Source organism: Chungangia koreensis (assembly GCF_042651785.1).
GTDB classification, from domain to species: Bacteria; Bacillota; Bacilli; order Bacillales_A; family Planococcaceae; genus Chungangia; species Chungangia koreensis.
Map to the genome: position 1 here is coordinate 1 of NZ_JBHSEC010000019.1, position 57,671 is coordinate 57,671.

Below are 57,671 nucleotides of genomic sequence, written 5' to 3' on the forward strand. Positions count from 1 at the left end.
ATCAACGCATCTTTTAAATCATCGAAATTTAGGGTAAAGTTCAATTGAGCCATACTTGATTCCTCCTAATGTTTTGGTCGCACTTAACATTTACCCAGGACCCAAGGTGGCTCATTCACTTTTACACAATTATATGGACTTTATCAATAAAGCTCCCAGCCATTCGCTGGGAGCTTATTTTCGTTATTTAAATAGATCAGGTCGTTGTGCCCTTGAAAGGAATGCACTAAACGACGCACGGTTCATTTTCATATTTGGTTCAAACGTTGTTGCTGAATATCCTTTTGCAATGCCAGACTGATAGAGTGCAAGAATTTCATCATAACTTGCCATGTTTTGATTCACATCGGTGAAAGGCATGGTTGCACCAGCATTCGTCGGGAAGCCAAATGCGTTTTGTATTAAGATTGCCATTTCAGCACGTGTTACGGATTGTGATGGACGGAATGTACCATCAGGGAATCCGGATAAAATTCCTGCTTCGTATGCTGATTGAATATATCCGGAAGCAAAGTTACCAGTTCCTACATCTTTAAATCTTGTCACCCGTTCTTCACCATTCAATCCTTTTGCACGACCGAGTAATGCAACTGCCTCCGCTCTTGTGATCTCCCTAAAAGGTTCAATCTTTCCGTCATCCGTACCATTCATCTGTTTTTTGTAATAGAGATAACTGATATTAGATGAGAACCATTGATCGATTGTTAAATCTTTGAACGTTGGATTACTTAAAACAACCGTAATCGGATTCTTAAATACTTGTCCATTGTCCATTTCAAAGGAGAATTCGAAGCGATATATTCCTGCAGGGCGGTACGTTTCCCATTCTCCGGGAGCAGTTTCAGTAATAGTGGTTCCATTCTCTGTAAGAGACCATTCTTTTACGGCATCTACGTTCTGAACGGACATGTGGATTCGACCGTCACCAGAATTCACTTCTAAGGTAGGAACGTTAGTAATCACACTTTCATAGGTAGCAATGCCGTAACCAAACACCTCGTCTCGGCCAAGAACACCAATATCCTGAGCTGTCAGTTGAAGCAATTGGCGAAGTCTTTGTTGGGAAGCATCCGGGAAACGCTCCTTGTAAAGAGCTAATATCCCTGTTACATGTGGCGCTGCCATTGAAGTTCCAGATAAAGCTGTGTAGCCGTTTTGATTGCCATCTAATATATCCAGGCTGCGAGGAAATGTACTCGTAATGTTATAACCTGGAGCAGTTACTTCAACCGCAGGGCCTTGGGAGCTTTCCGCTAACTTTTGAGTTTGTGATGATAAGGCTGAAACAGCTATAACGGAATCGTATTTGGCAGGATAAAGGACGCTATCACCGGATATCAACTTTCCTTCATTTCCAGCAGATGCAATTATTAATATTCCGTTCTCGTATGCTTTGTTTAGAACCATTCGAAGTGCTGGATCATCTGTCTTCGTCGTAATACTCAAATTCAGAATATCCATATCGTTTTGGATGGCCCATTCGACCCCTTTGACGATACTGCGAGTATCCCCTTCCCCGTTTTCACCTAATGCTTTAATGGCATACAGCTCGGCGTTAGGGGCAACCCCTACTATTCCGGAATTATTATTAAGTGCAGCAATCGTACCCGCAACATGTGTGCCATGGCCATTGTTGTCATTGAATGCACTTTCAGTTGGACAAGCCGATGGAAGACTGCAATAACCGCCCCGCACATTTAAGTCCGAGTGATTTGTCGCAATTCCTGTGTCCAGAACCCCTACTTTCACACCCTTTCCGGTGTAAGGGGTCGTCTGAAGTTGAGTAGCTTTGATGGTGTTAAATGCTGGCGGAATAGATTCTGCCATGATTTCATACTTTTTATCTTTCAGAATCTTGATTGTCGGATACATTTTCCGGATGAGAGCTTGTTCAGAATCCGTCAATTTAGCTTCTGCAAAAGGTATGAAATCAAAGACATTTGTGACAGGAAGATCTTTAAATAATAGTTCCTGTCCCTCCGGCACCATGAGTAGTACATCTTCTGCCTCTTCAGCCATTGCCGGACTTGTGAACGGCAATAACAAAGTTAGGCAGAGTAATATTATAAGAGTTCGGTTTTTCAAGTGCCTTCACTCACTTTCTATCAGTCTCTCTATTATTCTATCAAAAAAACACTGTTCCGCTCACGCAGAACAGTGCTATTTTTAATGCCGTTTTGGCGATGAACTTGCGTTAACCGACTTATAGAGTGGTAAAACGTCTTCACGTTTCTCATAATGGTAAAGGTAATCCAGCGTTCCTAAGTAGATTGCCTTTGCCATTTGCTCTCTACGAGATGGAGATGCGATATAAGCATTGTCTGTTTTGTTATCGATAAAGCCCATTTCAACTAATGCAGCTGGCATTGCATTTTCACGAATAACGTAGTAGTTTCCGTATTTCACACCACGATCTTTTAAGTTCCATGCTTCAAGCATGCGTGCCTGTAAATACTTCGCTAATGCCTTAGACTCTACGTCATATGGATTTCTCGCAGCTGTGTAATAGAAAGTTTCTGTTCCGTTGGCAGAACCGTTCAATGCATTCGCATGGATACTGACGAACAGATGACCGTCATTACGTTTTGCAAATGCGACACGATCACGAAGTTCAACAAACACATCTGTTTCACGAGTCATTTTGACTTGTAACGGTGATTGGACAAAATAGTTCTTTACCCTCTTACCAACATCCAAAACCATGTCTTTCTCTTTTAATCCGAAACCAGTTGCACCTGGATCGTGGTCACCATGACCAGGGTCAAGAATAATGACCATATCTTCAAGTTTTTTAGGTAGAATTGGTGCTGGCTCAGGTGGTGTAATCACTGGTGGATTGTTTGGATCAGGCACAGTCGTCTGCAAGTACGCTGTATGTACAAATCCTTTTTCACCATTCACACGTACGTAAGCCCAATCCCCGATTGAATACGCGTATTCCACTACTTGCCCAAAATTATATTTACCCATGGAAGGATAATTTGTGTTTGGACCGGTACGGAAATTCAAGTCATTCACATTGACATACATAATTTGACTGAATGTTTCCGTATCCGCTGTACGGAACTTTGCATTGATGCTTCGAGCAAGGAAAACAGAGAAATCAGCACGGATAATCGTATCTTGTTCACCGAATGTTCCGTCCTCGTAACCGTTAGCAATTCCTTTTTGCATTAAAGTGGAAGTAGCGACAGCGACAGAGTTTGTTCCTGTTCCAAATGAACGGTTAATTAAAATGGCCATTTCTCCACGGGATAATGTCTTATTCGGTAAGAAGTATCCGTTCGGATAACCGGAGATGATGCCCCGCTTAACTAACTGTTCAATGTAGCCAGAGGCAAAATAGTTCTCGGAAACGTCATTGAATGAGGTTTTCCGTTTTTCACCATTAAGACCAAGTGCCCGTCCTAACATAGCAGCTGCTTGTCCACGCGTAACTTCTGTACTTGGAGAAAAAGCAGTTGTCGAGATCCCGTTGGCGATACCGCCTTCCACTAAATAGTAGATTTCATCTTTTGCCCTGTACGTATCCCCGATATCCGAGAAGTTCGAACTGGCAAATGCCTGTGATGTTGGGAGCCCTAAACCAATGAATAGTGCAGCAAAGAGACTGAATAACCAAAATTTCTTCAAATTTCGTTGCTCCTTTTTCGTTGTTGTACCAAAATGTTACCATATGCTGCTAATTGTCGATATGATTCTATTAGACTATATTTTTGATAATTATTGTCTCTATTTATAATAATAGATAGGAGATTCATAGGATAAAAGATATAAAAGAAGGCAAAAAAACACCCCTATTGTCATGTAACGACAGGGGTCTATTTCTACCAATTATTAGTTGATATAGTGGATGGATTGAAGGAAGTTGTAAAGAATTTTTGCCATTGTGAACGACGGTCAGAATTTTCCTCTCAATAGTAGTAAAAAATTGTCTCTCTTAGGAAAGGAAACTTCCATGGAGCAAAAATAGGAGGTGGACCCATAGCGGATCCACCTCTCTTTTTTTATTCTGCTACAGTTTTAGCTGCTGCAGGGTTTACATCAACAATGCGTCCTTCAACTGCAGGAGCAACTTTGTCCAATACATTCAGGTAGTCGATGAACATTTGGTAGTCAACGTTACCTGGTTCAGATACACGTCCGTCAGCATAAGCTTTACCGAACATATCGTATCCGTCTCCACCCGCCGCTGTGAATGTGTTAGTTGCTACGAAGTATGTTTTCGCATCATCAAGTGCCACGAATTTATCTCCTTCAGAAACTTCCACTTTTGTTACGCGTTCACCAGCTGGTTTGGAACTGTCATATTCGAATTTCAATCCAGAAACATGTAGGAATGCTCCGCTTTCTTTCAAGCCTGTTTTGTCATCACGAAGATCTGCAGATACAGAATGTTCAAGAGCTGCTTTAATCTCAGAACCTTTTAGTTCCATGATTGCTAATGCGTTACCGAATGGCAATACAGTCATTACTTCCCCGACTGTGATATCTCCTTCGTCGATGGAAGCACGGATTCCGCCGCCGTTTTGCATAGCGATCGTTGTTTTGTCATTGATTGTTTTCGCAGTTGCCAACATACCGTCAGTGATCAAGTTACCAAGGTTTGTTTCGTTATGGCGTACACTTGAATTACCTTCGTTGTTGCTATCACGTCCACCATCAAGCGCTACTTCTGTAGAAACGCCAGTAGATTGGTTCATTAGTTCGTCTACTTTTTTCTTGTAAGGAGCCAAGATTTCTTCCGCTTTTGCATCAGCTTCAAAGTCACCTACTTTTACTAACTCACCGCCGAATGAAGTAACGACACCGTCTTCATTAAATACTGCATTCAAAGTTCCTAAGTATTTGCTTTGAGTTCCAGCTTGAACGATGATTGTTGGTGCATCGAATTCATTTGAAACAACTGGATCTTTCAATTCGGAGTGCGTATGACCGCCAACGATGATATCGATGCCTTCAACTTTTTTCGCCAACTCAAGGTCGTTGTCGAAGTTGAGGGAGTCGTTATAACCAAGGTGAGTCAATGCGATGATTTTATCTACACCGCGTGCTTCGAATGCTGCAACCGCTTCTTTTGCTTTCTCAACATAGTTAGCAAATTGGACTTCGCCAGTTGAAGAAATTGTTGGTGTTTCTTCAGTAGTTAAACCGAAGATCCCTACTTCTTCCCCGTTCACGTCTACAACAATTCCGTCATAGATTCCGTTGCTATAATCGGAAGTGTAACGGTTGTTTTGAAGACCAATGAATAGCTCGTCCTTAGAGAAATCAAGGTTTGCTGATAACATTGGGAATTTCGCATTTTTAACAAATGAAGCCAATGCTTTATGGCCTTCTTCACTGCTGCCAAGATCGAATTCATGGTTACCGAATGTCATCGCATCGTAGCCCATGTAATTCATCATTTGAAGATCAGCTGCCCCTTGGAATTCGTTGAAGTAAAGAGTTCCGGAGAACACGTCACCTGCATCCACTAAGAGGTTGTTTTTATGTTCAGAACGGAGTTCCTTAACAGCTGTTGCGCGTTTAGGACCCATGTCCGCTTTTGCGTGTGTGTCGTTAGTGTGCATAACGAACAAATCGAAGAAGCCGAAGTGTTCTTTTGCACGGTCAAGGAATAGTGCCAATTCACCGCGTTTCACTGCATCATTTGCACCAAATTTAGTTTCTTCTTTACCTTTAGTGACACCTTCACGAACAAGTGCGTCTACGTATTTTGCAAAGTTTTCATTTACATCTGTGAATTTCGTTTTCGTAACGCCATCATTTACTGGAAGTTTTGCAGCATTCGCTAATAGTTTAGCAGTTTGGCCACGAGTCAAATTGTCATAGGATCCGAATTTAGTTGTAGAAAGTCCGTCTACTACGTTGTTTTGCACAAGTGCATTTACGGCCCATTTCGCGCGGTCTGGTACATCTGTGAACCCAGCGTCTTTGTACTTGCCGTTTTCATCGAAGCCTAATGCGCGTGCAACTAATACAGCCGCGTCAACACGAGTGATGTTTTGGTGCGTACCGAACTTTGTGTCTTCTACACCTTTTGTAATACCATTACCAACTAGGAAATTTACCGCATCCGCATATGTATCGGAGACGTCAGTGAACTTCAGCTCATCTGCAGATACAGATGGTGCCAACACTGCCGCTACTGCCGCTGCAGTTACAGTTGTAGCTAAGAATTTTCTGTTCTTCTTGGACATTACTTTTTTCCTCCTCATGTTTCGTGAGAGTTTTGACCCTTCACTTTTACTTTAACAAACTATGAATAGGAAAAATAGAATGAATTTAATAATTTCTTTGTAAAGTCCATGTAAAAAACACCCATAAGATTTTCAAATCTCATGGGCGTTTAAACTTGTTGTACATATAGATAAGAATTAGAGCCAAAGTTGCACCAATTGCATCCAGCCCAACATCTTGAATTGCTGGGGTTCGTCCTCCAGTTAATGATTGATGGTACTCATCCAAGAATGCGAATATGACAGTTATAAGGAAAGCTACTATAAACCTTAATCGTAATTGAGGAAGAACCAAATAGACTGCAAATGAAAGAGTCCCAAATGTAAGGATATGTGTACCCTTGCGAATTAGGAATTCAACAAAAGCATAATACCCCCTTTCCTCAACCGAGACGATCTTTCCCCAATATGGAATTTCAAGGATTGAAAGCAGTTCCTTCAAAGGTTGATTGGGAAGCCACTCTTGTAATTGTGGAATTAGCGACTGTTCCTCGTATGTTTGTGATGAAGAAATAAATAATCCTATTAAAATTGCGAGCAAGAAGATATATCTAATCATACTTTTATTCTACCAGTATTCGAAAATGAATATACGTAGAATATGTAGAATTCGGAATTAATAATAGGAGTGCGATATAACCGATTATTTGGATGTATAACCGATTGTTGAACAGTTATAACCGATTATTAATTTTATAACCGATTAATGAGATTTATAACCGATATTAGGTTGGCGAGGCATCCAATAAATCTTATTACCGAATTTGATGACTCTATTACCGATTGTTCCCCATATTTTACCGATTATCAGAATTTATTACCGATTATTTTGATATATTACCGATTATAGAGATATATTACCGATTCCTATTTCTAATGAAGTTTTATTCCACAGGTAGTCACCCAGTATGCCTTACTACCGATTTACTTGGTTTTACTACCGATTATTATCTTTTTACTATCGATTTTTCTCGTTTTACTACCGATTATCATTCGGATACTACCGATTCTCCCCACTTTACTACCGATTCGTATACCTCTCATTAAATGACTCTTTTATTTTTCCGCAAACATATGAACCCAGTAGATTCGACCGTTGGAATCCTTCACTGCTCCGGAGCCGATTCGATTGTATTCTTTATGCAAGATGTTCGCTTTATGACCTGGGGAATTCATCCAGCCTTCAACCACGGCATCCGGAGTGGAATAGCCGTAGGCGATGTTTTCTCCGAAGCTTCTATAGCTATAGTCGAACTGTTTAGCCATTTCAAATGGCGAGCCGTATGTTGGTGATGTGTGATCGAAGTAATCGTTTTTGACCATGTCTTCCGCTTTCAGAGTCGCAAGGCGGGAGAGTTCAGTATCCATTGTGAGCGCCGATAACCCTGCTTTTGCCCGTTCTTTATTAACCAAGTCAGCTGAAGTGTCCGCAATCGAAGCGGTGATAGTCGAATGATCCACGTATCGTTCCTGAGTCGGATCATATTTAATCGAACCGTTTTTAACTCCTAAATGGAAATCCAAAGCACGGTCTGTAAACGCAGCCATTTGGGCACGGGTCACATTTTGATATGGGCCGAAGTAGCCCGGTTTTACGCCATGTGAGATTTTCACTTCTGCAAGTGTCGTGATGTACGGGTGCCAATCCCCTTTCGGTACATCTTTGAAGTGTACTTCATCATTGTTATCAATTTTGATATTCATGCCTTCAACGATGATTTTTGACATTTGTGCACGAGTGAGCGGTGAATCCGGATTGAATTTTGATACGTTTGAAAATACACCATGCTGCGTGAGTTCTTTTATTTCCTCATAGGCATAGTGATCTTTCGGAACGTCGGTAAAATTAGGTGTGAATGAAGGGTCACTTTTGTAATCGAGTGTTCCTCCTAATATTTTCGCGGCCTGTGCACGGGTTAACACTAAATTCGGCTGATATGTACCATTCTTATATCCGTTGATAATTCCTAAGTCAGATAGCCGGTCTATTGAAGGATATGCCCAATGATTTGTCGGAACGTCAGAAAATTCCTTGGCAGAAGCTGCAGCCGGAAACAACAAAGACAGTGATAATGCGGCGGTAATAAGGGTTTTCGATTTTTTCAATTTTCGCACTCTCCTTTTATATAAGTATAGATTGATAGACAGGTAGATTTCGTGAGTGAAGATGTCTATTTTTGTCGGAAATATCAGGTATATTTTGGATGATTCTGGTCGTATAATGGTGCTAATGGTTTAGGAAAAAAGGACGTGCATGGGTGAAAGCGCAAGTTTCATTGTTTATTGGTTTATTAACTATTAGCTTCATGATCTTAGGATCGATACGAGTATCAGAGACAAGAACAGTAGCAGATTTCGAGGCTTTAAAGTCATCGGAATTCCAGGCTATTGAAGTATCTGCCGACCGGGTTACGATCGGCATGATTGGCGATGTGTTATTACACTACCCGCTATACATCTATGAAAACTTCGAAAACAGCTTTTTGGGAGTTTTTAGTAAAATGGATTCGTTTGACTTTTTAATGGCAAATGTGGAGTCGTTACCTGGCGGAGTCGAGCTTGGATTATCAGGCTATCCGCAATTTAATAGCCCCGCTCATATTGTTCGTGATTTAGGTGCATCCGGCGTAGATTTAGTATCGATGGCGAATAACCATTCATTCGATAAAGGTGAAGACGGGTTGCTCCGGGCGATTGGAAATGTAGAAGAATATGGGATGCCGTATGTTGGTGTTGCGAAGTCTGTAGAAGATGCCGAGCAGTTAAGGATTGTTGACGTCGATGGAGTGCGCGTTGGTGTATTGGCGTACACGTATGGAATGAATGGATTTGCCTTGCCTGTCGGGAAAGACTATTTGGTTTCGTTGATAGATGAAGAAAAGATGATTTCGGACGTTGGGCGGATTCGTAGTGCATGTGACTTGGTCGCGATGTCGATCCACTGGGGTTCGGAATATATGCTGGAACCTTCGGAAGGACAGAAGGAGTTGGCACAGAAAATGGCCGATGCCGGGGTCGATGTAATTTTTGGTCATCATCCGCATGTTTTACAGCCTTATGAAGTTGTTGAAGCTGTAGACGGTCGGCAAACCCATGTCTTTTATTCGTTAGGCAACTTCTTCTCCGCCCAACCGTTTGAGTACACGAATGTAGGCGGAATCGGAAGTGTGGAAGTTGAACGGATTGGCGTTTCTGGGAAAGGTTATGTGAAAGTTGTGGGAGCTGATTTCTTCCCGACTGCCGTTGTGAAGAAGGATGGGATTTTACAGGTGGTGCCGTTGGAGGAAGGTACTGCGGCTGTTGGGAAGACGTCTGAATGGGCGGTTGCTCATGTGGGAGCAGAATAAAAGCGAGTCCGCGATATGCGGGCTCGCTTTTCCTTTTATAGTGACGCGATGAATTTCTCCATCCGATTTAGCCCTTCTTCCAGATGCTCCATGGAATACGCATAGGAGATTCGTAAATAACCCTCGCCATATTGCGTGAACGCACTTCCTGGAACAGCAGCTACACCCGCTTCTTTAAGAAGTCTGGTTGCGAATTCGAATGACGTCATCCCGAACTTTTCAATTGAAGGGAAAATATAAAATGCACCAGTTGGTTCGGTAACTTCAAGCCCCATATCGAGGAGTCTGCGGTACACATAATTCCTCCGTTCGATATACGCTTTGTTCATTTCCGCAGGGGTATCCTGACAAGTTGTAAGTGCTTCGATTGCGGCGTATTGGCTTGGAACCGATGCGCAAATTGCGTTATATTGCTGGATTTTAATGCAGTGCTGCATCCACTCTTTGTCCGCCATCAGGAATCCGATTCTCCAGCCTGTCATGGAATGTGACTTTGAAAGACCATGTACTAAGAACAGCTTCTCTCGTAATTCCGGGTAGGCTCCGAATGAACAGTGCTTACGGAAGAACGTATTCTCACTGTAGATTTCATCTGAAATCGTGAAGACATCATGTGTTGCGAGCACTTCTGCAAGTTCGTCCATTTGGGCTTGTTCAATCGCCACTCCTGTTGGATTGGATGGGAAGTTGAACAGGACAGCTTTTGTTTTGTCAGTGATTAGAGATGCAAGCCGCTCCGCAGATGGCTGGAATCCTGTATCGGTTGTGTCCAGGAAAACCGGTGTTGCGCCGAGCAGTTTAATAATCGGCACATATCCCGTATAGATCGGAGCAGGCAGGATGACTTCATCCCCCTCCTCTAAAATTGTACGGAAGATGATATCAATCGCTTGGCTTGCGCCGTTCGTAATGATGATTTCTGATTCCGGATCATAGGAGAATCCGTATTTATTCGTGAAGAATTCATTGACCGTATGTCTGAGGTCAATCAGACCCGCGTTATGGGTATAACCGGTTTTGTTCTCATTAATAGCTCGGATGGCCCCCTCCTTCACTTCGTCAGGTGTCGGAAAGTCCGGTTGTCCGATTGTCAGGTTAATCGCGTCTGGATAATTAACAAGCTGATTGGAGAATTGCCGGATCCCGGATATCGAAATTTCGGTGAGACGAGGATTAATACGCACTGTCATGATAATGCCCCCTTTTGTATAAACTCTTACCTATACAATACCGAATTGCAGATGGTTCGCATAGTGGCGCATGGAAATTTTTACTGCGTATAATGTCAGTTTTTGCAGTAGATAGTAAGTTATACAACTGAATAGCATCGCTGTAGAGAGCGATCAACAAATTGCACGACAAACCACTCTGGGACGGGTGGTTTGTTTTTTTATTATGAAAGATTCGTTAAGGAGTCAATTAGAACTGAACCATAGAGTATGGTAGCAGAGTAAGTAAATTATTATATAGGAATAATAATGAACAGTAGATGATTTAGTTTTTAAAACATCTTAGAAAACGAATAAACGCATTTTAAGAAATGTAAGGGATTACAAACTACAAAAGTCACAATTTGTACTTATTTTATTTTCATTTTTTTACCAATATAAATAGCAAATGTTGTATTCTAACTATTGCAGTTCAAAATACCTACTTTTCTACATATATTTTAAATAGTTAATAGGGATTAATTGAATAGCAATTAAATACAAATGGGAGAAGGTTTAGTATGAAGTTTGTTGTATTTCAATTAGACGGGAAAAATTACGGAGTAGAACTTCAATACATCCGCTCAATTGAAAAGGTGAAAGAAGTACGTGAATTACCTCAGACCCCCCACTTTTACCGAGGAATTATTAATATGCGCGGTGAAGTGATTTCGATTATCGATTTGGCAGATTATTTTCATTTAGGACAGATCAGTAATGTGGATGAAAATTTCGTCCTCATCACACAGTATCAGGACTTAGTCGTAGGATTGATGGTGGATCTCGCTACGGACGTGATTGAGATTGATCCTTCAAGTATTGATGACGTTCCTTCCATCATTTCAGAAAAGTACATACAGGGAATTTTGAATCTTGAAGATAAGATGATTGTACTCTTAGACATACCCAACATTTTGGATAAAGATGAAATCTTGATTTCAAAAGACTTATCTGATCTTGCAATTTAACTAAACAACTACAAATTGAAAGGTGTATACCCATGAAAAGAATTAAGCTTAATACCATCAAGAGTAAATTAATCATCATTTCTTTATTATTATTAGCTATTCCTATGATTATTTTAGGAACTATTAGTTATACCAAGAGTGCATCAAGTTTAGATGGGCTTGGAGAACAAATATTAAAAAACAGTGTTGAACAGACGATTGATAGTATTCGTGTTTTAAATGAAAGTGTAGAAAACGGAGACATATCGTTAGTCGAGGCACAGGAAAAAGTAAAAGTCATGATGTTGGGAAACATCAATTCAGATGGAACGCGCCCTATTAATCCCAATATAGATTTAGGTCAATATGGATATATGTACGCGTTAGATAGTAAAGGATTGGAACTTGCCCATCCAACTGCTGAAGGTAAAAACCTATGGGAAATGGAAGACTCGAATGGCGTAAAATTCGTTCAAGAGATTATCAAGGCAGGTGAAGACGGAGGCGGCTTTGTCTACTATGAATGGCCTCATCCCGAAAATGAAAATATTACTGAAACGAAAGTCTCTTATTCTGAAATTGATCCGTATTGGGGTTGGACTGTAAATGCCAGTACGTATTTAATGGATTTTAATCAACCTGCAAAAGAAATTGGTGCGATGATCCTGATCGTCTTTGGCGCAGCAATGGTTGCTGGGATTATAGTGATTTGGTTATTCGCAAATAAAGTGGCAGATCCAATCAAAAAAGTGACAAAACATATGAATCATCTTGCTGACAGTGATCTTTCCCAAGGAGACGTAATCGTAAAATCCAAGGATGAGACAGGGCAACTTGCTTCATCTATGAATCTTATGCAGGAAAATTTACGAGCGATCATACAAAATGTATCGGATACTTCCGAGACACTGACAGCTCAAAGTGAAGAGCTGACGCAATCGGCAAGCGAGGTAAAAGAAGGTGCCGGACAAGTGGCTACTACGATGACCGAAGTTGCTTCCGGAGCTGAATCACAAGCAAACAGTGCCAGCGAACTCTCTTCTATTATGGATACCTTCGTTGCACGTGTGATGGAAGCAAGTGAAAATGGAGAACATGTCCAACAATCCACTCAGAGCGTCATGATAATGACGGATGAAGGTAAAAAAGCGATGGAGTCTTCAAACCAACAGATGGCAAATGTGAATCGAATCATCCGTGAGTCAGTCCATCAATTTGATGGATTTGAAGAACGTACAAATGAAATTGCGAATTTAGTATCAGTCATTAGTGGTATTGCTGGACAAACAAACTTATTAGCTTTAAATGCTTCAATTGAAGCTGCACGAGCTGGCGAACATGGAAAAGGGTTTGCAGTAGTCGCAGATGAAGTTAGAAAACTTGCTGAGCAAGTCGATGTTTCCGTAAAAGACATAACGGAAATTGTTAATAACACTCAAAAAGAGTTTATCTTAGTGAAAGATTCTCTACAAAATGGATTCCGTGAAGTCGAAGAAGGAACTCAACAAATTTCTGTTACCGGTGAAGTGATCAATCGTATTACCACTTCTGTTGCAGACATGGTTCAAAATGTACAAACCATTACTGGAAACTTAAGTGAAATAGCGGCGAATAGCCAACAAATGAACGCATCAATCGAGGAGATCGCCTCCATTTCGGAAGAATCTGCTGCAGGAGTTGAACAAACAGCCGCAACTGTCCAGCAAGTGAGCAGTTCTATGGAAGAAGTTGCAGGAAGTGCCGATCAATTGTCTGTCTTAGCGGAAGAATTAAACACAGTCGTCAAGCAATTTAAATTGTAAGAAAGAGGGGTAAAATTGAGAAAGCACAGCGTAGTTTTTAGCGAAGGCCGTTACAAAATGCCACTGGCTGCACGCAAGCAAATAAAAGCGAACTGGATCTGTTGTATGGACACATATCAGGTAAACTTACCTAAGAAGTTCTTTCAACTTGTTGACTTTCTCCTATCAGAAGCAGACAACCATGGAGTTATTTTTACAACTAATTCGGAGATTAAACAGCGGGCAAATTTGTCCTACACCACAATTAGTAAGTCCTTTCATTTCTTAGAGAAATATGAACTGATTGAAAAGAGAAATGGAATTGTGTTAATTAATCATCTACATCAGGAAGGCATATTCGATTAAATATCGGATATGCTTTTTATTTTTTGTAAAAAACAAGTGATTAGAATCTACTTCATGATGACCTGAAGATTATTACGCAAAAATCCATGACGGAATTTGTCGATTATTGTAGAAAATAATACTTCCCTACCCTGTCGTAAAATGGTATTTTATTCTACGTAAATAAAATATTTTGTAAAGGATTGGAAGAAATACTTGAAATCAATTTCTTATTCATCTGACTTGCCTTTCAAAAAACGCAATCGCTACTTCTATTTTCCGATTAAAGCAAAGTTTTGGTTTAGTCATTTCGGAGCCTTTCTTTGGATGTGCTTATCTATTTATTTGGCCAGACCGTGGCTCATGAATTTAGCTGATGTTGTTTCGTTTCCGATTGCATTAATGATAATTGCGGGGATCTCTTATATCCCAGGTTATATGAACGCCTTCCTTGTCATGAGTTTGCTGTTGGATCGGCAGCCGCCTTTCAAAACAGTCACGCCGAATGACGAAATTACTATATTAATAGCTGCTCATAATGAGGAAAACAAGATCTACCGTACATTAAGTTATATCGCAGAGCAAGATTACTCCGGGAAGATGAATGTGGTTGTTATCAACAACAATTCCAATGACAAGACTTGCCAAGAAGTATTGCGGGCAATCGATGAGTTGCCAATCCACATTGAGCTGTTGCATGAACTGAAACCTGGTAAATTCCACGCTTTGAATCATGCTCTGAAATTAGTGAAAACACTGTATGTGGTGACAATTGATGCAGATACGATGCTCCATCCGTCTTCTATCCGATTTTTAGTCTCGCGTATGAAGTCCAGCCCTTCTGATGTGAGTGCTGTGGCGGGGGCAGTATTAACTCAAAACAGCCGGGAAAACATGTGGACCAAGATTCAAGAGTGGGACTACTTTTTAGGAATTGCCTCTATTAAAAGGTTACAAGGTTTATATCAAGGTACATTAGTTGCCCAAGGTGCCTATAGTTTATATAAAACGGAATGTGTAAAAGAGGTTGGGGGCTGGCCGGATGCCATTGGCGAGGATATCGTGTTAACGTGGCGAATGCTCGAGAAGAATCGGAAGGTTTATTTTGAACCGTTGGCAGTGTCGTTTACCGAAGTGCCAAGCTCCTTCACTCATTTTGTCCGCCAGCGCGCTCGCTGGGCAAGAGGAATGATTGAAGGTTTACGGGAAATCAAACCATGGAAGCAGCCACAGATGTACGTGAAATATTTGACTGGCATTAACTTGGTAATGCCATACTTGGATATTGTCTATACATGTGTATGGATTCCCGGCTTGATTTTGGCATTATTCGGTCATTATTATATCGTTGGACCTATGACACTACTTGTACTACCTTTGACTGTTGTCAGTTATTTAACACTATACGTCTACCAACGGGATTATGTTTTTAAGCCATTGAGGTTACGTATCCGAAGGAATTTGGTTGGATTTATCCTTTTTATCGTCAGTTATCAAATGCTCATGTCTCCAGTGTCAGTGTATGGGTATGTACAAGAAACTTTGAAGTTGAAGAGAAGTTGGAAATGAAAAAGAAGACTAAGTAACTTGTTAAGTTCTTTTATTAAATATAATTTGTGAACTACTCGTTTAAGATCATACAAGTTTGGAAATAGTGATATTGCGCATAAAGTTGGAGGTGCCGCTTTGCTACTGGCAGAGCGGCACTTCTTTTTTGCGGATTTAAAAAAGCTGGGCCAGTTAGTTCTGACCACAGCCTTTTAGTATTATTTCAAATCTTTTTTGTATTTTTCCATATCAACCGTATCAAGTTTTGCTTTTTTCATTTCATTGATAATGGTTTGAACGCTGCTCGTGGATTTTATATTCTTTTTCACGAATGAAAGAATATCACTATTCGATGCTTTCTTTTTTGTTGCTTCGATTACACCGGCGGCAACCTCTCTCACTACATTGGAATATGATTTCCGTTGTGCGAAGTTGCTTGCTTTTTGTTGATGTTTGGAAAGAATGGATCTTCCAATTTCAGCTTGCTTTAATTCATTCCGGAAGACTTCAATTGCCTTCGTATCCATTTTGTTTTTCTTTAATTCAGCAATGATTGCGCTCGCACTGCTGCTTGACGAGAGATTCGGTTTAAGGACAGTTTCAACAAGCACGGCTTGGTCCACATTCTTCTTGGAAAGTCCGACGGTCGCTTCTTTTACAGTAGCCAAGACACTTGCATAAGATTTTGTCTTCGCATAATACGAAATAACCGCTTGGTATTGGCCGATTACTTTTGCTACTTCACTCTTGTCTGTTGCTTTCACAGAGTTCATTGTTTTAGCGAGATCTTTGCGTGCATTCATAGCCGTTGTTCCATTTTTAACTTTAGGAGCGAACTGCTTTTGTGCTTTCGAAGCTTCGCCTTTAATTTCTTTCACAACTTCCGCCACAGTTTGTCCTGGTGCAGGCTTAGTAGAAGGAACTGTCACTTCTGACTTAGGCGCTTCAGGTGCAGGTTGTGGAGCTGATGCAATTGGTGAGGTTGCTGGAGCTGGCTCCGGCTGTGATGGTGCAGGTTGTGTCGGTACCGGTGCTGGTTGAGTTGGTGCTGGCATCGGTGCCGGTTCACTCGCTACTGGCGGAGCTGATGGCGCTGTGCTTCCAACAGGCGCTTGATTGACAACAGGCGCTGGAGCCGCAGCAGTAGCGGCTGACTTCGTTACTCCAACCGATTCATTATTGAATGTATCAACCGTTTTGATTGTAAACGCATAGGATGTGCTTGGATTCAGGCTATCCACCACAAGTTCATTCCCTGTAACATTCTTAATTTTATTTCCATCCTTATAGACATTGACGGATGCAAAGTCCTGATCAGCAGGGTTCTGCCAGTTCAGCTTCACTTTCTGATGGTCAATCGCTGTTGCGGATAAGTTTGTCACTTCATTCGGCGGTGTGACATCAGCAATGGTTGTAATTTGGTAGGTTGCACCTTTTGATTCATTCCCTCGTGCATCAACCGTTTTCAGCGTCATGCTGTATGTCGTATTCGGCTTCCGGTCGGTTACTGTGATGCTCGTTTCACCCTTTGAAAGGGACTTAAACAATGTACCGTCTATATACAGTTTCGTAGAAACATAGTCCGAATCAGCCGGCTTGTCCCATCCAATCGTAAATTCCCGTTCCTTAACGGAAATAGTTTTGATGTTTGATACTTCAGCAGGTGCAGTTACATCCCCACTGTACGTAGCGAGTCCTTGGCCGAATTTCACATCATATCCTGTTGGCCCAAGGTCCTCGACTCGCTTATATAGCTCTTCCGTCAATTGTTCGTCGGTCATGTTCGGAAATTGCTGTTTCAATAAAGCCAAAATCCCTGTGACATGAGGAGTCGCTTGGGACGTTCCGCTGCTCCATGCATGGTTTCCGTTCAAATACGTACTGAGGATTTGAACTCCAGGTGCTGCGATGTCCACTGTAGATCCATAATTGGAAAAGCTCGCAAGTTGCTTGGAGGAATCTACCGCAGTCACGGCGATTGTGCTTGCATACTGCGCAGGGTAATTGACCGGTTTTGTGCCGCCGTCATTCCCTGCTGCTGCGACAACGAGGATTCCATCGCTGTCAGCCTCTTCTAACATTAACCTCATTACCGGAACATCTGACTCACTGCCTAAACTCAAGTTGAGGATGTCCATATCGTTTTGGATTGACCACTGAATACCTTCAAGGACATCGTTTAGATTACCTGTTCCGCTGGAAGGCAAGGCTTTGACTGCATATAACTGGACGTCCGGCGCGACACCTACAGTACCATAGTTGTTATTCTGAGCTGCAATGATTCCGGCAACGTGTGTGCCATGGCCATTATCATCGGAATAGGATTGTACGCCGTCTACCGTGGATACTCCTCCGGCAATTTGCAAGTCTCGATGTGCCTGGATGCCCGAGTCAATGACAGCAACTTTGACACCTTTTCCAGTGATGCCATTCGTGAAGGATGCTCCGTCTTTATTGACCGCCTGGAACCCCCAGTTCAATTCCTGTTCAGCCGTTCCCGTAATTGTTGCTGAATCAGCCAACTCAAACACTTCAGCTGTATCCTCTGTTTCAATCTTGACGTTGTGTTCAACGCTTCGGATATTTGGATCTGCTTTTAATTCATCTATTTGAGATTCATTTATGACAACAGTAATCGCTGAAATGACGCTAAATTCTGTAACGACTTCTTTAGCGGCAGCCAGCACGCTTTCTTTTCCGATTTCATTTTTATAAATAATGATGACTTCTACATCGTTTGAGGTTGGAACCGTCTCGTTCGCCGCCATTACAGGAGTAGTAGCAGCAATCATTACGGCAGATGTGGCACTAACAGAGATGATTTTGCGGAATAAATCTTGTTTATGATTCAATTATTGTTTGCCTCCGATTGTTAAATAAAGTAGGTTGTTCACAAGGATGTGATCGGCAGATTACTTGAAGAAAGTAAATTTAGTAGACTTACAGAAAAGAATATTACCATTTATAGGATAAAAACACAATCATTATTTGGAAATTAATAGGATAAAAGTCTACTGATTTTTGCGAATAAAAAACCACTCCATTTGGCATGGAATGGCAGGAGCTACTATACCGAATATTACTTTTATTCGTATCGGAGCTAAGTCGCTTTTTCTTGAGTCAAGAAAATCAAGTGTTCGTCATATACTATAAATAACCTGTATTGCGAGTTAGGTAGGTGATTGTCATAAAGATAGATAATAATAAATCGTTACTGGCAAAGAGACTGGGCGCAATGGCACAGGAGATGTTGTATTGCCAAGCGAAGGATATCCAGTATCCGGGCCGATCCACTGGCCATATCCGAAGAGCATCCGATATCGTTGGGAATGATTTGTTGGTACAGAAAGCCATTGCAAAATACTATGGATTGAAAAAATAAAAATGCTTCCGGGGTGATTCGGAAGCATTTTTGTTTAGATTGGATCCCTCTTTAGGAATGCGGTCATACAGTGGACAGCTCCCCATCCGTTCATGAGCTCGGAAAGGTCGACTTCGATGACTTCAACGTTGTGTTCCTCGAGTAGCTTTTTTGTTAAGGGATTGCCTTTAACCATTACAACTTTGCCTGGCTCGAGTGCGACGAAGTTTAAACTCATCCCAAGTTTTAATTCCTCTATGTACGGCAATTCTACAATTTCAACCCCTGCCTCATGCAGCTGGCGGATGCAATCATAGCCGACATGCCACGGGAACACCATCAATTTATTCTTGTCGATCATGTTCATATAGCCGTCGAGATGGATGGAGCCGTATGGGATTTCAGTACGGATAATGTTGGAGACGCCCATATTGCGGAGTTCGTTCTCCACTTGATGTGCGCCGGATTCATTCGTCCGCGAACCGGTGCCGATGATGACGGTATCGCGGTTCACCCACATCGCACTTGCCCCTTCGAAGTAGCCATCGCCGTTGATGGTTTTGATAATGGGGACTCCTAATTCACCGAGTTTCTTGGCAACTGCGCGTTCTTCTCCTCTACGGGCTGGAATGGAAGGACGGCACAAAATTGCGCCTTCTGGTGTCATGAATAAAAGATCACGCATGAACATCGCATTCGGCTTGTCTTTCCGTTGTTCTCCTACATAATGGACTTCTACTCCGTATTGACGATATAGGTCTGCGAGTGCATCCTGTTCTTGTCGTGCTTTTTCAGGATTGATTGCCCCACGGAATCGATACTGTTCATAATTTTCTACGGTAATCCCTTCGATTTCCGCTCCTGGTCGGTGCATAAGGACAGCTCTTAGTTTGCCAACCTCGGAATCACAATACCAATCGCCCCAGTTTTCTTTCATTTCATCGGAGAATGGGATTTCACTCGGGAACCAACGCTCCCCTTGGACCTTTAACTTCCAATTCATTTTGATGACCCCCTTAACTAAATCTGATCTTTGTATACAATTTTCTAAGTGGATTTTTGATTAGTTTCCAACCAAATGCCCCAAGTTTCCAACCATGTGGTCAAAGATTCCAACCAAATCGGAAACTTTCCAACCATTTACAAAAACTTTCCAACTAATCCATCAAACTTTCCAACCATCCACAAAAATAACCACCCCGCATGATGTGACCCCTAAAAGTTAGAGTTTTTATTAAGCAGCTGACTGGCTGGTGTGATGACGGTATTGTACCGGACTCATACCGGCCAATTTTAGCTTAATGCGCTTGTTATTATAATAATCGATATACTCTTCAATTCTTCTCTTTAACTCTTCAAACGAACACTTTGGTTCTCCGTAATACATTTCTTGTTTTAATAAACCGAAGAAGTTCTCCATCGGAGAATTATCTATACAGTTTCCCTTACGGGACATGCTTTGGAAAATCTTATGTTTCTTGAGTGTCTTTCTCCACTTTTTATGTTGATAATGCCAACCCTGATCCGAGTGGATAGTTGTCCTGTATTTTGAAACCTTCACAATTTTAATTGCTTCCTCTAGAGGTTTGATAACTAAGTCCAGGGTAGGACTATTACTTACTCCATAAGAAAGAATCTCTCCATTAAACATATCCATGATTGGATTTAAGTACAATTTGATACCTTCTAAACATTTAAACTCGGTGATATCAGTTGATAGCTTTTGATGACAGATAGTTGTGTAGAAACGACGATTAATCCGGTTCTTAGAAATTTTCCCAATCGTCCCTTTATAGGAACTATATTTACGTGATTTTCTTCTAAATTTACTGCCCTTCAGGCACAGTTTCTTCATGATACGTTGGACTTTCTTATGATTTATAGTAAGCCCCTGATTTTTTAATGCCGCGTGAACTCGACGATAACCGTAATTTCGGTTATTTTCTTCAAAAATCACCTGGATGGATTTTTCTAATTCTTGATCCGGATTCTCTTGATTCATCCTCTTAATGTGATAGTGGTAGGAGGATTCAGGGATGCCTACTATTTGAAGAACATCTTTTAATCGGAAGGTTTCTTTGAGTTCGAGTGATAGCGCTGCTTGTGCTTTTCGAGATAGCCCTCCGGATCCATCTGAAAAGCTCGCAACTTTTTTAGGTATTCTACCTCCAAGCGAAGAAGCTCGTTTTCCCGTTCCAATTCCTGTTCACGCGTCATTTCTTTTTCTTCTGTTTCGATTCTTTTCTTATCTTTATTTGACATGGAGGGCCGTCCTTTCGGTCTACCCAAGCTTTCAGCTCCTCCTTCTGAAAAGACTTTATTCCAGATTGAAATGGTGGAGGGATTCGTGATTCCGAAATGGAGGGCTGCCTCAGTTTGAGATGAACCTGTTCTTTTCATAAAGGTTAATACATCCAGCTTGAATTGAACAGAATAAGATTCCTTCTTCTCCTTCTTCATCAACGCCTCAGGTCCCAATTGTTGAAATACCTTTACCCACCCCTTAAGAGCGGTACTACTTGGAATCCCATACTTCTCAGCTAAAAGCTTATATCCCAAAGCGCCTTCAAGGTATTCTTTTACCACCATCAACTTAAATTGTTCACTATATTTAGTCATTAAAAAGCACCCAATACGAAGTGGTCATTTTCCGTTAGGAAGCTTCCGGCAAGCCGGAAGCAAACCCAATTTAATGCTCTAACACTTTACTCAAGAAGTTCCTTGCCCGCTCCGTGTCTGGAATGGAGAAAAACTTCGATGGGAGCGCTTTTTCGACTATCTTGCCGTCTGCCATGAAGACAATCTCATCACAAATTTCCTTCGCAAAACCCATTTCATGGGTTACGACTACCATTGTCATCCCACTCTTCGCGAGCTTCCGGATTGCATCCAATACTTCTTTGACCATTTCCGGGTCCAATGCAGATGTTGGTTCATCGAAGAGCATCACTTGCGGATCCATTGCGAGCGCACGAGCGATGGCGACACGTTGTTGTTGACCACCGGATAGTTTGGATGGGTAGGCATCGAATTTGTCACCCAATCCAAGGGATGTCAGCAACTCTTTCCCTTTCTGTTCCGCCTCTTCCTTACCCAATCCCTTTACCTTGCGCGGTGCCACGGTGACATTCTCCAGTGCAGTCAAAAAAGGATAGAGGTTAAAGCTTTGGAATACAAACCCGATATTCGTACGGGCTTTATTCAAATCGGTCTTCTTCGCGTGAATCTCGACACCGTCAACTACTACACTCCCGTTGTCGATTTCCTCGAGAGCATTAATCGTACGGATCAATGTACTCTTCCCTGCCCCACTCGGTCCGATCAGCGCGACGATATTCGATTTTGGGATTTCTAAGTTAATATCACTCAATACGTGCAAGTCGCCGAAGCTTTTATTCACATTCTGTATGCTGATCATGTAATTCCCTCCTTATAGTTCGCTAACTTTCAGCCGTTTTTCCATGTAACGGACAAGAAGGGAGAGGCTGAATGTCATGACAAAATAGAGTAATGCGACGAACGTCCAAATTTCAAGACTCTTGAATGTCGTCGCAACAAGGTTTTTCGCGTTCAACGTTAAGTCGACCACAGCAACTGTTGATACTAAAGAAGAGTCTTTGATTAGAATAATAAATTGCGAAGCAAGCGGTGGCAGTACCCGACGGAATGCTTGTGGCAAAATGATAAACCGCATCGCTTGCACATAGCTCATGCCTGATGAACGGGCTGCTTCCATTTGGCCCTTAGGTACGGATTGGATTCCCGAGCGGACGATTTCCGCTACGAATGCTCCGGAGAACATGGACAAACCTAAGATCGCTGAGAAATAAGAGCCTAAATTCAGGAACTGTCCGAGTACGAAGAAAATCCATAGGAGGAGCACCAATAATGGCACTCCTCGCATCACTTCGACGTAAATGCTGGAAATCGTATAGATGATTTTATTCTTCGAAATCCGTCCGAGACCGAACAGGATTCCGATTGGTAAGCTTAGTAGTAATGCATAAAATGAGATTTCAAGTGTGAGTAAGACACCTTCTATGAAGATATCCATGTTTGCCGGGATCACCGACCAGTCCATTGCATACATTGGTGCTCCCCCCTTCTAAGATGATTATTCTTCTACTTTGTCTAACCAGTCGCCGCTATTGAACCATTTCTCACGGGAAGCAAGCTCTGCTGGGCTTTCCAAGTATGAATCAAGGAATGAATTCAGCCACTGAACTGTTGCGTGGTCATTCTTCTTCACTGCAATTCCTAAGTTTTCTCCTGTAATTAAGCCTTCCACTTTACGGACTTTGTCAGGATTTTGCATGACCCAAACTGCAATAGCAGGTTCGTCATAGACAATGGCATCCGCTTTCCCCATTTGAACTGCAGTTGATGCACCTGGGAAATCATCGAAGTCTAATACTTCAGCGTTCTTGAATAGGTCTTTCGCAAGTAAGGCACCTGTTGTACCCATTGATACGGCAATTTTATTTCCTGGCTTGTCAAGGTCTTCCCATGATTTTGATGTTGTGTCGGAAGATGGGACCATTAAAGTCTGCCCTGTTTTGTAGTAAGGTTTTGCAAAGCTTACTGCTAATGCACGGTCACCACGGATTGTCGTTCCTGCGATGCTTAAGTCGATCTCACCTGTTTGAAGCGCAGGGATGAGGGCATCAAAGCTGAATTGTTTGAACTCAACTTCTACATCAATTGATTCACCAATTGCATTTGCCAAATCCACGTCGTATCCAATGAAGTTGCCTTCTGTGTCTTTCATTTCAAATGGGAAGTACCCTGGAGCGATCCCTACTACTACTTTCTTGTTTTTTACGATTTTATCGATTGTTGATGGCTGACCGCCGCCAGCTGCACCCGCATTGTCACTACATCCTGCAATCAAAAGAGCCGCTATTAACATCAAAGGCAAAAGCCATTTTTTCATCTTCTTTTCCTCCTCAGAGAGTAATTGTTTACTTGAATGACTATGAGTATAAATGAAATATTATGCATTGTAAATGGATATTTATAAATATTTATTCAAAAATTCATTGAAATACTATCATTCAATGAATAAATATACTTTTATCATGTATATTGAAACTTTTTTGGTAGTTGACTCGTACAAATTGGAAAAAGGAGGTAGAGGGGATAGAAATGAAGAAAATCATCATGATCACACTAATTGCCCTTTGTTTAACTGCTTGTACGGATAAAGAGAACACTGGTGAGAATAATATAGTTTTTAAGATTCAAACTGAGAGTGGATTAAGTGGGGAGATTAAACCCAATTACATAGGTGGATATAATGATCATTACGTGAATATATTTGCTGGCGTCGTGAATGCAAACACTTGGAGGCAAGGCACAGAAAAGGTATTTTATAAGTTTTATTCGGTTAAAGACGATTTAGCGGTTGAGGTATATCCAGGATCTATTTATGAACCGCATATCCCTAAACTCCCGGATGGGCATTATGCGGAAGTCCTGTTCGAAGAGGTGAACCGTCATGCAGAAAAGCCGAAAGAACTTTTTTCCGGAAAAATAACATCCTCTGAAGAGGGCATTGTTAAGATTCCTAAAAAATCAGAAGCGTATTTCATTTATACAATAAAAGTTTTTGATGACAACGGCGAATTCCAAGACGTTAGCTACAAACCATTGTTTACGACATATGAAGATTACCATTTTGTTTTCAATGTACGGAAGCCTATCTATGATCAGGATGAAAAAGTCACTCTGAACATTGAAAACTGGGGGCCAAACTATATTTCATACAATGAGGATGATTGGAAACTTTATAAACAGAAGGATGAAGAATGGGAGGAAGTCGAGGACTTTTTAGTACAGGATGCGATTATTGATGGTCCCGCGACTTTCCACTCATCATGGAGTCAGGCCATTCTGATTGATAAGGACTCTGAATTGCTGGGATCCGGTAGAAATGTATCAATTAATCTAAAACATATCCAATTAGAAAAAGGATTTTATAAAATCCAAGGCACGATGGGTTCTAAGAAACATGTTTTTACAGTGGAAGATGCGTTTGAGGTAAAATAAATTAGTATGACTATGCAACTCAAAATGCCCCCTTCATATAATAGGTAAAAGGGGGCACAATGGGATGAAGAATCCTTTCGTAGCGGCGCTTTTGAGCTTCTTCTGGACCGGGCTGGGGCAAATTTATAATGGCCAATTGTTCAAGGGCCTGATCTCCATCGTCATCCAGATCGTTAACGTCTTCCTCATGGTCATTGTTATCGGATTTTTGACATTCGCGATTTTCTGGCTGTGGGGAATTTACGACGCCTATACAACTGCGGAGGACATGAACAAGGGATTGAAATGAAATTATGAGTACCACTTCGCTTATGGCGGAGTGGTTTTATTTGATTGAACAAAAAAATGACCCTCGATGATGCTGAGAGTATTTTGTTGGAAACTTTTGATACTTGGTTGGAAACTTTGAGTGAATAGTTGGAATCTGTGAGTGTTTTGTTGGAAACTTGAGACACTTAGTTGGAAACTTTGCATACTTCGTTGGAATCCGCCTTAAATAACTGCTTCCACCACATTAAACCCTAATCCTTTTGCTTCTTCCGGGTCAAATTGGTTGTCCAGATGCATGCAATACACCTTCCCACGCAATTCCTCGGGGATTAACTCTGTTAATTTATTGAGCGATAGATGAACATTGCCGGGATAATCTAATTTACTTGTATCTTGGTAGAAAGCATCGATTTCCCCTGACTGGAACTTGTCCATGATTACCGAAGGAATTTCCGAACAGTCCCCGCTGTAATAAATCCTCTCACCGTCGATCTCCAACAAATAAGCATAGGCATTCAATTCGGGGACATGAGGTACATCGAACGCTTCATATGCTATTCCCATGATTTCACCTTGATTCCCCACATAGTACCCATACTGCTCGTCCTTCACGGCCATGAGCCGCAAAATCTCACGAACCTTCAACTTCTCAGGTGCGTACACATGAATACTCGGCTTCGCAAATTCACCCATGACATAGTAGCCATAGAAAATCAGATCGCCAAGTGAACCGATGTGGTCAGGATGTGTATGTGTCATTAATATGTGAACGGTGTCGACGCCTTCCAAAAGCTTTGCCCTCTGCAAACGCTCGAACGTGCTGCTCCCGCAGTCGATCATGAATAACACATTGTCTTTCTTAATAAAGGCGCCATTATTCCCAAGCGCTGTATTAAATGCACTTCCGCAGCCGATGAATTGTAGCATGCCAAGTCCTCCCTACAGTCAATTGCCTTCATTTTATTCGAATGACAACGGGACATCAACTTATGAACATTAAAAAGGAGGCACCTCTTTTGGAGATGCCTCCTTTTGCTCGTTAAATTTTAAATTTACGGATCAGCTCATTAAGGTTCTCTGCAAGGTTTGCCAAGTCATTCGAACTATTCGTGACTTCCTCCATCGAACTGCTGATTTGTTGTGTGGAAGCAGATGTCTGTTCAACGCCTGCGGCAGATTCTTCGGAAATTGCCGCCATGTCGTTAATGGATTCGCTCATCTTTTGGCTGTTATCGGAAATGTTATTGAGACTTTCAGAAACCACTTGAAGATTGTTCACCATTTCATTTACTGCCTCTTTTATTCCATTAAACGTTTCCATCGTTGTTTCAATTTGATCCGTTCCTGCCTCAACTTCACTGAATGCCACTTGCAAGGAAGTCGAGACTTCACTGGATTCTTCCTGGATCCCTTCAACAATTCCTGTAATATCCGATACGGAATCCGACACTTGTTCTGCAAGCTTTCTTACTTCATCGGCAACAACGGCGAATCCTTTTCCTTGCTCTCCTGCCCTCGCTGCTTCAATTGCGGCATTTAATGCCAACAGGTTTGTCTGATTCGCTATATCTTTAATGACCGACACGATGCTGGAAATTTGTTTGGAACGCTCGTCTAATCCTTGCACCTTCCCAACCGCTTCTTGAACGATTTCATTGATTTTGGCCATCTGGCGGTTGGAAGATTCCATCAGAAGACTTCCTTCACCTGTCATCGTTAAGACATTACTTGAGGCCTTTTCAATTTGTGCACCATTCTCATTTGCATCATTAACGGTTTCAGCAAACGAGACCATTAGCGTTGCAAGGTCCGTCGCGTTGCTTGCCTGTGTTTCAGATCCGCTTGCCAACTCTGACATAGTTGAAGAAATTTGTTGGGATCCTGAGCTTACTTCATTCGCTGACTGTGTCAATTCTTCACTTTGACTTGTTAAGGTTCCGGAAACTTCGTTTATTTCACTTAATAAACCGCGGACATTCAGATTCATCTCATTTGTGGCTGCGACTAGACTGCCGACTTCATCCTTCGTCTTCACTTGAAGCGGTTCCCTACTCAAATCTCCACTTGCAATCTGCTTCATCCACTCCATCAATTGAATGATCGGTTTTGAAATAAGGGCTGCCGTTACGAGCGCAACAATAATACTAATGACGACGGCCGCAACAGAAACGATTACAGACAGCATTAATGTGCGATCTCCGTTTTTCAGCACTTTGTTTCCTTTACTGACGATTGATTCCTCTCGGCCTATTGCCAACTCATTATAGGAGGCCATGATTTCCCGTGCTTCTAACGTAGCATTCTTGAGGTTCGTGATTGCCTCTTCTTTTGATCCCCGTTGCGCTACAGAAAATACTTCTTTTTGAATATAATTGGTCCAATCGTCTGCCTTTTTATTAGTAGCGATGAATTCCTCTTTCATTCCTCCAGCTTCTTCAAGGGTTTTGATTTGCTCGTTGCTTTTTTTCGTGTAATCGTCAAACAAATCCTTATAGCTTTCATCCTCAAACAACACATACCCACGTGCGGCAGCAATTCGGTTGGCCATACTATTTGTCAATTTCTCGTCAGCAATCAGAATCGGTAACTCTTTTGAAATGATCCCTTCTGACTCGTCATTCATCTGTTTAACTGCCAAATAATTAAAAGTGCTGAATCCTAAAAGGATAATGACGATAATTGAAAAAGCAAAAATCATTTTTGCTTTTATTGTTTTAAATTGAAAGAGCGTTTTCATATTACAGTTAGTCCTCTTTTCCCTTAAATATTTTCTATAATTCGTTTAGTTCATCCAAATCGTTTGTTGATAATAAATGATCAATATCTAATAAAGTAATAATTTTGTCTTGTAATTGAGCAAGTCCCGATATTAATGCGCGATTTGCTTCACCCACTACATTGGGTGAAGCTTTGATGAAGTCTGATTCGATATTAATTACATCTGTAGCAACGTCTACAACTAAGCCAAACTGATTCTCACCAATATGGACGATTAATATTTTCGCTTCGTCCGTTTCAATTATACCCGGGATTTGAAGCAGCTTTTTCATATCAATAACGGGTGTTATAATTCCTCTTAAATCAGCAACTCCCATTAAATAATTTGGCGTTCCAGGCAAAGACGTTACATCCATTATCTTCTCAATTGAACGCACTTGGTCAATTGTTGCCCCATAAAGCTGTTCACCCAGTTGAAAGATTATGTACTTATTGCCTAATTCCATGTGGGTTCCCCCTAAATTTAGTTAGTTTCTTCCATTGAAAACACAATATCGAAATGATCATCTTGTATTAAATGACATTTCATAAGGATAGCTTTGTGATATCCCGAAATTACTACGTCCCCTTCTAATAACGTTGGGGATGTAATATCGATTGAGATCCCGTTCACTTCCACGATTGTTGAAAAGGACCCGGCAATCATATTGCTTAATTCGGCAATAAATGAAGAAAGCATTTCACCCTCCAATTGCATGCCGTACATCGTTTGGGCGATTCTGTTAAATACCTCTTTTTCCCCCGATATTAGGATGTTCCCTTTACAATCACCGATTGTCCCCACAATCACCCCTTGACTAATCCTAATGGATTCCCCGAGCAGCCTTGGTCTTTCTAACTCTAAAATATTTGGAACAATATTCTTAACGGATGTTAATAGTCCATTTAGTAATGTCTGAAGAATGACTACCTTTGATTCTTGCCCAGAAGATACAGTTACCACGATTCATACCTCATTTCCAAAATTTCCATTACACACTCCAATCTCCCTAAGCTCGGGAAGGATTTCTATATTGGCCATCAATAAAGTTAAAAAGATAGAAAAATGTCACAAGTCTTGTTAGTTGACATTATGTTGTTCTTTTGAACTAATGCCCCATAAACTATATAGGTCTTTTATCCTTTAGTCAATATGTTATTTTGGTTATTTAGACCTTTTAATTTATAATTATTTATTCTGAAATTTTTAAAAAATAAAAAGGGCAAATCCAAGGAATACTTGGATTCGCCTACTTTTCTTTTATTCATCTTTAGCTATAATGCGTTTCCTCCACAAATCCTCCGCCGCTCCGGAGCCTAAAATAACTCCGGCTACGATGAACACCAACCCAACTAAGTGACGGACGGCAAGGACTTCACCCAAGAACAACACGGATCCCAATAGCGAGAACATCGTGTTGAAGTTAATGAAGATGGCCGCTTTTGCAGGTCCGGCAATTCCTACTGAATAGTTGTAGAGCATGTGACCGACGGCGGTACCGAAGATTCCGGATAGGGCAAAGATGAGCCAGAACACATGTGGCACTTCCGCAAATTTTAAGAGTTCACCCGGTTCCTGAACTAAACTAATGAAAAACAGGACAGTCGATCCAAACAGGAACATATACGCGGTCATGACCCGGGGGTCCAATGTACGGGCAGCTTTGCTGATGACGAGATAACTAAAGACTTGAACTAAGATCGAAATGAAAACAAAGACATCCCCGATCGATCCCGATGCGACTCCTTCCCCTCCGGCAAGTACAATCGATGATACCCCGATCAGTCCGGATAACACGCCAAGCCATTGGATTTTCGAAGGATAATTACGCAAGATTAATGACGTCAAAATAGCCGTCAATACCGGACCTGTACCTAAAATAAGCCCTGCATTTGTGCCGGATGTCTTTGTTAACCCAGCCGTTAAGAAGTAGTGGTGCCCAACAACATTCAACAAACCGCCTAGCATGATCCATTTCCATTCCTGCTTTGTCGGCAGCCGTAAGATTTTCATAGTCGCAAGGATGGCAAATACCACGATGGCTGCAAGTAAGATCCGGAATGACGTCATCGTTACTGGTCCGATTTGCGAGACTAAATACTTTAAAAGTGGTAGGTTGAATCCCCATAACATCATGACGAACACTAAGATGACATACACTTTCCACATTTTCATGAGGATTCACTTCCTTTCATTAGAACCGGTACGCCTCCCGCTTCATAAGTAAGCTGAAGAGGATGAATGCAGCAAGCGCCAGGAGCACGGGTATGGTGACCGTGTGAACGCCCAATAGATTGCCGTTTTCTGTGTTGTAAAAATGGATGGCAATATAGCTTATAATACCGGTCATCATCGATGCAATCGCTCCGTATTTATTGCCATGTTTCCAATAAAGACCAAGAACGATCGGCCAGATGAAGGCTGCTTCCAAACCTCCGAACGCGAATAGATTCAAGAAGATCAGTAGGTCCGGCGGTTGCAATGCCATTAGGAACACGATGATTCCGAGGATTGTTGTAAATCCGAATGTCATCTTCTTCACCGTTTTTTCTTCCGCATCAGGTTTAATGAAGTTTAAATACACATCCTTCACAATCGTCGAACTTACCATCAGTAGCAACGCATTGACTGTCGACATGATGGCCGCCATCGGAGCTGACAAGACGACGCCAGCAAGCCATGCCGGCAGGATTTCCAAGGCAAGCAGCGGAATGACTTTATCCGGCACGTCGATTCCCGGTAACACTGGCCTTGCAAACACGCCGATCAAGTGCATGTTGAGCATAATAAAACCGGTGACGACCGTACTGATAATGAGTGCACGATGCATCGCACGAGAACTCTTATAACTCATTGCACGAACCGCCATCTGCGGTAGACCGACAACTCCGACCCCAACTAAAATCCAGAAGGAAGATACATACGGAATCGTCAAGTTGCCATTCGCTCCGAATGGTGTGACTAAACGCGGATTTTCCGCGAGTAGATCCTCCATAATATTCGGGATTCCCCCGCCGGCAATAATAACGCCGATGAGGAGAATCAGTGTTCCAAAGAACATGACCGTCCCTTGAACGGCATCCGTGAGCGCAACTGCGCGGAATCCGCCGATAATGACGTAAACAAGAACTGAAATCGCGAAAATAAAGAGCGCTGTTGTGTAATTCAGGCCGGTGAGCGACTCGATCAGCCGTCCGCCCCCTACCCACTGAGCTGTCATTGAAGAGAATAAAAATGTAATGATGGCAATCGCCGATAATAGGACAACCCATTTACTGTTATAGCGCTTCATCAGAAAGTCGATGAGGGTCACTGCATTATATTTCCGTGAAATGATTGCGAATTTCTTCCCGATGACGAGTAGTACGAAATAGCCCGTTACGACTTGTGTCATCGATAATAAAACCCAGCCGAGCCCCATCGTGTATGCAGTACCAGGTCCTCCTAAGAAACTGGATGCACTGCCGTAAGTCGCGACAACCGTCATCGCAAGTACGAATCCACCAAGCTCACGCCCGCCTAAGAAATACTCTTGAAGAAAGCTGTTGGACATGGCAACTTTCTTGGACGCAATGTAGCCAATGTAGAACATCACCAGGATGAATAGAATAATAGGGATAAACACAGCAAAGTTCACGGTTGATCCCCCTCTCCGTCAAGCGGGATGTCTTTCAAGAAAAACTTTACGACTACTGCGACTAATAAACACATTAAGATAAAACCGACGATGCAGCTATAAAAAAACCAATCTGGTAAACCGAATATGTATGAATACTCTTCTACGGGTCGTGACCCAAGGCCATATGCAAAACCGAACCACCACGCGAAATTGATGATGGCTAGGATCACCCCGATCCACGCCTCCCGATGCGCGACCTTGTATCGCGGATCTGACTGCTTAACTTCCATTTCCTTTTCCCCCTTGAAAATTCCATACTCCATATTATACAGAATGGTGTAGAAATTAGGGAGACGAAGATTTTGGGAAGGGGGCTTCTTGCTATGCTATATGCAATAACGAGAAGCTCCGCTATGTGATGGAACTTTGCTATCTACTTTGCAAATTAGCTCCATAAAGACAATCGTCATATAACATTGATAGAGCCTAAGATGCTAATTTTAGCCTACTTTAAAACATTCCATTAATTTCCTATAACATTTCAAGAGAAACAGGGCTTTATACCTGTATATATTCCAAAATAATCATGCTACATTATATTTCGCAAATAAGAATTTGCAATAAAAATTTGGGGGAAAGTACCTTGCTTAAGAGTTTTAAAAAAGTGTTTACAACAGGTTTAGCAGCAGTTTTAACTCTTGCGATCATAGTTCCAACTGTTTCCGCTGCAGAACATCCGTTCACTGATGTCAATTCTAATTATGAAGAGGCAGTGAGTTTCCTGTATATCAATGAAATCATTAAGGGAAAGACTACAACTTCATTTGGAACTGATTCAAATCTTACCAGAGGAGATGCGGCAGTCATCTTAGCTAACGCATTAGGATTAGATGCAGAAAACGCTCCTTCTGCTGGATTTAAGGACTTAAACCCAAGGGTGAAAGGTGCAGTCAATGCATTGGCCGCTGAGGGAATTGTTGCGGGGGTAACGAAAGAGGAGTATCGTCCGGATGAATTGCTCAGCCGTGGTGCCATGGCGAAAATATTGACTCTTGGATTCTACTTAGAAGATTATGCAGTCGAAAGCCCATTCACTGATGCTGTCGGAGTATTCGCTCCTTACATCGAGTCACTGTATGGTACGGGTATTACAAACGGAAAGACTGAAACAACATTTGGTACGTATGACAACATTAAACGTGGAGAGTTCGCTAATCTACTGTACAATACCATTTGGTTCTCCATCTATGTGCCAATCGCGGATTCAGCTACGATTGTAAATCCTACAACTTTAGAGATTAACATGAGTGAACCTGCACCAGAAGAACTGACTGCAGAAGACCTCGCAGGAATGTTCCTAATTGATGGATACTTTGCTGATGGTTCTGTAAAAGAACTCGAATTTACAGGTAAATCACTTTCGGAAGATCGTTTAACTTTAACTGTTGAATTTACTGCTGAAAGCTCTTTAGACGGTAAAAAAGGTAAAATTGAAATTGACGGCATGAATGAACTGCTATTTGATTTTACTACACCAGTAGAACAACAACAGTAATTCGGAAATCACTTTTAAATGATAAAATTCAGCCCTGCTCTTCGGAGTGGGGCTTTTGTATTTTCCTATAAACAAAATAACCACCCCGCTCCATGAGCGAAGTGGCCCCATAATGCAATAGCCGCCTCGGGCGAATAGCCCGCGAGCGGCAGTGTCCAATCTATTTCCCTTCAAAAATGTAGTCCATGACACGTTCATCTTCCAAATATTCGTCTGTCAAAACGAATCCGATTGACTTGTAGAAATCGATTGCAGCGGAGTTTTCTTCGACTACACTTAACCTAACACGACTACAGTCCTCATAGTTAGAGAGCATTTCCACAGCCGCCATCATCCCTGCCCTACCATAGCCTTTCCTCTGGAAGTCGGCACCGATCATGAAGCGGGGGACCCAGTAGCGGTCGTAGTCTTCGTTGTCGGGTATGATTTCCGTGCTTAGGAATCCGACGAGGGTGTCGCCGTCGTAAATGCCATAGGGTGTGAGTTCGGGCGCAACGTAGGCCCAGGCAATGGAATTGATATTTGGTGCGACGAATGTGGTTTGGTCCTCCGCCACTTTGAGACGGACGCATGCCCCGATGTTGTCTTTTGTTACGGGTTTGAGTTGGATCATGTGTATTCCCCCTTCCCCTAAACGGTTCGCCGTTTATAGCTCGTTGTCCTTCAGGAAGTTCTGAACGACGTGGTGCGACGGGTCGTAGGGTTCGATGTTGAAGCCTTCCGCTTTCAGCCATGTGAGGATTTCGGGCAAGGCTTTGGCCGTCTGGGCCCGGTCGTGCAATAGTACGACGATGTGCTGATCGTTGGCTCGTGATTTCCGGACACCTTCCTTTACATTGGTGATGATTTTCCGGTACTCATCCACACTGTATTTCCAGTCGTTCGAATCTACGTCCCAATCCCATAGTTTGTACTTGCCTGCGACGAGCTCATTTCGCATAGCGCTTGTCACGTACGGTTTGCTTCCATACGGAGCGCGCGCGATGGTCGGGGATATGCCGGTTAGATTGTTGATTAATCCCCGAGCGGTATTCATCTCTCCGATGAACGCCTTGCTGGATGCGTAAACCTTGGAGCGGTCGTGTGTCATGCTGTGGACGCCGAGTGTGTGACCTTCCTTCGCCGTGGCTTTGACGATATTCGGATAGAGGTTGATTTGCTTGCCGACGAAGAAGAAGGTCGCTTTGACTCCATGCTTTTGGAGAGTCTCCATATTGCGCAAAGTGAAGTCATTCGGTCCATCGTCAAATGTGAGATACACGGTCGGACCGCTCACTACGGGTTTATGGTCTTCTTTCCATTTATGAATAAAATCCTTGTTGGACAAGGATGGATAGGTTTCTCGAGTCAGTCTTGCAGTCAAAATATCGGACAAGTAATCTACCTTGAATCCAGTCGCCTCACCGAAGAAGCGCACCTGGATGTAGAATTGCCCGTCGATTTCAATAATCGGGCTATCCATCAACGGTTCTCCGTTCCAAGTCGTGATCTTGGCCTCACGGTTATATGTAAACACATGTTCATGTTTTGTAATGATAATGATCGGGTGTTCATACTTTACGGCTGCATAGATGCCAGCAGCGAATTTTTCGAGAGGCGCCACCATCTTGCCGTCAACTAAACGGACTTCCCCTTTTTCGAATGAGAGAACCCGGTCATGCACCGCGATGTTGCGTTCCGGCTGTTCTTCAGCTTGTACTTCATTTGTAAATAAAAAGAATGATGCCATGATTAACATTGCGAATGCGATGATTTTTTTCAATTCTCTCTCCCCCTTATTCCATGTATATAGATTAAGAGGGCAAAGCATGACAAAAAGCTGTCCGGAGTTTTTCCGAACAGCTTTCGTTTTAAATCTTTGTTAATAGAATCGCAATGACTTTGGCAGCTTGAGCCCGTGTTGAAGTTTCATGTGGGTGGAAAGTTATTTCGTTTCCGACCATCATGTTCAGTGTGTACGCTTTTTGCACATCTTTTCTCATGCTAGTACTGATGCTCTTCATATCTTTATATTGTTTAATTTCTCCCAGTTCCACTTCATTGTTTGTTGCATATTCATAGGCACGGATGATCATTGCCGCCATATGTTCACGGGTCAGCTCTTCATTCGGAGAAAATGTCTCATGTCCAGTCCCGTTCACGATACCGGCTTCAAATGCAGCTTGTACCGCTCCAGCCGCTTCTTCTGGAACATCCGTGAATTCACGTTTCTCAGATGCAGGTTCCAACCCGAGAGCATTGGCAATCATCACTGCAAATTCAACACGAGTTACGGTTTCCTGCGGTGCAAATGAAGTCTCCGATTTGCCATTCACAATGCCTTGTTGGTACAGGTCAGCGACGTATTCATGCGCCCAATGTTTCACAGGTACGTCCTTGAATTGGTGCAGGCCTTTCATTGGCTTCCCGCCGAATTCATAGATCGCCACAGTTCCGGTCACTTCGTGTGTCGCTGCCAATAAAGCAAAGCCTGTCGGGCTGTCTTCAGCCGAGATGAATTGCAGACCTTCCGGTGATACATCCCCTTTAATATCTTCACTGAAGTCACGGCTTGTGATGAATGTGACAAATGTTGGTTTCAATGGATTTGTTAAGTCATACACCATGATTCCACTTGTCCGCTCCAGCGCGATGAAGGCATATTCTTTTCCGTTTACTTTACCCGTCACAACCGTTTCAGGCTCCGGACCTTTTGCGTTGCTTCGCTTGTCGTACGCAATTTCTTCATTATCTGTATTAAAGTATTCAGGAAGAGCTTCTGCTGTAATTTCCTCGAATTCGCTGCCACTATCGAAAACTAACTGCATAGTGTCAGCATCGAAAATTGAGAAACTGCGTCCGCCATAAGAATAAAGCGCTTCGTAAATCCCTTCTTCATTAGCCCCTTGTTCAGTCGTGAGCTTCACTTTTTCCAAGTCTTCGAGTAAGCCGTCAGCAACCATTTTGTCAAGTTGCTCTTGTGTAAATCCAGCATAATGCTTACCCTTGAGCTTAATCTTATCAGCGATGTCACCGATTTCGGTTTCCTCGGAGTATGCCTCGTAATCACGCGCATCCCCTTCATTCGGAGTCAGAATGTAAGTTTTACCACCAGCTGTAAATGAAGTGATCGCATCGGGCATGTAGAAACCTAAGAGTGGCATGCGCTCAAGCTTCGTTTGATCATCGCGTTTGGCATCTAATTCATTTCCTTCGATTGAATGGTCCTTCACGCCAAGTCCCTTAACGGAAAGGATTTTGCCATTCACTAAATCGACTGTCGCAATCGCGTTATTTTCTTGCATGGATACATAGGCGGTTTTGCTGTCTTCTGAAACTGTTATGTACTCCGGTTCCAACTGTTGAAGTACGCTTCCCTTTGAATTAACGCGAACTTTGTCGTCTAAAGGAACATCTTTGAATGTAAGTGTATTTGCTTTGAATTCTTCGCCCGTCACATCAATGATGGAAATCGAACCTTCGGGATCAACGGAGTAGTCATCACTTGGTTCCCCTTCATTCGCAACAATCGCTTTCGTCCCATCAGGAGTGAATGTCACCATATCCGGTAATGAACCGACTTGCACTTTTGTTACGTATTTTCCGTCTTTATTCAAAAAAGCGATATAGCCTGGATCTGTCTTCGGATCGCTTACGACCGTAACTGCAATCAAGTCCTTTGTCGGATGGGAGGCGATGCTTGTAATATCATCCACGTTTTCAATGCCGAACTCAGAAAGGAAAACCCGTTTTTCCGACCTCACTTTTTTGAATTGACCGGATTTCAATTTCTCGAATGAAAGAATATCGAAGCCTGAAACTGCCCCGTTTGTAACGAAAGCGCGTTGAAGCTCTACATCGTACGCCATAATTTCAGTTCCGCCGATTCCGACCTTGCTATCATATTGGCCGATTTGTGTTACTTGGAAATCCTCGCCGAAGTGCTGTGTAAATGATGGTTTTGCCGCTAATGTGTTGATCGGTGCTGTGAGCAGTATGCCTGCCGCAGTTGCTGATATAAATTTCTTTCTTAAACTCATTTATGTAACCTCCCAATATCTCTTTCTATCTTTCATTCTACGAATCGAATGTAAAGTGGGGGTTAACTCTATATGAATTTTTTGTATACTTGAGGGGACAGGAATAAATTGGAGGATTACGAAGTGAACATTTTATTTTTAATCGGACCAACGATTATGATATATATTGGGTTAATCGCATTGGAGAATGTGGTGGTTACGTTTGCCCTTTTCTATGGATGGCTGCTTTTGTTGCCGATTATATTTAAGACGAAGGTGAATTTGAAGATAGACTCGAGGTCTTTATTAGCGGGAATCGTTACTGGCTTATTATCACTCGGAGCAATTTTTGGAGCTGTCGCTTTGTTGCAGGACTCGGTATTTGATTTGAATGAAGTGCGGGAACTCTTGGCGACTTGGGATTTTACTGGGGTGAAGGTGATTGGACTTGTATTTGTATTGATTTTTATTAATCCCTTTTTAGAGGAATTGTACTGGCGAGAGTTCATGTATGGACGGTTGGCGGAACGCGGTTTCGGAAAGGCAATCGGAATTACGTCATTCTTTTACGCGTTGTATCATCTGTTCACTGTCTACCTGATTTTCAGCTTTCCGTTTAATCTGATTGCAGTCCTACCGGTATTTTTATCGGGATTGATGTGGGGGTACATGCGGTTCAATTTGAAATCAATTGCCGCTCCGGTGATTAGTCACATGTTAGCGGATTTAGGGATTATGATGGTGTATTTCAGTTTTATTGCTTAATACTATAGAAACACGATGCGCCTTTCCTTATAATGGGTTTATTACACCAGGAGGATTTTTTAACCAACTATGGAAAATAACAAATGGAAGAAGATTTCTGCTGTCTTAGCCGTAGCACTTATTTTATCGATTAGTTACTCGCCTTGGAAACAGCATCAGATTGAAAAGGAATTGTTGAATGAATTTGTTCTTAATGTAAGTACTTACGCGCAATACGCATTACCGGCTATCGAAAAACCTCAATTCAAAATACAGGACTTACATGATATCGGCTTAACAAACGTTACTCCGGAAAATTTAAATGCAGTTTTAGCTGAATTAGTATCAAAATACGAGGCACAAGTAGAGATTAAACCTTTCTCTCAAGAACGAATTGTTCAAATTGTAAATGACTATTTCAAGCAATGATCCTGAAACCATCGTTTAGAAGCGGTGGTTTTTCTTTTTGGTATAAGACTAATGAGGAATACTACCTACGGCATTTTTCCTTTCCTGTCTTTGGAAAAACCCTTAGTCTGCTGCCAAGGAATAGGCCAATGCCTGTATCAATTAATGCATTCTTGTTGCCATAGCTTGACCCGCCAGTTAAGAGCTTCTGGGCATTCGATCCTGTGTCATAACCTTTCATCTCGGTCAGGTTGATATAGCTCGGCAATGCTCCGAAGTTTTCCTTAATGTATTGCTGATTGTCCCACGGAAGCCAATAAAGTGTAGAGAAGTTTCCCTTTATAAAAACCTTGAAAGGCATTTAGGAGCCAATCAAGGTTTTTATAAATATGCTTATTTAGTGTCAAACTCGGAGAAATCAAATTCAATACTGTCATCTTCATATTCATAATCACTATTTCCAATTACCTTACTTGAAATTTCTTCCTGAATAGATCTTATAATTTCTTCACTTATGCCATAGTTTCTAAATAACAATACCAAGGCATCAAAGTAAAATTGTAGATAGGGAACTACTTGATTAGCTGAGTTTATGATTTCCCTACATGGCAACCAAAATCCCCAGTTAATTATCTTTTCCTTACGATTAAAATCTGGTCCTTTCACTTCCAGTTCATGGGTACTACTGCTTGTTGAAACCACCAGATTAATAACTTAAACCCTTCCTCTCTTGAGGTAAATCTCAATTCAGATTTAATTTTTTCATTAAGAGCTTTTCTGATTTCCAAGTCTATTTTATGGCTAATCGAAAAGTTACAGTTTACTTCAGAATACAAGCTACTTGTTAATATCTCCATAAAAGGGGCTGTCCTCCTACTACTTCACACCTGGATGATTTTGGTTACCAGGTGGATCTTGTTTGTTCTTGTCATAATATCCTTGAATAGCTTTTGTTTCTACCTTTTTAATGTTTGCTGTACTTATATTTTCATTTTCATATATCACTTTTCCGCTAACTTGTGAATTGGGGTTTTGCCTTTGCAATTTATTTATTTGAGTTTGAAGTCTCTTAGGGTTTCCAGTGCTTGAAATTTGTGTCATATCTGCCTTTCCGTATTTATGCAGATCCCCATCAATCTATATCTCATACACGCCTTGGTGACATACATAATCATTAGAGTTCTTATGAAATTTTTACAGAACCCTTATTCCCAGAACCGCCAATCCTTATATATCCACTTTCATCTTTAAGAATTGTTTTGGTCTGCTCTTTCAGTCCTTTGAGGAAGTCGGACGTTTTACTCTTTAATTTACTAAAGAAACCAGGTGACTTTTTAGCGATGGTTCCAATAAACTTCGTAGCCTTCGATATACCTTTAATGACACCCTTCGTTGCGTACTTACCTGCAATTTTAGCACCCGGAATCGGAATCAGGGAAGCTACGATTCCACCGACTTCAGCCCAACGATCAACAGTTGACAGTTTCTTACCTGTCACGAGGTTGACTCCTGTCAGTGCCTGATGGATGCCTTTTACTGTCGATACCCCTGGTATCAAGTCCAAAGCTACCGATCCGCCCGACCTTAGGTTATCAGCTGATAGTATTTTTCCTTTGCTGACTTTGGACAGACCTTTAGTTTTGCTTCCAAGGAATAGTCCAATTCCCGTGTCAATTAAGGCATTCTTGATGCCGTAACTGGAGCCACCTGTTAGGAGCTTCTGGGCATTCGATCCTGTGTCATAACCTTTCATCTCGGTCAGGTTGATATAGCTTGGCAATGATCCGAAGTTTTCTTTAATGTATTGCTGGTTATCCTCTGATGCTAAAGCTGATGAAACTTGGATTTGCCAATTCCAGATGGGAAATATGTGCGACGATTCTAAACACTTCTTTTGGCTTGTGTTAACACCGCTACTATCAATAAAATGTCCATCATATCTATCCGGATCATAAATAATCTAAGACTCTTTAACCGCGATTGAAAAAGTGGCGGTGAATCATTTAGTATAAAAAACACCCACCTATCAATCAAATTAGTAAAGTCTAATTTAATACGAGGGGGTGTTTTTCTTTATGTCACTTTTAGAAGTCGATCAAGTTCATTAATTTCTGAAGAACTATACTTCCAAAATGACACCGATTTCTTCAAATGAAACTTTACTTTCAGTTAAATCTTCTTGATTTTCGCTCTCAATCATATCAATTTCTGTATCTGTTAGTCTAATTATCTCTTTTGGATTACTAATCTTTCTTTTAAATATAGAATTCATGAGAGTGACTTGTTTTTCATTCATATCGTAATACTCTACCCACGCATCGATGGAATCACTTAAATCCATCACATGCCTCTCCAAAATAAAGCCACCATTTTCAATTAATAAATCATGTTTATCACAAGCAAATAATTGATTTTTTATTCCCCAAAAGGCAGTAGTAATAACGGGAGAGATGTGCCCATTTACATTGTCTAACAAATATTGTAAGGCTTCAGTTTCTGCTAACTCAATAATTTGAGGGGGAGCACCTTTAAAATACACATTTGAACTAATTTCGCCAGAGGACATTCTGTAACTGTTCTCATTCCGAAATGCCGCAACACAATATTCGGAATGAAAAGAAATGGTACCTCTTGTTCCAGCACTGTCTTGGACACTATAATTCATCCCGTCCCACGAATGTTCATTTGCAATTTCCGGGAAATGTGAAACCATAATCGCATGAGCAATAGATGCTAAAATGCTACCTCTCCAAATTTGCTCCCTTGTCCAAGGAACATCATTAAATTCGACTGCCATAGCTTTACTCCTTATATACTTATTTTTATTTATTTGATTTTAACCTATTTTGTTTTCGAGATAGTACTTGAGCATTACTGTAACTATTTGTTCCGCCTTTATCTTTCGGTAATATATGATCTATTTGCCATTCATTATCTGGAGGAGTTATTCCTTTTTGACTTTTACTCGGTTTTACAAGATCAACACCGCCTATGTCATTCGGATCGTCAGACTTAACTACTCCCCCATTTTTCCTTTTATTTTCCTCAATAATATTTCTCTTTTGGGCAGGTGTAAAGTCCTTTCCAGCTCCTACATTTTTAGGATCTTCAAGATGTGAATAAGGTCCAACTTTAATTGCACCCTTATCCCCAGAACCGCCAATCCTTATATATCCACTTTCATCTTTAAGAATTGTTTTGGTCTGTTCTTTCAGTCCTTTGAGGAAACCAGATGTTTTATCCTTTAATTTACTAAAGAATCCAGATGACTTTTTCGCAACGTTACCAATAAAATCAGTGGCCTTCGATATGCCCTTGATAGCAGCTTTCGTCGCGTACTTACCTGCAATTTTAGCACCCGGAATCGGAATCAGGGAAGCTGCAATTCCGCCTACTTCAGCCCAACGATCAACCGTTGATAATTTCTTGCCTGTAACGAGGTTAACTCCCGTTAATGCCTGCTGGATACCTTTTACTGTGGAAACTCCTGGAATCAAGTCTAAAGCTACAGATCCACCCGATCTCAGGTTATCTGCCGACAGTATTTTCCCTTTGCTAACTTTGGAAAGGCTCTTGGTCTTGCTGCCAAGGAAAAGACCTATTCCTGTGTCGAGTAATGCATTCTTGATGCCATAGCTCGAACCGCCTGTTAGGAGCTTTTGGGTATTTGATCCGGTGTCATAGCCTTTCATCTCGGTTAGGTTGATATAGCTTGGAAGCGAGCCGAAGTTTTCCTTGATGTATTGCTGGTTGTCCTCCGACGCCAAGGCAGCTGGGACTTGGACTTGCCAGTTCCAGGCGGAATCCCGTTTGAAGGTTCCATAACTTTCTTTTGGCTCTTGAGGTACTAATAAGAACTCTCCTTGTATCACTTTGACTAAACGTTCAACGTGCTTATAATCCCATTCCTCATGAATTTGCCCGCTGAACAGCTAATTGAAGTTTTTGGAGTCTGCCTTCTGTTTTCCTTTATATTGGACCGTACTGTCTATAGTATCTCTTGAGTAATACTAATTCTCGAAGAAAAACCTTGATAAGAAAATTTCTTATCAAGGCATAGATGATGCTCTATATTAAATTGGCCAGATGTCTTGTTATATGGGTAAAATCCATACCATCTACCTTTTCATCATCGAACTTTTGTAAATATATCTTTGCGCTTTTTATTTCTCCAATTCGATAGTTGCAATATGTTTTAATCAAGAAATATGTTTTTGTTTTAAGTAGTGGAATAACAGTTAATTTATTCATAACTTCACTCTCATCAACCATTGCAAGCTTTTCATAAGAACCCCAAAGATTAAACCATTCAATTACTTCCTTAGATAGGACTTCAAAAAGACAGTCTATCGAATCCTTATCACTTAATGATAACATTCCTTTGTTTAGGCGCTTAAATTCTTGGGGTGAAACAATTTGTTCTATTCTTTGTCTTAAAATACATTCATAGTTTTTGGGTTTTTCATTAATTAACAGTTGATTTGTAACCAACTCTGGCAATCCCAATGGATGTATACATAAGTTAACAAAAAAGTAGTCACCAAAAGAGCTTCTTTGAAAATCTATTAAGTAGTATATTTCATTTTCTATTCTCCAGAATCCACTACCTCTTTTTTTGAATCCATATTCCCCTAAGAATGTTTTAACAGTTTTTAAAAAATCATTCATTTTTGATCACCTTTTTTTAGGCCCAATATATGTTGGGCTGTTTGGTTGAAATTTGGGATCAGTTGGGTCGTAGAAATCAATTTGTGTTTCAAAACCATTTTCCTCCATTAATTTTTTTCTCTTTTCAGCTGATTGTCTCCCTGAAGGGGTGTCTGGTTTAATAATTCGAACCTTATTTGAATCAGATCTACTCACTCCATCTTTCCGTACAATTTTCCCATCAGGTAGTCTGATAGTTTGTTCCGGTATCCACTCATCTCTACCCTCAAATTCCAATTGTCTATGAGCCTCTTGTCCAATTTTAGCACTATTTTTGACCTTTGGATTCTGAGTGCCTTTTCCTGTCCCTCTTAAATCAATTCCAACATTATCCCCTGCAGTTGGTTTTTCCAGTGGATAGTATTGGACACTTGGTTCTATTTTAGCTTCAGGTTTCGGCTTTTTCTTCTTAAACAGTCCACCAATAAAATCCGTAGCCTTCGATATGCCCTTGATGGCGGCTTTTGTTGCGTACTTACCTGCAATTTTAGCACCCGGAATCGGAATAAGGGAAGCTGCGATTCCGCCTACTTCCGCCCAACGATCAACCGTTGACAATTTCTTGCCTGTGACGAGGTTGACTCCTGTCAGTGCCTGCTGGATACCTTTTACTGTCGATACCCCTGGAATCAAGTCTAAAGCTACAGATCCACCCGATCTGAGGTTATCTGCCGACAGCATTTTTCCTTTGCTGACTTTGGATAGACCCTTAGTCTTGCTGCCAAGGAAAAGACCGATTCCTGTGTCGAGCAATGCATTTTTGATGCCATAGCTCGAACCGCCAGTTAAGAGCTTCTGAGCATTCGAACCGCTATCATAGCCTTTCATCTCGGTCAGGTTGATATGGCTTGGCAATGATCCGAAGTTTTCCTTGATGTATTGCTGGTTGTCCTCTGATGCCAAGGCCGCTGGGACTTTAACTTGCCAGTTCCAGACGGAATCCCGTTGGAAGGTTCCATATTCCACTATTGGAGGATTCGTAGTTGGGAATAAATCTCCGTTATCAACTTTAATAGTTCTTGAAATATGCTTATAATCCCATTCCTCATGAATTTGCCCGCTGAACAAGTAATAGAAGTTCTTGGAGTCTGCTTTCTGTTTTCCTTTGTATTCGACCGTACTGTCCACTGTATCTCTTGCATAACCTTCGAAGTTGTAGCTGTGCATCGTCATCAGTGTATCAAACGGCGGTATATCAACCTCAGGATAATAATTATCTTGTGCCAATACCCAGCTTTCGAGGCCAAATCCGAAGGCTCCTTGTGTACTGATCAGGTGGCTGAATGTTGCACTTGCACTACTGTCAAACCGGTCCATCTCCATAGCGACATGACCAGTCGGATCCCACAGATTCGCGGGATTATTCATGACATACGCATACCGGTTCTGTGTTTGTGGGTTCTTCATTTCACCTCGGTACGTATCCTGTGTCAGGAATCGCCCGACTGCCGGGTCGTACCAACGAGCGTTCATGTCTACAAGTCCCGCTTTGTCGTCATAGCGTTGGCTTGTGTAAGAGAAATGATTGTATGGTGCCGTGATACCAGTCTGGATGCCGCCGAATACGTCATAACGGTAGTTTTCGATGACATCGCCATGGCGGTCGGTTACGGCACTGACGGTATTCATTCCATCATATTGATAGTAGAGCATTCCACCGGTCGTCTTCAAATCCGGATCATGGGATGGGTTGCTCAAGCCATGGTAACCGAACATCTTACGGGATACTAATTGGTTGTTCGCTCCCATATAGTATTCTGCGTAAGGCGACCCAGCATCGCTGTATTCCTTGTGGATATTCGTTGAGAAGCCTTCGTAAAGATAGGCTGTTTCCGAGATATCCATTTGGCTTTTCAGTTCTGGATTCAGTTCACCATACTTTTTGTATAAACCAAATTTGTTCCCTTTTCCAGGGTTATTGAATGGTCCGTTCCCATTACCGAATTTATTCCCATTGCCGTTTCCGGGTTTGGTATTGCTTGGCGTACAATCTGCAAACTTCTGGTTGCCTTTACCGTTCCCATTTCCATTACCTTTGTCCGCATTCTTATCTTGGTTTTCGGCTTTTTTCTGTTGGCCTTTATTGTCTTTATTGCCATTACCTTTTTCTTACACTTCCCCTTGATCCTATTGCTACTTAAGTCTTGAATTGTCACCGTTACGATTTTACACCTATAATAGCAATTGGTGCTAATCCCTTCGGATCTCCTACATATTTTGGTCCGGATTCATGTAGAAATTATGAAAAATCTAAATCCGGTTACAGGAGAATGTAAGTGAAAGAAAAACCTTGATTGAGCGCAGAACACCCGATCAAGGTTTTACGATGATTATCTATTTAGAAATATCTGATTGTTATCATGCTTGACCCGGAACGCGGATCATAGTCCGAAGTGATTTCTCCCCATGTATATTTGCATGAGGTATTTCCAATCAGCTTTTCCAACAGGATATCATGTTCTTTTTTTCTTTCCAACTCACGTTGCTCAGACCATGAATTCCAAGAACTATCTTGATCCATTACCTTGCTAATATTTACAAGGAAAATCTTCTTTTGATTACCAAACAGCAGGGATACACTCAGCCTGATTCCATTAAATGTTTGGGGGAGTAAAGTAAACCTTGAAAAATCATTTATAATTTCCTCTTTAACGTCTGAATATAAGTCGGACTGAAGAAAATCCTGTAATGTTAATGTTGGTGATATCGCAAAAACTTTTCCACCAAATTGAATAATTCCATTAGACAAATTTCCCATTTTGCTCACCTATTCTTTAGAATAATCGAATTGATTGGTTTTAGGACACTCTCATAATCTTGAATGAAATATTGGTCAAATCCACCTTTTCCGTACTGTGGATTTGCTAATGCTTTTGAGTAACCCACTGTAATATCTTCTGTTACTACATATTGAGTCATTCCCGGTCTAAATTGACTAAAATTACCCTTGCCGACCTGAAGTCCCTCAAATATTTTAGTTGCATCATACCCAGTGGCTTTTATCAGTTCATCTGTTGTATAGAAGTTACTTTGCCCTGGTGCTCCACCCCATACCTTTGTACCTTTCTTAATGGTGATGTTTGTCCAAGCATCTACCCCTGGATAAGCACCACTACCTTGCCATTTCTTAGCTGCTTCAGCTACATCAGCTTTAACCGTGAATCTGGTAGTATTCACCACATTTGGTTCAATGACTGGTTTGATATTCGGTTTTGGTTTTATTGCCCCACCATAGAATAACGTGGCTAGTCCAAAACTGTTTAACCAATGATCCATTGAAAAGGGATCTTCTGGTGTAATTGCCCGGTCAGTCATTTCAACTATTCCAAAGGACAAATAGTTAAAAAAGTCGTACGGCGAATTCAATGCTTTTTCTGTTCTATCATCCATACCAGATTTGACTCCGCCTACCATTCCATATGAGAACCAATTGAAGAAATCGTATGGTGAATCAAATGCTTTATTAAAACGATCAATGTTAGAATTATTAAAATCAATTCCAATTCCTTTTATTTTGTCCCAGGATTTTACCCCCATATTAGTAAACTTGTCCATGAAGGATTCTACATGCAGATGTTTGGAATTTTTTATATTTGTCAATTGATCAAAGAAAATCGCATCATACGGTCCAGTAGCCCAGCTACTTTTCACCTTGAAGTTCGCATTGGCAGGTGCTGTATAGTTTTCTGCCAGGAATCTTGCGACTTCCTCTGCGCGGGATTGGGCAGATACTTTCCCCATCCACTCCTTAACGCCATCTCGGTTAAACGTAACAGGGTCAGGACCCTCAATGATATCTTTCGGTGCATAGAATCCGTCACCCAGATCTTGAACATAGCGCTTAACATAGCTATAGTACCAAGTTTCCCTTACGTCCTGCTCAAAATAGATATTGAAGTACTTCATACTGCTGTCCTGTTCTTCACCAACTATTCGGACATCCGAGAGAGGAGTTTCCCCTTTTCCATCGAAAGTCCAGAACTCGCCAATAATTCCATTGATCATAGAATATGGCTGCTGTTGGAGTACCCAATTCGGAATTGTTGTTTGACCACCAGTCATATTTTCAGCCACATGCCCCGTCGGATCCCACATATTGACCGGATTGTTCATAACGTACGCATAGCGGTTCTGTGTCTGCGGGTTCGCCATTTCGCCTCGGTACGTGTCCTGCGTGAGGAAGCGTCCGACGGTCGGGTCGTACCAGCGGGCATTCATGTCGACGAGCCCTGCTTTGTCGTCAAAGCGCTGGCTTGTGTAAGAGAAATGATTGTATGGTGCCGTGATACCGGTCTGGATGCCGCCAAATGCGTCATATCGGTAGTTTTCAATGACATCGCCGTGACGGTCGGTTACGGCATTCACCGTGTTCATGCCGTCATATTGATAATAAAGCAGTCCGCCGGTCGTCTTCAGGTCCGGATCATGGGATGGGTTGCTCAAGCCATGATAGCCGAACATCTTACGGGATACTAATTGGTTGTTCGCTCCCATGTAATATTCAGCGTAAGGCGATCCTGCATCACTGTATTCCTTATGGATATTCGTCGAAAAGCCTTCGTATTGGTAGGCTGTTTCAGTGATATCCATTTGGCTTTTTAGTTCTGGATTCAATTCGCCATACTTTTTGTATAAACCAAATTTATTTCCTTTTCCAGGGTTATTGAATGGTCCGTTCCCGTTACCGAATTTATTCCCATTGCCGTTTCCAGGTTTGGAATCGCTTGGCGTACAACCTGCAAACTTCTGGTTGCCTTTACCATTACCGTTTCCGTTTGCACTTCCATTGCCTTTGTCCGCATTCTTTTCCTGGTTTTCGGCTTTTTTCTGTTGGCCTTTATTGTCCTTGTTACCTTTACTATTGCCATTGCCTTTTTCTTTGTCTTGACCCTTGGCAATGCCTTCGTAATCCTTCCAGGACATTTCTTCACGGAACACTTTCCGTCCTAATCCATCGTATGCATAGCTTGCGTAGCTACCATCCTCGAAGTCGATGTTGATGAGACGGTTCCAGCCATCGTATGAATAGTAGGCAGTACCTTTATCCGTTGTACGAGAAATTGCATTGCCGTTTGAATCGTACTCGAAGCTTACATCGTTAGCTGATAAAAGCTGGTTGATGGCATTATATTGATACGTCGTTGTTCCTTCATCGGTTGTCATGCTTAAACGGTTGCCGACTGCATCATACGAATAATTTACTTTGTTGAATGGTTTAACGAGATAATCGGGCTGCTCGTCAATCGGTTTGATCCCCTCTTCAGTCTCTTCTGAAGAATCATCCGGGATATAACCTGATTGGCCAGGAGGGCAGAAGTTAATCTTGTCGTTTGCATTGCCATTTCCGTTTCCTTTGCCATTCGAGTTGCCGTTTCCATTATTTCCGGAATTCCCGTTTCCTCCGCCATTGGAGCCTCCATTACCATTGCCATTATTAGCAATCGTAATAGAAGAAGTGGATACGGTTTTATCCTCACCGGAGTTTCCTTCTTCACTGCCTTCAGGCGGTGTGTCTGGCTGATTCTTTAGATTAAGAATCTTGTCCTTCGGATAGGTCACTTCTGTCAAACGGTTCAATGGATCGTACGTGTAAGTAGATGTTGCACCATCTTCTTCAATCTGCTTCACACGGTTTCCTGCTGCATCGTATTCGTAAGCGAATGAAGATAAGATGGATTCTCCTTTAAGGTTTGCCACGTTGGTCAAGTTACCGTCTTCATCAAATGATCGTGAAATCCGGTTACCATTTGCCAAACTACGGTCCACTTCACGGCCAAGTGCATCATAGGCAAATGATGTGACATTTTCATCCGGCTCCATGACACTGACCATTTGGTTGCGCTCGTCATACGTATACGTCGTCGTACGATCCTCACTATTCGTCAAAGACAATAGATTGCCGACTGCATCGTAAGAATAATCAATCGCCTTATCCAAATGGACATTGTATTGGCGGGTCATTTGACCGAGCGCATCGTAAGTATACTGGTCAGTCGAGTATGGCGAAACCATGGATGTACGTTGTCCAAGTTCATCATAGCCGAATTCAAAACGCTCACCGTTCGATTCATAGGCTGTGGTCAAGCCGATTGCATTATAGGAATAATCCACATTGGATCCATTCGGCTGGATCATCTTCGTCATTTGGCCAGCTGCATCGTATTGATAGCTTGTCTCGATATTTAATGCGTTTGTTTCACGAGTCATTTGACCCAATAGATTGTATTGGAACGATGACGTGTTGCCATTTGCATCTTGAATCGAGCTGACCATGCTTAATGCATTATAGGAATAATTCGTTTTACCATTTAATGCATCCGTCGTTTCCTTCAAACGGTTCAACGGGTCATAGCTATAGTTCGTTTCATTCCCAAGCGGTTCTATTTCGCTTATGACATTGCCATTCTCATCGTAATCGTATTTAAAAATAGAACCTTTCGGTGTCTTCATCTCTTTGAGACGGTTCAACGGGTCATAGGTATAGCTTGTCTTTTCTCCTAAAGCATCCAGGACCTCGGTTACATTGCCAATCTTGTCATATGCCCATTTGGTGTCAAAACCTTTTGCATCCGTTTGTTTAATCAATCGTCCAACCGCATCATAGGCATACTCATTTGAATGATGATTAGGGTCTGTCTCTTTCAGTAGATTCCCTTCAGCATCGTATTCGTAGCTGTACGCATTGCCTAATGGATTTGTTACTTGAGTTAAATAACCCAATTCGTTGTAGTCATACTGCCAAGCGTGACCCTTCACATCTGTCATCTTCACTAGCTGATTCAGCCTGTTATAGTCATAGCTAGTTGAAGCGTTCAGTGCATTCGTTTCCTTCTTGAGGTTACCGATCAAGTCGTACTCATAGCTACTATGAGCGTTCAGTGGGTTTGTCTCTTTCACCGTACGGTAAAGTGCATCATACTCGTACTTCCACTGTCCCCCTTCCGGATCGACAATGGATAATAAATTACCTGCTGCATCATACTCATAATTTTCTGAACCGCCAGAGGGGTACGTAATCTGAGTCAGCTGATTTTTCGCATCATAGTTGTACGTTGTCTGCTCACTTAATGGATTGATTTCTTTCGATAGGTTACCTGCCAAATCGTACTCATAGCTGTACGTTTGCCCACGTTTATCTGTGTATTTGGTCAGGTTGCCAACAGCATCATATGCATGCTTTTCGACTTGCTTAAGCGGGTCGATAATGTCAATCATCCGGCCAAGCGCGTCATATTTGTAAGACGTCTCATGGCCTTCCGCATTTGTCACTTTCGTCAACTGATCGAGCGCATCATAGCTATAGACGGTTGTTTCGCCTTCAGCATTCGTTTCCTTCACTTGGTTTATCTTGTCCAAGTAGTCATACTTCGTCGTCTCGTTCAAACGGTTTGTTTCGGATACGATACGGCCAAGGGCATCGTAACTGTATTTCGTTTCATTTTTTAATGGATCTACGATTTTCTTCAATTGGCCTAATGCATCGTATTTGTACTCGGTTTTATTACCGAGTGGATCTTTCAAGGAAGTGATCCGGCTTAGTGCATCGTATTCATAAGCCGTTACCTGCTTCTCGGCATTGACTTCTTTAACTAATCGTCCAGTCACATCATATTCGTAAACCGTTTCTCCCTTTAACGGATCTACAATCTTTGTTGTTTGTCCTAAAGGATTGTATTCAAAGGAAGTCGAATTGCCTAACGGGTCTTTATAGTTTTTCACTTCGCCTACAGCGTTGTAATTCAGTTCTTCCACATGACCGAGCGCATCCTTGATGGAAACCAATTGTCCAAGCTCGTTGTAGTCAAAGCTTGTCTTGTTCCCTTTCGGATCAATTTCTGCAATGGTCCGGCCAAGGGCATCGTATTCATTCTTCCAGATAGCGCCGTTTGGTCCAGTCAATTTCTCCACTCCGCCAAGCGGATGGTATTCATACGTCCAACTATTGCCTAACGGATCCTTTGTTGTTACTAAGCGGCCAAGTTCGTCGTATTCAAATGTCGAAACATTTCCAAGCGGGTCTTTGAAGGATTCAATATTTCCGAGCACGTCATAAGACAGCGTTTGGGTTCCTTTGAGATCGGTAATCGTCTCAATATTGCCCGATTCGTCATACGTGTACGTCGTCTCTTGGCCAAGTGGATTGATCATTTTCTCAAGACGGCCAAATTTATCGTACTTAAATTCAACTTGCTCTCCATCGACCTGAATCTGTTTGACGATTTGATCCAATACATTATATTCATATTCCGTTTCCTGCCCCAATGCGTCGATTGCTTTTACAAGACGACCGGCTTTGTCGTACTCGAATTTCGATTCATTGCCTAATGCATCGACAATGGAGATAGGCTGTTTTTGTTTGTTATACGTGTAAGTGATCTTTCCGCCGTTCGGTTGTGTGTAGACGGTTTTATTCTCTTTATCGTTGTACGCCCATTTGTGGACACGCCCGATGGCATCCTTCTGCTCGGTCAAACGATCAAGCTTGTCATACTCGAATTCGACCGTATTACCTTTCGGGTCTTTTGTTTCAATTAAACGGCCTGCGTTATCGTAGTTATACTCAATAGTTTCTTGCAGCGGATTGGTAACCGTTTTTATCCATCCGTTTGCGTTGTACGTATATTTATAAACGCCTCCAGCAGGATCGGTCTTTGTTTTCATCTGTCCTTGCTCATCAAATGTATAGGACATTTTCTGGTTTAGCGGATTCTGGACTTTTTCCAGTTGGTCACCGGCAGCATAAGAGAATGATTGGTTTGCTCCATTCCGTTGCATTGACGATGTCAGGCGTTTCATCGGATCGTAATCGAACGTCTCTTTCGTTCCATCGCTGTACGTCTTTTCCTTGATTAGGCCAAGATTGTTGTACGTATAATTGATGGATTCGCCTGTTGCCAACTTTTCAGTCTTTAAGTTCCCATAAGCATCATACGTATAGTTCGTAGAGCGTTTATACGGATCGGTAATAGTTGTGATGCGTCCTGCACTATCATACGCATAGTCGGTCTTTCTGCCGAGCAAATCGATGATAAAGTCGAGCTGCCCTTTTGAATTGTATTCGTATTTCAGAGTGCCATTTGAACTGGTTACTTCTTTTATTCCATAAGGGCCGTGAATATAAGAAACTTCTTCAAAAATATTCTTCGTTTTAGTAGTCCGCCCGACCGCATCCCGTTCGAAGGTCGTTTCCTGACCAAGCGGATTCACTAATTTCTCCACTTGTCCTGCTTCGTCATATTCGTATTTGAAAACACGACCGATGGCATCCGTGAACGTATGAAGCTGGCCGAGATCATCGTAGGCGTAGTTGTTTTTATTGCCAAGCGGATCCGTAACAGATTCAATCCGTCCCGCTTTGTCGTACTTGTAGGACGTGACATTATTGCCTTCCGTCTTCTTTAACAGTCGTCCAGCAGCATCATTTTCCAAGGAAACTTTTGCCTGCCCTGGATTTTGGTAAGCCGTCATATGCCCTAATGCGTTAAAGCTGTAATCCGTCACTTCACCAAGTGCATTGACGATTTTGTCGATATTGCCATTCGCATCGTATTGATACGTTAAGTCTTCTGAATTTTCATCGAGCACTTGCGTCAACTGCCCACGGTGGTCGTATCCGAACTGTGCTGTTATTCCATTTTCCGTTTTCTTCGTCACATTTCCTTGTGCGTCATATTCGTATGATAGAGAGCGTCCATCCGAATACGTGACCTTGGTCGGAAGATCCCATTTTTCATGGTATTGATAACTAACTGTCAAACCGTCCGGGTAGGTCTCTTTGACTTTATTGCCATCCTTGTACTGATAAGAAGTGGTTCCTGCTTCCGTCGTTTGGGAAAGTAGATTTCCATCCTCATCGTATTGGAAGCTGATTGTTTTGCTGAGTGGGTCCGTTTGCTTCGTGATATTCCCTTTATCGACTTCATAATTCCACACTTTGTCCAGTGCATTTTTCTTCGTGACTTTCGTTACTTCCTTGCCATTTGCTTGATAACTATATGAATAAATGACGTTACCTTTTTCGTTTTTGATGGATGTTACACGGTCATTGCCATCATAGCCGTACGAAACAGTCTCCCCTTCACCATTTGTGACGCTGGTGATCCGGTTGCTGCTATCGTAACCATAGGAAATGCTGCGTCCATCTGGCGTTGTCACTTTCGTCAAGCGCTTCTGGCCATCGTATGTATAAATTGTAGACTGATTCAACGGATCAATGACTTCTGTAATGACATCACCGTTCCAGATGAGGCGGATTCTGCGGTTACTCGTGTCATAGATCGTCGTGAGCTTTCCGTTGCTGTCATACTCGAATCGGGTGGTATTGCCATAGCGATCTTTCCATTCGGTCATCTTACCCACTTTTGGATCTTGATCTTTACGCCAAGGGGCAAAATAACCGTTGTATGTAACAGTCATTCCTTTTTCAGTTGTTACTTCATAGTCAAACTGACTATTCCGCTTTAACTTGTCACCGTTGACTGCAGTCTTGTAGGAACCTTTATGAAGTTCATAGTTCGTCATGTCATCCCCATCGTATTCGGTAATAAAACCATCGGGGTCATCTTTGACGAATTCATAATTTAGTACGGTGCCATCTGCCCGGGTTTCGGCAATTGCAAATTCGGCAAACATTTGTAGATTAGAGTGATAGTTGTAATCCCAGCCAATTCCAAAAGCTCCGACTTCGGTACGGTCACTTGAGTATGTACGTTTCAACTCAAAGTCATATCCGATTCCCGGAATGAGTAGATCACTTTCGTCCATTGAAAGAGTTCCGGTTGATAGTTTGACCTTTTCCTCAAATGAACTGATTGGCGAAATTGGTCCATGATCGGCTGATACACTTGTCCCCGTACTTGCAGCTGGAGACATTTGTTCTAAGTTGGTTGTTGGAATTGCTGGTGATGATGATTGGTCTAGTTGGGGTAAATACGGGTTTTGCTGATTGAAATCTGGAAGATAGTCCAAGATGGAATTGGTGTCCATCATTGAATTGTTTGGTCCTGCTGCAAGTGCTTGCATAGGATAAGTAAAGATACTTGAGACGATTAGTAAAATAGATAATAAAATAGCAAAAGCTTGTCTAAGAATTTGTTTCTCTCTCTTGTTCAATTCGTTTTCCCCTTACCTTTCTCTTTCTCTCTTGGGTGAAGGATGGATGTGAGCCAATAGAAAAACCCCCTTTCAAGCATGGGGCGGCCATGACGAAAGGAGGCAGTTCATAAAATCCCTTTCTATTGGCGGTCCGGCGATCATAGCATGCTTCATGCTGTAGACCCGTAACTTTGCGTCCCCACTTTTCAATGAGTTTGCCTTTTACAAATAGTTTTTTAGACTCACGACTATCGATTCACTTAATGCCAAATTATCACAATGAAAGCGTTAAATCACCACAATTTTCTAATTTTATTTATAAATGAGTCTTTTGGATTAAAATCGGAATAAACAAAAAAGACTATATATTTTCCATAAAGTCCAAAACCCCGATATTCGGAAGATGCTAATGATCCATGTTTTGAATAATGCAAGGAGATTTTATGAAAAAAAGAAATCCGCCCTCGTATGGATCGGATTTCTTCTCATTAAAACAAATCAGCAAGTATGGAATAAATATAGTAGGCTTCTTCTACACTTCCCGGCTCAATTGCAGCAGCTTTTGGATACTCAAGCGGATATTCATCCCTTTTGTGGAGGAGCATGTCAAGTGCATGCTGATTTGCGTGAAACATTTCATTCGCATTTGCCCTTTCCGAATCCCTAAGTCGCTTGTGCCGTAATGTATTTTTCATAAAAATGTATGCAGCGCTTTGATCAGTAGCGTATTTGTTGAGGTATTTTTCAGCTTCGTCATACTTTTCAAGCTCAATGAGCGAAGCGATTAACGGGTAGCGAGCTCCTTGTTGGTCATCAGGATTGAAGTTGAGTAAATCAATAAATCGTTCGGACGCTTCTTCATAGTAACCCCAATCAAAGAGAAAGATGCCCAATGAGAACAACGCTCGTAAAAAATATCGATTCGGGAGATACGCCCATGGATGTTCCATGTCTTCATTGTAGAATTCATATGATACTTCAATGGCTTTCAGATAATCATCATACGCTTGTCTTGCATTCTTTTCAGACTCAGCCTTATGAAGGAGTACATCCGGGTTATGTGGATCGTTTGCCTCTGCCAACTTCCAATTTTGTTTCCTTAGCTTCTCATTTTCTGCAAAATAGGCCTCATACGCATACTTTTGAGCCTGTTCTTTTGCAGTCTTAGGCTGATAAGGGACGTTCATAAATTGTTTTAACTTCTCTTCTAAATCTTTTTCGTTCTTTGGTTCTTGATCCTTTAGATGCATTTGGATCTCCCAGTTCTTATACTCTGAAAATCTTGGGTAAACACCCACTTCGTAAACCATTTTCGTTTCTGAATTTTTGTCAATCGCATTGGCTGCGTGACTATGATAATAGTCTTCAATTTCTTCCGCATACTTCTGGATGGTGGAAGTGGAGACACCGAATACTTCTGACAAGTCTTTATTGGTCTGGAGATTAGGTAATAAACCATAATCTCTGCCAAAACGTACCGCTGCTGCAATGAGCGCTTCTTTCTTTCTTGGCTTTGGATTTACGCCCATTAAATAAAGTCCGAAAACCGTGAAAATGGTTTCGTCAACAGAATGATATTGTTCCAAATAACTATGTAGATTATAGAGTATTTCATCCTGCTCGGGTGTCAGTTTTTGCTCAGACTTGATGTCCTCTTTAAGGAGTAATAAGCACTCCATCAAATGCTTGCGGAAGAATTCTTCTGAAGTCAGCTTTTCCTTCTTGGCCATTTCCTTCATTTGTACTGTTAAAGTCTTCAAATAGCCAGGAATAAATGCTAATCCACTGGCAACCATATATACATCCTGGCCCTTTCTCTTATCTGGCAAAAGGGTGCCTATTGCAAATTCACCTTTCATCACGCCCACATCCTCGGGAAGCAACACACGATAAGTCTTTCTATCAATTATATTTCTTAGCGTTACGTAATCGTTAAGTTCCACAATTTCCGTAATCACTACTTCCGGATCCATCCATTGTTCGATAATTTCTTTTACGACTGGCCGGGAGATGTTTCGATTCTGTTTCCTTAAATAATCCTGCCATAGATCTTTCCGACGGCTGAATAGATAATGTTCCAAAAAGATTACCTCTACGGCTTCTTCCTCCCATAATCCCTTTAAAGTCACTTGATACTTGGCCAATTCTTTATTGAAATAATGCAACTCTTTTGGGTCCTCTGGATACCCCATTAAATACCGTTCAATAATAGCAATCAACTCTTCGTTTACTACCGCTTCAATTGAAACAACGTTTTTCGCACCGTGACATTTTTTGAACTTTTTCCCGCTTCCACATGGACAAGGGTCGTTCCGTCCAGCGTTAAACTCCATCTCCTCTCTCCTTCCTTTTTCTATTATCATAGCAAAGTTGATGGTAGAGTAAAAAATCCGACCCTGTATGGATCGGATTAACTTATTTTATTTCCACACGCCCAGGCAATATTGATAGATTGCACCAGTAGCTAAGCAGTCCCCAAGTGCATCATGGGCATCATGCTCGAGTTGCAAGTAGTGTGTTAAGGTTGTGAGTTTGTGATTCGGTGTTTCTGTAATAATTTTTCGAGCGAGCTTAACCGTGTCAATTACGGAGTACTCAGGAATGGTGACCCCGTCTTTTCCGTCCAGTGCATACAGGAACCCCATATCGAATGACGCATTATGCGCCACAATCGGGAGATCGCCGATGAAATCGAGTAAATCGTGAATCGCCCGGTCAATCGTCGGTGCGTGCTCGACCATTTCATTTGAAATACGGGTAAGTTGTGTAATCCGGGAGGAAATCGTCCGCTCCGGATTGACGAGCATATTGAGCTTATCCACACGTTCATGGTTGAAGTATTTTACCGCTCCGATTTGGATGATTTGATCGGAACCGGCACGAAATCCGGTCGTTTCAAAATCGAGGACGACATAGTCTTTCGCTTTCCTTGTCGTCATCTTATATTTCTTTGGCTTCGTCTGTGTACGAGACCAGTAGTTTTGACGTGTTTTTTCTGTGATGATTTCAGATGCAGTCTTCTTTACCATTCCCTCACCTCATCGATGGCCATATTTACTGTCAGTATGACAGATTCTGGGCGAGAATGGAAATAGTTTAATAGATTACTTGTCTTCCAATACCGGTTTCATGTATTGGTGGTAATAGGTCTTGATTTCATCCGCATACTTCTGAATGGTCGATGTCGATACCCCGAATTGGTCCGCCAGCTGTTTGTTCGTCCAATTGTTCGGCAGGAATTCTTCATCTTTACCAAAGCGGATTGCCGAAGCCAAGAGCGCTTCCGGCTTTTTCGCGTTCGGGTCGTATGCCAATAAATAAGCACCGAATGTGATCAGCAGTTTTTCGCTTTGCACTTCATTGGCATCCAAGAATTCAGCCAACTTGCTGACGAGCTCTTCTTGAGCTGGGTTGATGCTCTGCTCTTCTTCGACTATGTCCTTCACGAAGATCAGGCAGTCGAGCATGTGCTGCTGATAAAATTCTTGAGTTGATAGCTTCTCTTTTTTCGCAAGCTCCCTCATCTTTTCTACTGCGCCCTTCACGAAAGCTGGCATATAGGAAATTCCCGCGGTCCCGATATATGTATCTGAACCTTTTCGGATATCTTTCAAATAAGTGCCAATTGCATATTCGCCCTTCGACGCCTCAATCCCCTCGATTTTTGCGAGGCGGAATGTTTCTCGGCTGA

At 41.8% G+C, this 57,671-nt stretch carries 47 protein-coding genes, 1 pseudogene and 1 riboswitch (1 of these 49 running past the window's edge); of the genes and pseudogenes, 11 read left to right on the forward strand and 37 right to left on the reverse strand.

Features of this window, described 5'->3' with window-relative positions; all coding sequences use genetic code 11:
- Window positions 1–183 precede the first annotated feature (183 nt).
- The 5 genes from ACFOZY_RS09160 to ACFOZY_RS09180 form a co-directional block, all read right to left on the reverse strand.
- On the reverse strand, window positions 184–2,085 hold the full coding sequence (locus tag ACFOZY_RS09160) for a S8 family peptidase (RefSeq protein WP_378154580.1): 1,902 nt from the start codon (window positions 2,083–2,085) through the stop codon (window positions 184–186).
- An 81-nt stretch (window positions 2,086–2,166) separates the two neighbouring features.
- Window positions 2,167–3,633, reverse strand: coding sequence for an N-acetylmuramoyl-L-alanine amidase (locus tag ACFOZY_RS09165; RefSeq protein ID WP_378154582.1), 1,467 nt, complete (start codon window positions 3,631–3,633; stop codon window positions 2,167–2,169).
- A 374-nt stretch (window positions 3,634–4,007) separates the two neighbouring features.
- Window positions 4,008–6,203: a 5'-nucleotidase C-terminal domain-containing protein gene (locus tag ACFOZY_RS09170; RefSeq protein WP_378154584.1), complete on the reverse strand. Its 2,196-nt coding sequence runs from the start codon at window positions 6,201–6,203 to the stop codon at window positions 4,008–4,010.
- A 139-nt stretch (window positions 6,204–6,342) separates the two neighbouring features.
- Complete coding sequence (locus ACFOZY_RS09175) at window positions 6,343–6,801, reverse strand: VanZ family protein (RefSeq protein ID WP_378154586.1); 459 nt, start codon at window positions 6,799–6,801, stop codon at window positions 6,343–6,345.
- Window positions 6,802–7,298: 497 nt separating this feature from the next.
- Complete coding sequence (locus ACFOZY_RS09180) at window positions 7,299–8,348, reverse strand: S-layer homology domain-containing protein (RefSeq protein WP_378154588.1); 1,050 nt, start codon at window positions 8,346–8,348, stop codon at window positions 7,299–7,301.
- A 152-nt stretch (window positions 8,349–8,500) separates the two neighbouring features.
- On the opposite strand from ACFOZY_RS09180, the gene ACFOZY_RS09185 reads away from it, so the two are divergent.
- Window positions 8,501–9,589 (forward strand): CapA family protein, encoded by a 1,089-nt coding sequence (locus ACFOZY_RS09185; protein ID WP_378154590.1) that lies wholly within the window; start codon window positions 8,501–8,503, stop codon window positions 9,587–9,589.
- Window positions 9,590–9,624: 35 nt separating this feature from the next.
- Here ACFOZY_RS09185 and ACFOZY_RS09190 read toward each other — a convergent pair whose 3' ends face one another.
- Window positions 9,625–10,779 (reverse strand): aminotransferase class I/II-fold pyridoxal phosphate-dependent enzyme, encoded by a 1,155-nt coding sequence (locus ACFOZY_RS09190; protein WP_378154592.1) that lies wholly within the window; start codon window positions 10,777–10,779, stop codon window positions 9,625–9,627.
- Between the two features lie 539 nt (window positions 10,780–11,318).
- On the opposite strand from ACFOZY_RS09190, the gene ACFOZY_RS09195 reads away from it, so the two are divergent.
- From ACFOZY_RS09195 to ACFOZY_RS09210, 4 genes are all read left to right on the forward strand, one after another.
- Window positions 11,319–11,765, forward strand: coding sequence for a chemotaxis protein CheW (locus ACFOZY_RS09195; RefSeq protein ID WP_378154594.1), 447 nt, complete (start codon window positions 11,319–11,321; stop codon window positions 11,763–11,765).
- Window positions 11,766–11,797: 32 nt separating this feature from the next.
- The gene (locus ACFOZY_RS09200) at window positions 11,798–13,546 is read left to right on the forward strand and encodes a methyl-accepting chemotaxis protein (RefSeq protein ID WP_378154596.1); all 1,749 of its coding nucleotides are present in this window, start codon (window positions 11,798–11,800) and stop codon (window positions 13,544–13,546) included.
- Window positions 13,547–13,561: 15 nt separating this feature from the next.
- Window positions 13,562–13,891: a hypothetical protein gene (locus ACFOZY_RS09205; protein ID WP_378154598.1), complete on the forward strand. Its 330-nt coding sequence runs from the start codon at window positions 13,562–13,564 to the stop codon at window positions 13,889–13,891.
- 342 nt (window positions 13,892–14,233) lie between these two features.
- Window positions 14,234–15,439 carry a glycosyltransferase family 2 protein gene (locus ACFOZY_RS09210; RefSeq protein WP_378154600.1) on the forward strand — a complete coding sequence of 402 codons (1,206 nt, stop codon included), beginning with the start codon at window positions 14,234–14,236 and terminating at the stop codon, window positions 15,437–15,439.
- Between the two features lie 197 nt (window positions 15,440–15,636).
- On the opposite strand, the gene ACFOZY_RS09215 is transcribed toward ACFOZY_RS09210, so the two are convergent.
- Window positions 15,637–18,270, reverse strand: coding sequence for a S8 family serine peptidase (locus tag ACFOZY_RS09215; protein ID WP_378154602.1), 2,634 nt, complete (start codon window positions 18,268–18,270; stop codon window positions 15,637–15,639).
- Between the two features lie 383 nt (window positions 18,271–18,653).
- On the opposite strand from ACFOZY_RS09215, the gene ACFOZY_RS09220 reads away from it, so the two are divergent.
- Window positions 18,654–18,800: a hypothetical protein gene (locus ACFOZY_RS09220; protein WP_378154604.1), complete on the forward strand. Its 147-nt coding sequence runs from the start codon at window positions 18,654–18,656 to the stop codon at window positions 18,798–18,800.
- 34 nt (window positions 18,801–18,834) lie between these two features.
- On the opposite strand, the gene ACFOZY_RS09225 is transcribed toward ACFOZY_RS09220, so the two are convergent.
- The 6 genes from ACFOZY_RS09225 to ACFOZY_RS09250 form a co-directional block, all read right to left on the reverse strand.
- Window positions 18,835–19,782: a dimethylarginine dimethylaminohydrolase family protein gene (locus ACFOZY_RS09225; RefSeq protein WP_378154606.1), complete on the reverse strand. Its 948-nt coding sequence runs from the start codon at window positions 19,780–19,782 to the stop codon at window positions 18,835–18,837.
- A gap of 231 nt (window positions 19,783–20,013) precedes the next feature.
- Window positions 20,014–20,940 (reverse strand): IS3 family transposase, encoded by a 927-nt coding sequence (locus ACFOZY_RS09230; protein WP_378156123.1) that lies wholly within the window; start codon window positions 20,938–20,940, stop codon window positions 20,014–20,016.
- Window positions 20,841–21,398, reverse strand: a complete 558-nt coding sequence (locus ACFOZY_RS09235) for a helix-turn-helix domain-containing protein (protein ID WP_378154608.1) — start codon at window positions 21,396–21,398, stop codon at window positions 20,841–20,843. The genes ACFOZY_RS09230 and ACFOZY_RS09235 overlap by 100 nt, the downstream gene beginning before the upstream one ends.
- A gap of 70 nt (window positions 21,399–21,468) precedes the next feature.
- Window positions 21,469–22,197 (reverse strand): amino acid ABC transporter ATP-binding protein, encoded by a 729-nt coding sequence (locus ACFOZY_RS09240; protein ID WP_378154610.1) that lies wholly within the window; start codon window positions 22,195–22,197, stop codon window positions 21,469–21,471.
- 12 nt (window positions 22,198–22,209) lie between these two features.
- A complete protein-coding gene (locus ACFOZY_RS09245) occupies window positions 22,210–22,869 on the reverse strand; it encodes an amino acid ABC transporter permease (RefSeq protein WP_378154612.1) in 660 nt (219 codons plus the stop codon).
- A 24-nt stretch (window positions 22,870–22,893) separates the two neighbouring features.
- Window positions 22,894–23,712 (reverse strand): transporter substrate-binding domain-containing protein, encoded by an 819-nt coding sequence (locus ACFOZY_RS09250; protein ID WP_378154614.1) that lies wholly within the window; start codon window positions 23,710–23,712, stop codon window positions 22,894–22,896.
- A 212-nt stretch (window positions 23,713–23,924) separates the two neighbouring features.
- Here ACFOZY_RS09250 and ACFOZY_RS09255 point away from each other — a divergent pair, with 212 nt between their 5' ends.
- Window positions 23,925–24,827, forward strand: coding sequence for a hypothetical protein (locus tag ACFOZY_RS09255; RefSeq protein ID WP_378154616.1), 903 nt, complete (start codon window positions 23,925–23,927; stop codon window positions 24,825–24,827).
- 64 nt (window positions 24,828–24,891) lie between these two features.
- The gene (locus tag ACFOZY_RS09260; protein ID WP_378154618.1) at window positions 24,892–25,116 is read left to right on the forward strand and encodes a hypothetical protein; all 225 of its coding nucleotides are present in this window, start codon (window positions 24,892–24,894) and stop codon (window positions 25,114–25,116) included.
- Window positions 25,117–25,319: 203 nt separating this feature from the next.
- Here the strand turns inward: ACFOZY_RS09260 and ACFOZY_RS09265 are convergent, their stop codons facing one another.
- The 7 genes from ACFOZY_RS09265 to ACFOZY_RS09295 form a co-directional block, all read right to left on the reverse strand.
- Window positions 25,320–26,024 carry an MBL fold metallo-hydrolase gene (locus ACFOZY_RS09265; RefSeq protein WP_378154620.1) on the reverse strand — a complete coding sequence of 235 codons (705 nt, stop codon included), beginning with the start codon at window positions 26,022–26,024 and terminating at the stop codon, window positions 25,320–25,322.
- Window positions 26,025–26,136: 112 nt separating this feature from the next.
- Window positions 26,137–27,834: a methyl-accepting chemotaxis protein gene (locus tag ACFOZY_RS09270; RefSeq protein WP_378154622.1), complete on the reverse strand. Its 1,698-nt coding sequence runs from the start codon at window positions 27,832–27,834 to the stop codon at window positions 26,137–26,139.
- Window positions 27,835–27,868: 34 nt separating this feature from the next.
- Window positions 27,869–28,321: a chemotaxis protein CheW gene (locus ACFOZY_RS09275; RefSeq protein WP_378154624.1), complete on the reverse strand. Its 453-nt coding sequence runs from the start codon at window positions 28,319–28,321 to the stop codon at window positions 27,869–27,871.
- A gap of 17 nt (window positions 28,322–28,338) precedes the next feature.
- Window positions 28,339–28,818 (reverse strand): chemotaxis protein CheX, encoded by a 480-nt coding sequence (locus ACFOZY_RS09280; protein WP_378154626.1) that lies wholly within the window; start codon window positions 28,816–28,818, stop codon window positions 28,339–28,341.
- 297 nt (window positions 28,819–29,115) lie between these two features.
- On the reverse strand, window positions 29,116–30,030 hold the full coding sequence (locus tag ACFOZY_RS09285; RefSeq protein ID WP_378154628.1) for a DMT family transporter: 915 nt from the start codon (window positions 30,028–30,030) through the stop codon (window positions 29,116–29,118).
- A 19-nt stretch (window positions 30,031–30,049) separates the two neighbouring features.
- Window positions 30,050–31,492 carry a sodium/pantothenate symporter gene (gene panF, locus ACFOZY_RS09290; RefSeq protein ID WP_378154630.1) on the reverse strand — a complete coding sequence of 481 codons (1,443 nt, stop codon included), beginning with the start codon at window positions 31,490–31,492 and terminating at the stop codon, window positions 30,050–30,052.
- The gene (locus ACFOZY_RS09295) at window positions 31,489–31,797 is read right to left on the reverse strand and encodes a YhdT family protein (protein WP_378154632.1); all 309 of its coding nucleotides are present in this window, start codon (window positions 31,795–31,797) and stop codon (window positions 31,489–31,491) included. The genes panF and ACFOZY_RS09295 overlap by 4 nt, the downstream gene beginning before the upstream one ends.
- A 320-nt stretch (window positions 31,798–32,117) precedes the next feature.
- Between ACFOZY_RS09295 and ACFOZY_RS09300 the strand changes: the two genes are divergently transcribed.
- Entirely contained in the window at window positions 32,118–33,029 is a 912-nt protein-coding gene (locus ACFOZY_RS09300; RefSeq protein WP_378154635.1) for an S-layer homology domain-containing protein, read from the forward strand.
- Window positions 33,030–33,189: 160 nt separating this feature from the next.
- Here ACFOZY_RS09300 and ACFOZY_RS09305 read toward each other — a convergent pair whose 3' ends face one another.
- The 3 genes from ACFOZY_RS09305 to ACFOZY_RS09315 are packed head-to-tail and all read right to left on the reverse strand — an operon-like array spanning window position 33,190 to window position 37,048.
- A complete protein-coding gene (locus ACFOZY_RS09305; protein WP_378154638.1) occupies window positions 33,190–33,642 on the reverse strand; it encodes a GNAT family N-acetyltransferase in 453 nt (150 codons plus the stop codon).
- A gap of 33 nt (window positions 33,643–33,675) precedes the next feature.
- The gene (locus ACFOZY_RS09310) at window positions 33,676–34,839 is read right to left on the reverse strand and encodes a polysaccharide deacetylase (RefSeq protein ID WP_378154640.1); all 1,164 of its coding nucleotides are present in this window, start codon (window positions 34,837–34,839) and stop codon (window positions 33,676–33,678) included.
- A gap of 40 nt (window positions 34,840–34,879) precedes the next feature.
- Entirely contained in the window at window positions 34,880–37,048 is a 2,169-nt protein-coding gene (locus ACFOZY_RS09315; RefSeq protein WP_378154642.1) for a choice-of-anchor I family protein, read from the reverse strand.
- A gap of 123 nt (window positions 37,049–37,171) precedes the next feature.
- On the opposite strand from ACFOZY_RS09315, the gene ACFOZY_RS09320 reads away from it, so the two are divergent.
- Both ACFOZY_RS09320 and ACFOZY_RS09325 read left to right on the forward strand, forming a co-directional pair.
- Window positions 37,172–37,792, forward strand: coding sequence for a CPBP family intramembrane glutamic endopeptidase (locus ACFOZY_RS09320; RefSeq protein ID WP_378154644.1), 621 nt, complete (start codon window positions 37,172–37,174; stop codon window positions 37,790–37,792).
- Between the two features lie 69 nt (window positions 37,793–37,861).
- Window positions 37,862–38,200 (forward strand): hypothetical protein, encoded by a 339-nt coding sequence (locus tag ACFOZY_RS09325; protein ID WP_378154646.1) that lies wholly within the window; start codon window positions 37,862–37,864, stop codon window positions 38,198–38,200.
- Between the two features lie 61 nt (window positions 38,201–38,261).
- Here ACFOZY_RS09325 and ACFOZY_RS09330 read toward each other — a convergent pair whose 3' ends face one another.
- The 14 genes and pseudogenes from ACFOZY_RS09330 to ACFOZY_RS09395 all read right to left on the reverse strand — a co-directional run.
- Window positions 38,262–38,540 (reverse strand): hypothetical protein, encoded by a 279-nt coding sequence (locus ACFOZY_RS09330; RefSeq protein WP_378154649.1) that lies wholly within the window; start codon window positions 38,538–38,540, stop codon window positions 38,262–38,264.
- A gap of 32 nt (window positions 38,541–38,572) precedes the next feature.
- Complete coding sequence (locus tag ACFOZY_RS09335; protein ID WP_378154652.1) at window positions 38,573–38,881, reverse strand: hypothetical protein; 309 nt, start codon at window positions 38,879–38,881, stop codon at window positions 38,573–38,575.
- A gap of 174 nt (window positions 38,882–39,055) precedes the next feature.
- A complete protein-coding gene (locus tag ACFOZY_RS09340) occupies window positions 39,056–39,280 on the reverse strand; it encodes a hypothetical protein (protein ID WP_378154654.1) in 225 nt (74 codons plus the stop codon).
- Window positions 39,281–39,362: 82 nt separating this feature from the next.
- Window positions 39,363–39,932, reverse strand: coding sequence for a pre-toxin TG domain-containing protein (locus ACFOZY_RS09345; protein WP_378154656.1), 570 nt, complete (start codon window positions 39,930–39,932; stop codon window positions 39,363–39,365).
- Between the two features lie 366 nt (window positions 39,933–40,298).
- Window positions 40,299–40,976, reverse strand: coding sequence for a hypothetical protein (locus tag ACFOZY_RS09350; RefSeq protein ID WP_378154658.1), 678 nt, complete (start codon window positions 40,974–40,976; stop codon window positions 40,299–40,301).
- A gap of 25 nt (window positions 40,977–41,001) precedes the next feature.
- On the reverse strand, window positions 41,002–41,871 hold the full coding sequence (locus ACFOZY_RS09355) for a pre-toxin TG domain-containing protein (protein ID WP_378154660.1): 870 nt from the start codon (window positions 41,869–41,871) through the stop codon (window positions 41,002–41,004).
- A gap of 376 nt (window positions 41,872–42,247) precedes the next feature.
- Window positions 42,248–42,847 carry a DUF4304 domain-containing protein gene (locus ACFOZY_RS09360; protein ID WP_378154662.1) on the reverse strand — a complete coding sequence of 200 codons (600 nt, stop codon included), beginning with the start codon at window positions 42,845–42,847 and terminating at the stop codon, window positions 42,248–42,250.
- Between the two features lie 6 nt (window positions 42,848–42,853).
- On the reverse strand, window positions 42,854–44,731 hold the full coding sequence (locus tag ACFOZY_RS09365) for an RHS repeat-associated core domain-containing protein (RefSeq protein WP_378154664.1): 1,878 nt from the start codon (window positions 44,729–44,731) through the stop codon (window positions 42,854–42,856).
- Between the two features lie 20 nt (window positions 44,732–44,751).
- Entirely contained in the window at window positions 44,752–44,985 is a 234-nt protein-coding gene (locus tag ACFOZY_RS09370) for a hypothetical protein (RefSeq protein ID WP_378154666.1), read from the reverse strand.
- A 239-nt stretch (window positions 44,986–45,224) separates the two neighbouring features.
- A complete protein-coding gene (locus ACFOZY_RS09375; protein ID WP_378154668.1) occupies window positions 45,225–45,635 on the reverse strand; it encodes a hypothetical protein in 411 nt (136 codons plus the stop codon).
- A gap of 14 nt (window positions 45,636–45,649) precedes the next feature.
- Window positions 45,650–53,998, reverse strand: a complete 8,349-nt coding sequence (locus ACFOZY_RS09380) for an RHS repeat-associated core domain-containing protein (RefSeq protein ID WP_378154670.1) — start codon at window positions 53,996–53,998, stop codon at window positions 45,650–45,652.
- Between the two features lie 124 nt (window positions 53,999–54,122).
- Window positions 54,123–54,210: riboswitch (cyclic di-GMP riboswitch) on the reverse strand.
- Between the two features lie 2,019 nt (window positions 54,211–56,229).
- Window positions 56,230–56,304: pseudogene (locus ACFOZY_RS09385) on the reverse strand (SEC-C metal-binding domain-containing protein); the annotation flags it as partial.
- A gap of 96 nt (window positions 56,305–56,400) precedes the next feature.
- Entirely contained in the window at window positions 56,401–57,009 is a 609-nt protein-coding gene (locus ACFOZY_RS09390; protein ID WP_378154672.1) for a 3'-5' exonuclease, read from the reverse strand.
- Between the two features lie 75 nt (window positions 57,010–57,084).
- A protein-coding gene (locus tag ACFOZY_RS09395; protein ID WP_378154674.1) for a YecA family protein crosses the window boundary here: on the reverse strand, window positions 57,085–57,671 show its 3' portion. 424 nt of this gene lie beyond the right edge of the window; only the last 587 of its 1,011 coding nucleotides appear in the window; the start codon falls outside the window, past its right edge; it ends in the stop codon at window positions 57,085–57,087.

Bases quoted from the DNA above. Each gene is read 5' to 3' on its own strand.
- ACFOZY_RS09175 (WP_378154586.1), bottom strand. From the start codon at position 6,801: ATGATTAGATATATCTTCTTGCTCGCAATTTTAATAGGATTATTTATT.
- ACFOZY_RS09365 (WP_378154664.1), bottom strand. From the start codon at position 44,731: ATGGATATCTCGGAAACAGCCTATCTTTACGAAGGCTTCTCAACGAAT.
- ACFOZY_RS09390 (WP_378154672.1), bottom strand. From the start codon at position 57,009: ATGGTAAAGAAGACTGCATCTGAAATCATCACAGAAAAAACACGTCAA.
- ACFOZY_RS09235 (WP_378154608.1), bottom strand. From the start codon at position 21,398: ATGACTAAATATAGTGAACAATTTAAGTTGATGGTGGTAAAAGAATAC.
- ACFOZY_RS09250 (WP_378154614.1), bottom strand. From the start codon at position 23,712: ATGAAAAAATGGCTTTTGCCTTTGATGTTAATAGCGGCTCTTTTGATT.
- ACFOZY_RS09330 (WP_378154649.1), bottom strand. From the start codon at position 38,540: ATGCCTTTCAAGGTTTTTATAAAGGGAAACTTCTCTACACTTTATTGG.
- ACFOZY_RS09265 (WP_378154620.1), bottom strand. From the start codon at position 26,024: ATGCTACAATTCATCGGCTGCGGAAGTGCATTTAATACAGCGCTTGGG.
- ACFOZY_RS09220 (WP_378154604.1), top strand. From the start codon at position 18,654: ATGGCACAGGAGATGTTGTATTGCCAAGCGAAGGATATCCAGTATCCG.
- ACFOZY_RS09270 (WP_378154622.1), bottom strand. From the start codon at position 27,834: ATGAAAACGCTCTTTCAATTTAAAACAATAAAAGCAAAAATGATTTTT.
- ACFOZY_RS09170 (WP_378154584.1), bottom strand. From the start codon at position 6,203: ATGTCCAAGAAGAACAGAAAATTCTTAGCTACAACTGTAACTGCAGCG.
- ACFOZY_RS09190 (WP_378154592.1), bottom strand. From the start codon at position 10,779: ATGACAGTGCGTATTAATCCTCGTCTCACCGAAATTTCGATATCCGGG.
- ACFOZY_RS09325 (WP_378154646.1), top strand. From the start codon at position 37,862: ATGGAAAATAACAAATGGAAGAAGATTTCTGCTGTCTTAGCCGTAGCA.
- ACFOZY_RS09260 (WP_378154618.1), top strand. From the start codon at position 24,892: ATGAAGAATCCTTTCGTAGCGGCGCTTTTGAGCTTCTTCTGGACCGGG.
- ACFOZY_RS09200 (WP_378154596.1), top strand. From the start codon at position 11,798: ATGAAAAGAATTAAGCTTAATACCATCAAGAGTAAATTAATCATCATT.
- ACFOZY_RS09195 (WP_378154594.1), top strand. From the start codon at position 11,319: ATGAAGTTTGTTGTATTTCAATTAGACGGGAAAAATTACGGAGTAGAA.
- ACFOZY_RS09370 (WP_378154666.1), bottom strand. From the start codon at position 44,985: ATGGCAATAAAGACAATAAAGGCCAACAGAAAAAAGCCGAAAACCAAG.
- ACFOZY_RS09210 (WP_378154600.1), top strand. From the start codon at position 14,234: ATGAATTTAGCTGATGTTGTTTCGTTTCCGATTGCATTAATGATAATT.
- ACFOZY_RS09305 (WP_378154638.1), bottom strand. From the start codon at position 33,642: ATGATCCAACTCAAACCCGTAACAAAAGACAACATCGGGGCATGCGTC.
- ACFOZY_RS09225 (WP_378154606.1), bottom strand. From the start codon at position 19,782: ATGAATTGGAAGTTAAAGGTCCAAGGGGAGCGTTGGTTCCCGAGTGAA.
- ACFOZY_RS09240 (WP_378154610.1), bottom strand. From the start codon at position 22,197: ATGATCAGCATACAGAATGTGAATAAAAGCTTCGGCGACTTGCACGTA.
- ACFOZY_RS09315 (WP_378154642.1), bottom strand. From the start codon at position 37,048: ATGAGTTTAAGAAAGAAATTTATATCAGCAACTGCGGCAGGCATACTG.
- ACFOZY_RS09340 (WP_378154654.1), bottom strand. From the start codon at position 39,280: ATGACACAAATTTCAAGCACTGGAAACCCTAAGAGACTTCAAACTCAA.
- ACFOZY_RS09345 (WP_378154656.1), bottom strand. From the start codon at position 39,932: ATGAAAGGTTATGACACAGGATCGAATGCCCAGAAGCTCCTAACAGGT.
- ACFOZY_RS09310 (WP_378154640.1), bottom strand. From the start codon at position 34,839: ATGCTTTGCCCTCTTAATCTATATACATGGAATAAGGGGGAGAGAGAA.
- ACFOZY_RS09275 (WP_378154624.1), bottom strand. From the start codon at position 28,321: ATGGAATTAGGCAATAAGTACATAATCTTTCAACTGGGTGAACAGCTT.
- ACFOZY_RS09295 (WP_378154632.1), bottom strand. From the start codon at position 31,797: ATGGAGTATGGAATTTTCAAGGGGGAAAAGGAAATGGAAGTTAAGCAG.
- ACFOZY_RS09255 (WP_378154616.1), top strand. From the start codon at position 23,925: ATGAAGAAAATCATCATGATCACACTAATTGCCCTTTGTTTAACTGCT.
- ACFOZY_RS09360 (WP_378154662.1), bottom strand. From the start codon at position 42,847: ATGAATGATTTTTTAAAAACTGTTAAAACATTCTTAGGGGAATATGGA.
- ACFOZY_RS09350 (WP_378154658.1), bottom strand. From the start codon at position 40,976: ATGGCAGTCGAATTTAATGATGTTCCTTGGACAAGGGAGCAAATTTGG.
- ACFOZY_RS09285 (WP_378154628.1), bottom strand. From the start codon at position 30,030: ATGAAAATGTGGAAAGTGTATGTCATCTTAGTGTTCGTCATGATGTTA.
- ACFOZY_RS09245 (WP_378154612.1), bottom strand. From the start codon at position 22,869: ATGTATGCAATGGACTGGTCGGTGATCCCGGCAAACATGGATATCTTC.
- ACFOZY_RS09355 (WP_378154660.1), bottom strand. From the start codon at position 41,871: ATGAAAGGCTATGACACCGGATCAAATACCCAAAAGCTCCTAACAGGC.